The following is a 56377-nucleotide window of genomic DNA, read 5'->3' as shown; positions in this document are numbered from 1 at the left end:
CCAGATCGGCAGCACCCGGGCGACGGGCGTCTGCTGGAGCATGATCTCGCTCACCAGGATGCCCCACGGGGTCGCGTCGGGCCGCCGCCAGGGCAGGTCGCGGTTGTGCTCGGCGTACCAGTCGAGGATGGGCTCACGCAGGGAGGCGGACACGCACCGACTGTACCGGGCCGCACCGGGCTGGAACGGGGCGCCTGATTGCGCAAAGGTCCGGCGAGGCTCCGACCTGGGAAAGGGCAAGGTTCAGCGAGCCGTTACCTCTGACCCGCCAGGGCTCTCCATACTGTCCGTATGGATCCGGACACATTCCGTGGCGACGTGGGTGTCGAGGGGGCGGACGTCTACTGGCGCCGCCGTGTGTCGGTGCTCACGGGGATGCTCGTCGTGGTGGCGGTCGTGGCATGGGCGTGCAGCAGCGCCTCAGGACGGTCGGACGAGACCGCCGCGGCCGTCAGGGCGACCCCGTCCGACCGGCTGGTCGTCTCGCTGCCCGCCGGCCTGGCTCCGAAGACGCCCGCCGCCTCCGCCGCCGTGCCGGGGCAACCGTCGCCGTCCGCCTCCGCGGGCGTCTCGCCCTCACCCGGCAAACCCCGGCGCCCGGGCGATCCCTGCGACGAGAGGGACCTCGTGCTCGCGCTGCAGACCGGCCAGGACGTGTACGGCAAGGGCGTCACGCCGAACTTCCTGCTGACGGTCGTGAGCACGGGCAAGGTCGAGTGCACCGTCGACGTCGGGCCGCGCACGCTGGAGATGCGGGTGCTGTCGGGCGGCGAGCGCGTGTGGTCGACGGCCGACTGCGTGGCGGGCGACGGCGTGGACAGGCAGTTGCTGCAGCGCGGCATCCCCTATGTCCAGAACATCCGATGGGACCGCCACCGCTCGGGGAGCACGTGCGCGGGCAAGCGGTCGCCCGCCGACCCCGGGACGTACGTCGCGACGGCGCACGCGGGCCGGCTCAAGAGCCCGAAGATCGTCTTCCATCTGCGCTGAGAGAGGGCACTGAGAGGCGGACGCGGAAAGACGGGCGTCATGGCGGGGGGCGGGCCGCCGCCCCCGCGAGCCGCCATCGCCGGCACGAGCTGCACGCCCGCCTCGGTGAGGCTGTAGCGGATCAGGGTCTCGTGCCTCAGCCATCGAATCTGATTGCACTTCGCAACCGGTCGTGTTAACGTCACCCAACAGCTTGCATACTGCAATCAGTTTCTGGAGGCGTGGTGCGACCGACGCGCGAGCGTATCGACCGGCGCTACAGCGACGAGCGGGCCGAGGCGGTCCCGTGGACCGACGCCGAGGCGAGGCTGGCCGCGGCGGAGGTCGCCTGGATTGTGACCGTACGGCCGGACGGCCGTCCTCACGCGACGCCGATGGTCCCGGTGGTCCATGAGGGGAAGGTCTACTTCCACACCGGCAGCACGGAGGTGAAGTACGACAACCTCCAGGCCAATCCACACGTGCTCGTGCTTGCCGGCGACACCGCCTGGGACCGCGGCCTCGACGTCGTCGTGGAGGGGACCGCCGTGCCGGTGACCGACGACGCTCTGCTGCGGCGGCTCGCCGAGCTGTATCGCGGTCGCTGGGACGGCCGCTGGCTGCTCGACGTCCAGAACGGTGCCGTGGACTCCGAGAGGCCCGATACCCAGGTCGTGGTCTTCGAGGTCAGACCGGACAAGGCGTACGGCCACGCCAAGGGCGACCCGTTCGGCCAGACCAACTACCGCTTCTGACGCAGGGCAGCGACAGAGCGCTCAGGAAAGGGCATCATGCGGCTTCTTCTCACATCCGCCGGCATCGCGAACGCGAGCATCCACAACGCGCTGGTCGACCTCCTGGGCAAGCCGATCGCCGAGTCCAACGCCCTCTGCATCCCCACCGCGGCATACGGGCACCCCCAGGTCACTCCTGTCGGCGCATGGCGTTTCATCAGTGGGAAGTCCGCCCTGCCCATGTGCGAGTTGGGGTGGAAGTCCGTGGGAGTGCTGGAGCTCACCGCGCTGCCCAGCATCGGTGAAGAGCGCTGGGTCCCCTGGGTCCGGGAGGCGGACGTCCTGCTGGTGAACGGCGGCGATGCGCTCTACCTGTGTCACTGGATGCGGCAGTCCGGGCTGGCGGATCTCTTGCCGTCGCTGAGCGAGACGGTCTGGGCGGGACTGAGCGCCGGGAGCATGGTGATGACCCCCCGTATCGGGGAGGACTTCGTCCAGTGGAAGCCGCCCTCCGGTGACGACAGCACCCTGGGCGTCGTCGACTTCTCGATCTTCCCGCACCTGGATCACGAACTCCTGCCGGAGAACACCATGGCCGAGGCGGAAAGATGGGCGGCCGGCATCCCGAATCGGGCGTATGCGATCGACGATGAGACCGCCATCAAGGTAATCGACGGTCATGCCGAGGTCGTCTCCGAGGGGCGCTGGAAGCTGTTCACCCCCTGAATCATGAACGTCGACGACCTTCCCGTCCTCGTGCTCGCCCCGCCGTGGCCGAGCGCTCCTCAGCCGCTCCGGCAGGTCATCGAGTCGACCTGCCGCGCATCGATCAGAGATAGCGCTCCAGGATGGACGACTCGGCGAGCCGGGACAGGCCCTCGCGGACGCTGCGCGCCCGGGTCTCGCCCACGCCGCCGACGGCCTGGAGGTCGTCGGTGCTTGCCGCGAGCAGCTTCTGCAGGCCGCCGAAGTGGCTCACGAGCCGGTCGACGATCGCCCCGGGCAGGCGGGGGACCTTGGTGAGCAGCCGGAAGCCGCGCGGGCTGACCGGCGTGTCGAGCGCGTCGCCGCCGTGGTGGCCGAGGATCTGGGCCACCTTCGACAGGTCGAGCAGGTCGCCGGAGGACAGCTCGTCCAGCTCCCGCATGGCGTCGGCGTCCCCGTACGGCCGGGCGCCGAGCGAGCCGGGCGCGTAGTCGCGGATGATCTGCACGCGGTCGGTCTCCACGCCGGCGAACAACTCGTCGAGCTGCAGGGACAGCAGCCGCCCGTCGGTGCCGAGCTCGACGACGTATCCCTCGATCTCACGGGCGATGCGGCGGACCATCTCCAGGCGCTGCACGACGACGGCCACGTCGCGGACCGTGACGAGGTCCTCGATCTCCAGGGCCGACAGGTTGCCGGAGACCTCGTCGAGCCGCTTCTTGTAGCGTTCGAGCGTCGCCAGGGCCTGGTTGGCCTTGGACAGGATCGCGGCCGACTCCTCCAGCACGTGACGGATGCCGTCGAGGTAGAGCGCGATGATCCGCATCGACTTGCTGATCGCGATGACCGGGAGCGAGGTCTGCCTGGCCACCCGCTGCGCCGTACGGTGCCGGGTGCCGGACTCGTCGGTGGGGATGGCCGGGTCGGGCACGAGGTGCACGGCGGCCCGCACGATCCTGAGGTGGGCCGTGTCGAGCACGATCGCGCCGTCCATCTTGGCCAGCTCGCGCAGGCGGGTCGCGGAGAACTCGACGTCGAGCGTGAAGCCGCCGGTGCAGATGTCCTCGACCGTGCGGTCGTACCCGAGGACGATCAGGCCGCCGGTGTGGCCGCGCAGGATGCGCTCCAGGCCGTCACGCAACGCCGTCCCCGGGGCGAGCGAGGCGAGCACGGCCCTTCTGCGGTCGTCGATCGCCTTGTCGTTGTCCAGCACATGCACCCCAGTGGGCTCGCCCGGTCGTATCCGTCAGATCGTCGTCCTACCGATCCCTTGTCGTGGCGAGGTCCGCGAGGCGCTCCGTGGACGGCCCTGTGAAAGCCCCTCGGGACGCGGGGGCGAGACCACGGCCGACGGGCAGGCAACAGAGCTTACCGGCGTCACGCCGTGCTCACCGGTGTCACTGCCGATCACGGCGCTCACCGCATGAGGTTGAGCGCGTCCCACACGTTCTCCACCTCCGTGACCTCGAAGCCCGGCGCGAACGGCGTCGTACGGCCGGCCGGTGAGCGCAACGCCACGAGGCGGCCCCGGCTCGCCGACGCCTCCAGGCGGGGGCCTTCCTCTTCGAGCGAGCCGGAGGGCACCAGCGCCCTGGTGAAGCCGAGCCGGGCCGCCTCGGCCAGCCGCCGCCGCACCTCCCGCACGGGCCGCAGCTCGCCCGCCAGGCCGACCTCGCCCAGCGCGACGAGCCCGGCGGGCAGTGCCTGGTCGCCGGCCGCGCTCACGACCGACAGCATCAGCGCCAGGTCCACGGCGGGGTCGGTCAGGCGGATCCCGCCCACCGTCGCCGTGAAGACGTCGCACTTGCCGATCTTGGCGTGGAGCCGCCGCTCCATGACGGCGAGCACCATCGCCACCCGGTAGGAGTCGAGGCCGGAGGAGGTGCGGCGGGGCTGGGGAGCTTCGGTCGGGCCGACCAGGGCCTGCAGTTCGGCGGGAATCGGCCGGGTGCCCTCGATGGTCACGGTGACGCAGGTGCCCGGCACCGGCTCGGGATGGCGGGAGACGAACAGCCCGCTCGGGTCGGTGATCCCGGTGATGCCGCGCTCGTGCAGGTCGAAGCAGCCCACCTCGTCGATCGGGCCGAACCGGTTCTTCACCGCGCGCACCAAGCGCAGCCGTGAGTTGCGGTCGCCCTCGAAATGGAGCACGACGTCGACCAGGTGCTCCAGCACCCGGGGCCCGGCGATCGTGCCGTCCTTGGTCACGTGGCCCACGAGCACCGTGGACATGGCCCGTTCCTTGGCGAGGCGCACCAGGTTGCCGGCGACCTCCCTGACCTGGGTCACGCCGCCGGGCACTCCGGTCGCGTCGGCCGAGCCGATCGTCTGCACCGAGTCGACGATGAGCAGGCTCGGCTGCACCTTCTCGACGTGCGCCACCAGGGCGGACAGGTCGGTCTCCGCGGCCAGGTAGAGCCTGTCCTCGATCGCTCCGATGCGGTCGGCCCGCATGCGCACCTGGGCGGCCGACTCCTCACCGGTCACGTACAGGACGGTCTCGCCCCGGGCGGTGCGGGCGGCGGCCTCCAGGAGCAGCGTCGACTTCCCGATGCCCGGCTCTCCCGCGAGGAGCACGGCCGCGCCCGGGACGAGGCCGCCGCCGAGCACGCGGTCGAGCTCGGGCACCCCGGTCGTCCGCGCGCTGACGGACTCGGCCTTCACCTGGCCGATCGGGACGGCGGGGGCGGAGACCGCGCCCGGCTTGACGACGTGGACGCCCTGCCGCGCCCCGGCCTCCTCGACTGTGCCCCACGCCTGGCACTCCCCGCACCTGCCGACCCACTTGACCGTGGTCCAGCCGCACTCGCCGCACCGGTACGCCGGTTTCGCTGCCTTGCTCACGTGCCGGAGGTTACCGGCCGCCGCCGACAATCCGTCTAGTTTTCCGGCTTCTCCGGCTTCTCCGGCACGTAGAAGCCGGTGGTGCCGGCGACCGCGGTGGCCACCACGTCGTCCGGCGCGCCGGAGGCCCGGTATGCCTCGCCCCACAGGTCGCTGCTGAGCCTCATGAGCTCCCGTGCCTCCTCCGACTGCTCCCACGCCGAGGGGTCGTCCATCATCTCGCCGCGCAGATGCAGCCCGAGGCCGAGCAGTGCCAGGTCCCAGCCGACGCCCGTGGCCCCCGGCCCGAACCGGTCCCAGAACTCCGGCGGCACCACGGCGACGTGCTCCAGCTCGAACACGGTGCGCTCGTCGCCGTCCGCGCTCAGCCGCACCTCGACCTCGCTGAAGCCGGGGTTCTCGCCGAACAGCCAGCTCACCCGCAGCAGCCGCGGCGGCTCGCAGGCCAGGATCTCCCCGCCCGCGTTGCCCTGGAGCTGGTAGTGCCCGCCGAGCTTCAGTTCGCCGCTCACCGGCAGGAACCAGCGGCCGATCCGCTCGGGGTCGGTGCAGGCGTCCCAGACGTCCTCGACGCCGGTGTCGTAGGTGCGCCGCAGCAGCACCGTGCGGGCCTCACCCTCCGGCAGGTCGCGCCTGCCGACCGTGCGGTGGGCTCGGTTGATCATTTCGGTGTAGTCGCTCATGGCCGCTCTTCCTCGTCGGTCCGCCCGTCGTGGGCTGTGTCGTGGGCTGTGTGGTGAGCATCCCCGCCGCTGAGCCGCCGCTCCCGTTTTCCCCGCGCCAGCTCGGTCCCGAGCGCGTCGAGCCGCTGCTCCCAGAAGCCGCGGAACCGCTCCAGCCATGCGGCGACCTCCCGCAGGGGCGCGGGGTCGACGGCGTAGAGCCGCCGGGTGCCCTCGGCCCGTACGGACGTGAGCCCGGACTCGCGGAGCACCCGCAGGTGCTGGGAGACCGCCGGCTGTGTGATCCCGAACTCGGCGCGGATGACCGAGGTCAGCGCGCCCGACGTCTGCTCGCCCCGCGAGAGCAGCTCCAGGATTCGGCGTCGCACCGGATCCCCCAGCGCGTCGAATGCGTGCACGCGCCCACTATGCCGAGAGCCGCTTATAGAAGTCAATGCTTATATAAGTGCCTCTCGGTAAAGGAGGAGGCCGGGCTAGAAGTGGCCCGCGAGGTCGGCGAGCAGCAGGCGCTTCGGCTTGGCGCCCCTGATCTGCTGGACCACCTCGCCGTTCCGATAGAGGTTGAGCGTGGGGAAGCCCAGGATGTCGTAGCGCTGCGCGATCTCCTGGTGCTCGTCGGCGTTGATCTTGGCGACCGTCAGCCGGTCGCCGTACTCGGCGGCGATCTCCTCGAGGATCGGGGCGATCATCTTGCAGGGCGGGCACCAGTCGGTCCAGAAGTCCACCAGCACCGGCTTGTCGCTGCGCAGCACCTGCTCGTCGAAGTTCTCCGCGGTCAGCGTGATCATCATTCTCCTCGTCGTGGCAACAGGCAGCCGGGGCACGCCTCGGCGAACTGGGCGGCCACCTCGGACCGGCGGGCCAGCAGGTCGCGGATCCGGTCGTCGATCTCTGCCAGCTTGCGCCGGTAGACCGCGACCGACTCGGGGCAGGAGCTCCCGGACGGATGGCCGGACCGCAGGCAGTCCACGAACGGCCGGGCGTCGTCCAGCGTGAAACCGACCGACATCAGCCCCCGGATCTCGGTGACGATCCGGACGTCCGACTCGTCGTACTCGCGATATCCGTTCGCCGAGCGGCGCGACCGGATGAGCCCCCGCTGCTCGTAGTAGCGCAGCGCCCGGGTGCTCACTCCCGCGCGCCGGGCCAGCTCGCCGATCCGCATCGGCCCTCCTCGGCCTCGTCCACCCGCTGCGGCCCTCGTACGGGACACGACGGTAAAGCTTGACGCCAACGACAAGGTCAAGCGTGGAGCTCAGAATTCCCGCCAGCGCAGGACGTTCGGGTAGGCGATCTCCAGGCCGTCGATCTCGCGCAGCGCCTCGGCGGCCACCTCGGGCGTGAACTCGATGCGCAGCACCGCCTCGAGGTCGGCCCTGGACCGGAACGTCATCCGCAGGTCCAGCTCCTCGCGCCGCCAGCCCTGCCGGGACCAGAAGCGTTCCACGGCGTCGGGGGAGTACGTCGGCAGCGACTGCCGGAACCAGCGGCCGAAGTCGCCGCGGGCGGCGTCCACGTCCACCACGAAGGCCGTGCCGCCCCGGCGCAGCACCCGCCCCAGCTCGCGCAGCCCCGGCTCGCAGCCGGGCCCGAAGAAGTACGCCCAGCGCGCGATCGCCACGTCGGTCGAGGCATCGGGCAGGGGCAGCGCCTGGGCGGTGCCCGTACGGACCGTGACGTTGGGCAGCGGCGCGCAGCGGGCGGCGGCCGTGGCGGCCAGGCCGCCGTGCGGCTCCACGCCCACGACCCGCCCGGCGGACGCGGCGAGCGCGGGCAGGTGGAAGCCCGCGCCGCAGCCGATCTCGACCACCGTCGCGCCGTCCCAGGGCCGTACGGCCCGCATCGCCGCCTCGGCCGCGCCCGCGGGTCCCACGGCGAGGTTCTCCAGCTCGTAGATCTGGGGAGTGTTCCAGATGTTCGGGCTGGGCACCGCCCCGCTCACGATCCGTGCCATGGCGCCCACATTAGTTCGCGACCTTGGGTAGTTGATTGTGGCGAAGCGGCGTACGGCGCGGGTGCGGCTTAGGCTGGATCCGTGAACGGGCGCAGGGAGCGAACGGACGGCCACGGCCACGGGACTGGAACGTGCCCGGGGGCCGCCAGGGGAGGCTGGCCTCATGAGTGACATCCGCGTGCCCAGTGGCAAGGTGGCGCTGTCGACCGCGTCGGTGTACCCGGAGCGTACGCCGGACGCCTTCGAACTGGCCGCCCGGCTCGGGTACGACGGCGTAGAGATCATGGTTGGACAGGACCCGGTCAGTCAGGACGTCGAGGTCCTCCAACGGCTGCGCGACCACTACCAGATTCCGATCCTGGCCGTGCACGCGCCCTGTCTGCTGGTGACCCAGCGGGTGTGGGGCCGCGACCCGTGGATGAAGCTGCGCAGGGCCCGCGAGGCGGCCGAGCGGCTGGGCGCGCAGACCGTCGTGGTCCACCCGCCCTTCCGCTGGCAGCGCGACTACGCGAGAGAGTTCGAGAAGGGTCTGGCCCGGATGCGCGAGGAGACCGACGTCGTCTTCGCGGTGGAGAACATGTTCCCGCTGCGGGCCAGGGGCAACGAGGTCGTGCCGTACGCGCCGGACTGGAACCCCGTCGACTACGACTTCCCCGACGTGACGCTCGACCTGTCCCACACGGCGGTGTCCGGCACCGACGCCATGGAGATGGCGACCAAACTGGGCGACCGGCTGGCCCATCTGCACCTGGCCGACGGCGTGGGCACCACCAACAAGGACGAGCACCTGGTGCCGGGCCGGGGGACCCAGCCCTGCGCGCCGATCCTGGAGCGCCTGGCCGGCAACGGGTACCAGGGGCTGGTCGTCCTGGAGATCAACACGCGTAAGGCCACGAGCCGTTCCGAGCGCATCGAGGACCTGACCGAGGCGCTCGCCTTCGCGAGGCTCCACTTCGCCGCCTCGTCGACGGCCTCATGAACGAACGACTCGCCGACAGCCATCGGGTTTTCGACCGCGTCTCCCAGGAGTACGACGCGGCCAGGCCGCACTACCCGGAGGCCCTCTACCTGGCGCTGGAGACCCTGTCGGGGATCCGGCTCGCCGGGGCGACCGTGATCGACGTCGGAGCGGGCACCGGCATCTCGGCCCGCGGCCTGCTCGACCGCGGCGCCCGGGTCGTCGCCGTGGACCGCGGGGAGCGGATGCTGGCGCGCCTGCGTGTCCGTACGGACTGCCCGGCGTTGCTGGCCGACGGGAACGACCTGCCCCTCCGCGCGGGCGCAGCCGACCTGGTGACGTACGCCCAGTCGTGGCACTGGCTGGACCCCGCGCTGTCGGTGGCCGAGGCCGTACGGGCGATCGGCGACGGCGGCGCGGTCGCGGGCTGGTGGAACACGGTGGACCCCGGCAAGGCGGACTGGCTGGCGGCCAACCAGGTGCGGCTCGCCGAGTCGTGCCCCGGCTACATCGGGCCCGTGCTGCCCGGATGGAGTATGCCGCCGATGGCCGCGGCGATGTCCGACTCGGGACTCGCCGTCGCCGAGACCTGGGTCGACTGGACCAGGTCGGTGCCGCTGGAGGACTTCCTCACCGACCTGCGCTCCCACTCGTACATCGCGAGCATGGAGGGCGGTGTGGCGACGGAACTGCTCGCCCGGGAGCGCGCGGAGCTCGGCCGGGTCTTCCCCGACGGGCGGCTGACCGTCCCCATGCGCGTGTATCTCGCGGTGGGCCGCAAGGGTCGGCGGGGAGCGATGTGACGACAGATGTGCCGGAGGTCTCGGGCGGCGCGCGGCGACCGGGACGGCGGCCCGGCCGGCGTCCGGGTGCGGCGGACACGCGCGGCGAGATCCTGGCCGCGGCGCGCCGGGTCTTCGCCGAGAAGGGGTTCGACAAGGCCACGATCCGCGGCATCGCCCGGGAGGCCGGTGTGGATCCGGCTCTCGTCCACCACTACTTCGACAGCAAGGAGGGGATGTTCGTCGCGGCCATGCGGCTGCCGATGGACCCCTCGTCGGCGCTTCCCCTCATCCTGTCGGGACCGCGTGAGGAGGTCGGCGAGCGCCTCGTCCGCTTCATCCTGACGATGACGGCGGATCCGGCGGCCAGAGAGCCGCTGCTGGGGCTGGTGCGGACGGCGATGGTGAACGAGCAGGCCGTCGGCATGGTGCGGGAGTTCTTCACGACGGCCATCCTCGGCCGGGTGGGCGAGGCGCTGGACGTTCCGCCGCTGCGGATGCAGGCCGCCTTCGCGCAGTTGTTCGGCGTGGTGATGACGCGGTACATCCTCAGGTTCGAACCGATGGCCTCCGCCGACATCGAGGAGCTCGTCGCGCTGCTGGCCCCGACCGTGCAGCGTTACCTGGCCGGATAGGTTGGGACCACCCCTCGCATACCCTCTTGTAGAGCTTTGTTCTAGTATCGTGCCGCCGGCGGGGACTGCGGTGACCAGAACCACTCGCCGAGCGTGACGCAGAATAAGTTACTCGCCGGTACCATTCGGGAAGCGAAGGCGTTATCCACAGGGCGGGACTCGGCCGCCCCCACGAGGCGCCGCGCCCCTAGGCTGGCCGCCGACGTTCGACTTGGGAGGAACTCGTGCTCTGGGTAGCGATTGTGGGCCTCGTCGCGACCGCGGTGGCGGTCGCGTTGGCGGGCCGTCGCGTGCTGTTCCTCTACCGGCTCGCCCGCAGTGGCCAGCCGGCCCCGGAGCGGATCGAGTACGCGAGGGAGAACGTCGGCGCGGAGGTCAAGGCGCAGCTGGTCGAGGTGTTCGGTCAGCGCAAGCTGCTGAAGTGGACGCCGTCGGGCACCGCGCACTTCTTCGTGATGTGGGCGTTCTTCATCCTGGCCACGGTCTACCTGGAGGCCTACGGCGCGCTCATCCAGGGCGCCATCACCGGCAGGCCGGACTTCCACATCCCGCTGATCGGGACCTGGCCGGTGCTGGGGTTCCTGCAGGACTTCATCGCGGTCGCGGCGCTGGCCGGCCTGATCGCCTTCAGCGTCATCCGGATCAAGAACTCGCCCACGAAGCTGGGCCGTGGTTCCCGCTTCTCCGGCTCCCACCTGGGCGGGGCGTGGTTCACCCTGTTCATGATCTTCAACGTGATCTGGACGATGTTCCTGTTCCGCGGGGCGGCGGTCAACACCGGCAACCTGCCCTACTCCTCGGGGGCGTTCGCGTCACAGGCGGTGGCGAAGATCCTGCCCTCCAGCCAGGTGCTGGAGGAGATCGGCCTGCTGCTGCACATCGGCGTCATGCTGGTGTTCCTGGTCTTCGTGGTGAACTCCAAGCACCTGCACATCTTCACCGCGCCGTTGAACGTGTTGTTCTCCCGCCGCCCCGACGGTTTGGGCCCGGCCCAGCCGATGCGCAGCGACGGCAAGGTGCTGGACTTCGAGGAGGCCGACCCCGAGGTCGACGTGTTCGGCCGTGGGAAGATCACCGACACGAGCTGGAAGGGCTTCCTGGACTTCTACACCTGCACCGAGTGCGGGCGGTGCCAGTCCCAGTGCCCGGCGTGGAACACCGACAAGCCGCTGTCGCCCAAGATGCTCATCCTCGACCAGCGTGACCACGCCTTCGCGGTCGCGCCCTACCTGCTGGCCGCAGAGAAGGACAAGGAGAGCTTCGGTCAGGACGTGCTGGCGCTGCTGGACAAGCCGCTGGTCGGTGAGGACGGGGTGATCCACCCCGATGTGCTGTGGTCGTGCACCAACTGCGGCGCCTGCGTCGAGCAGTGCCCGGTCGACATCGAGCACATCGACCACATCCTCGACATGCGCCGCTACCAGGTGATGATCGAGTCGTCGTTCCCGTCCGAGGCGGGGGTGATGCTCAAGAACCTGGAGAACAAGGGCAACCCCTGGGGCATGCCGGAGATGAAGCGCGCCGAGTGGATCGAAGAGCTCGACTTCGAGGTCCCGATCATCGACGAAAAAATGCCCGAGGACACCGAGTATCTGTTCTGGGTCGGCTGCGCGGGCGCGCTGGAGGACCGGGCCAAGAAGACCACCAAGGCGGTGGCGGAGCTGCTGCACATCGCCGGGGTCAAGTTCGGCGTGCTCGGCCCGATGGAGGCCTGCACCGGCGACCCGGCCCGCCGCCTGGGCATGGAGTTCCTGTTCACCATGCTCGCCCAGCAGAACATCGAGACGCTCAACGACGCGGGCGTGAAGAAGATCGTGGCGACCTGCCCGCACTGCTTCAACACCCTGGCCAATGAGTACCCGCAGCTGGGCGGCACCTATGAGGTCGTGCACCACACCCAGTTGCTGGCGCACCTGGTCGAAGAGGGCAAGCTCACCCCGATCACTCCGATCGAGGAGAAGATCACCTACCACGACCCGTGCTTCCTCGGCCGGCACAACAAGGTCTACGCCCAGCCGCGCGACATCATGGCCAAGGTGCCCGGCGTCCAGACCCAGGAGATGCACCGCTGCAAGGACCGCGGTTTCTGCTGCGGCGCCGGCGGCGCGCGGATGTGGATGGAAGAGCGGATCGGAAAGCGCATCAACACCGAGCGCGTGGACGAGGCGCTGACCACCGACCCCGACACCGTCTCCACCGCCTGCCCGTTCTGTCTGGTGATGCTCGGCGACGCGATCAACGAGAAGAAGAACGCCGGTCAGGCCAAGGAGTCGCTCGAGGTCGTCGACGTCGCCCAGCTCCTCATCAAATCCATCAAGCAGGGGTAAAGCCCTCTTTGCCGCAAGTGTGAACTATTTGTCGAAATCCATGGTCAAGGCGATGGAATGAACCGTGTTTCACGAAAGAGTGACAAAGGCTTTCTCCACATAACAGGAAAATCACGGTAACCTCAACGTTGGCTCAATCGACGGGGAGGGGGCTGGACGGTGGGTGTGGTCGTCACCGATGCGGAGGTCACCCTGGCGGACGTCCTCTCCCTGCGTCTGGCCATCGCCGAGCCCCTGGCGGACGGCGCCCGCCTGGTCCTGCGCCGTCGGGGCGCGGGTGAGGAACGGCAGGTGGCACTCGGCGTATCCGGCGTGCGTACCAGGGACGCCAGCGTCGCGGTCTCCCTCGCGCCCCTCGACCTCGGTCCCGGACGCTGGGACGCCTACCTCGACCAGGACGGCGTCCGCGCCCGTATCCAGAGCGTCGATCCCGGGTTCTCGCTCGACCGCCTCGACGCGTACGCGCTGGGCCGGCGGACGCTGGCCTACCGGGCCTACCGCACGCGCAACGGTTTTCTGGCGCTGAAGATAGACCCGGCGGAGCCCGTCGCCGACGTCCGCGCGGTGTGGTTCCGCGAGGGGCGCTTCGAGGTGACCGGGCTGCTGGCCTACACCGGCCTGGACGACGACGACCAGCACCGCCACGCCACGCTCGCACTGCATCACAGCGATCGGGGTCACAGCGATCCGGCCGCGACCGTGCGGGTCGCCGCCACCGTCCAGGGAGTCCGGTTCCACGCCGCGCTCTCGCTGTGCGACGTGCTGGACGCCACCCCCGACTCGCAGGGCTCCTGGGAGCCCTACCTGGAGGTCGACGGTGTCGACGGCGCCCTGCCGCTGGGCGCCCGGCTCGACGACGTCGAGGGAAAACGCCGCCGCGTCCACTATCCCCGGACGCTCGTGGACGGTGTGCCGATCCGGCCCAGCTTCACCACCGGCGACGAGCTGCTGCTGGAGGTGGGAGCGTGAGGATCGCCTTCCTGCTTCCCTCGGCGTACGGCATGCGCGGCGACGTGCGGGCGATGCTGAACCTGGCAGGAGGGCTGGCCTCACGGCACGAGGTGGAGGTCGTGAGCGTCCGGCGCACCCGGGAGACCCCGTTCTTCCCGGTCGACCGCCGGGTGACGCTGCGCTGGCTCGTGGACGCCCGGCCCGGTGTCCATCACCTGCTGCCCCGCGGGCAGGTGCGCACCGAGGTGGCGCTCTGGCGGATGCTGCGCGGCCTGCGCGCCGACGTCCTGATCACCAGCCGGCCGTCGCTGAGCGTCCAGGCCGCACGGTACGCCCCGCGGGACGTCGTCCGCATCGCCCGGGAGTGGGGCAGGCCGTCGGTGCCCGCCCCGGTGCGCCGCTTCTATCCCCGCCTCGACGCCGTGGTCACGAGCACCGCCGGCCGCCGGAACGAGTGGGTGCGGCTGCTCGACGACGACCTGTCGGTCCACGCCATCCCCGACGCCCTGCCCGCCGCGCCCTGGCCGCGCTCCCGCATGGACAACCGGATCGTCAGCGCCGGGGGCAGACTGGTGGCCGGCAAGTCGTACGACCAGCTCGTGCGGGCCTTCGCGATCGTCGCCGACAAGCGGCCCGACTGGCGGCTGCGGTTGTACGGCGGGGGCCCGGAGGAGCGGCGGCTGCGCGCGCTCGTCCGCGACCTCGACCTGCACAACCACGTGTATTTCATGGGCACCACCCCCGACCTGCCCGGCGAGTTCGCCAAGGCGTCCATCGTCGCGGTGCCGTCCCGGCACGAGGTGCTGGGCATGACCGTCCTCGAGGCGCTGAGCTGCGGAGTGCCGGTCGTGGGCTTCGCCGGGTCCCGCGGGCCCGCCGAGTTCCTCCGCCCGGACCTCGACAGCGTGCTCGTACAGGAGGGGGAGGGCGGCGACGCCGAGTCGTTTGCCTGCGCGCTGCTCGCGCTCGTCGACGACGAACGCCGCCGCATGCAGCTGGCGGCCGGGGCACTGGAGAGCGCGTCCGCGCACGCCGCGCCCGCCGTCGCGGTCCGCTGGGAAGAGCTCATGTACGGCCTGCGCTCCCGCCCCTGACGAGGAGCACCCGCGGCCTTGATCAGATGAGGCGGCCGTGCGCGTTCAACGCCGCCGCTCCCCAGTGAGCCGCAACCGGGCCGCAAGAGCCCGTCGTGATGCTGGTGCCGTACGAACGAAGACCATGGAGATCGGGAGGAAAGCGGGATGACGAACACGGCTGCGCGTCTTGGGCGCCCGGTGACGGTGGCGGTCCTCGCCGTGGGCGTCGCGCTGGGCGGCGCCACGTCCGCGGGTGCGGCGTCGAGCGCCTCCGCGAGTGCCGGTGCGAGCGCCTCCGCGAGCGCCGCCGGCAGGCTGGGGCCGTACGGCTACGGCGGCGTGACGCTGGGGATGAGCGCCAAGCAGGCGCAGAAGACCCACAGGGTCGTCAAGAAGTTCGGCGGCGGGGGCGGCTGCTCGGGCTGGGACCTCAAGGCGCACCCGACCGGCGAGGACGGGGTCGGCCTGTTCATCTCGAAGAAGCGCGGCGTCGCCGTGATCTTCGCGCCCAAGGGCGTCAGGACCCCCGAGGGCATCGGGATCGGCTCCACCCGGAGACAGCTGGAGAAGGCCTATCCCCATCTCAGGACGGCCGCCAGCGGTTATCCCGTCACCACGGTTCCCGGCAACCGCAGGGCCGACTACGTCTTCCTGCTGTCGCGCGGCGGCAAGGTCTACCAGCTGGCCCTGAGCCTCAAGACCCAGGACTGCGTCAACTGACTAACCGCCGGGCCGGGTGAGGCGGGCGGCGGCGTCGGTGGCGGTGTCGTGGATCGGCAGCTCCGAGTCGAGGCCGGTGATCCGGAGCATCCGGGCGAAGCGCCCGTGGGCGCCGCTGAGCGCCAGGCGCCCGCCGGCCGCCCTGACGGCGCTCAGGGCACCCATGAGGACGCTCAGCCCGGTCGAGTCGCAGAATCGGAGCCCTTCGGCGTCGACCACGATGCGGGGCGGGGTGCGCAGCCCGACCGCCTCGGCCAGGCAGGCGCGCAGCGAGGGGGCGGCGATCAGGTCCAGGTCACCGAACATCCGGATGACCACGACGTTCTCGTCCAGAACGGTGAGCATGGAGAAGCTGTCGGGCTGTCCGTGCCTTCCCGGTTCCACTCGTGCTCGCCCCTGCTCACCCCGGCCTTGCGGTCCGGCCCGCCGTACGGCTGGGGCCAGAACTGTCCGTCAATGATTGCACATGGCAAACGATGCCCGGGCCAGGCCGTCAGGGGCGTTCCCTGCGCACGAGCAGCATGGCGGCGTCGTCCGTGAGGGGCCCGCCGACGTGCGCGACCAGGTCGTGTTCCAGCAGGTCGAGTGTGGTCTGCGGATCGTCGCCGGCCCGGAGCAGGCGGGGCGCCCGTTCCTCCAGGGGATAGAAGGCGCCGTCCCGGTCCCGCGCCTCGATCACGCCGTCGGTGTAGAAGAGGATCTGGTCGCCCTGGCGGAACGCGCACCCGTACGGCCGCGGCCCGGTGGGGGCGAGCCCGACCAGACCGAGTGGCGGCGTCTCCTCGCGTGGTTCGAGCCGGCGAACGCGGTCGTCGCCCGTCAGCAGCAGAGGCGGCGGGTGGCCGTAGTTGAGCAGCGCGATCTCGTCCTCGCGCACCTCCGCGAGCACGGCGGTGACGAACTTCTCCCCGCCGAGCCGCCGCGCGAGGTGGTCCTCCAGGCACTGGCCGACGGCGGCGAGCGTCGGCTCGTCGTAGGCGGCCTCCCGGAAGGCGCCGACCACCGAGGCCGCCGTCTCCACGGCCGCCAGGCCCTTGCCCTGCACGTCGCCGACGATCAGCCGGACGCCGCCGGGTCCCCTGGTGATGTCGTACAGGTCCCCGCCGATGCGGGCCTCAACGGTGGCGGACGTGTAGGACAGGGCGATGCGCAGATCGCCCGCGTGGTGCGGCACCGGGCGCAGCAGCACGCGCTGGACCGCCTCGGCGACGAGGCGGACGTTCTCCAGCGTGCGCTCGCCTTCGGCGCGGAGCCGGCACGCCAGCATGGCGGCCGCGGTGACCCCGACGATCGCGACCAGCGTGACCGTGATCACCGGGCCACCGAGCAGACGGTCGTGGTAGGCCAGCGGCACGGACAGGACGAGCGCGACCAGCCCGGCCAGCACGGTGTGGCGCGTGCCGCCCGTCACCGCGGCGAACGCGGGCCCGAGGGTCAGCAACGGCAGCAGGCCCAGGGCGGGCCCGGCGAGCAGGTCGAGCACCACCACAGCCGCCATGGCGGCGAACGGCAGCGTACGGAGGACAGCCTGGGTTCCCATCGGCGACTCCAGCACCGCTATGAGCCGGTCCATGGAGGCATTCCCGGGAGCACCTGCCCTACCCGCCGGATCGGAGCGGCGCCCGCCGGATACCGGTTACGGGTATCGTGGAAAGATGCACGGGTACAGCGGGGACAAACAGGCCTACCTCACCCGCCTGCGCCGGATCGAGGGACAGATCCGGGGGCTGCAGCGGATGGTGGACGAGGAGGCCTACTGCATCGACATCCTCACCCAGGTCTCGGCGGCCACCCGCGCTCTCCAGGCGGTGGCGCTCGGCCTGCTTGAGGACCACATCGCCCATTGCGTCGCCGATGCCGTCAAGAGCGGAGGCCCGGAGGCGGGCGAGAAGGTGAAGGAGGCCTCGGCGGCCATCGCCCGGCTCGTCAGGTCGTGATCACTCTCCTGTGAAGAACGGCTCGTGATCACCGTGAGTGATCACCTCGGTTGAGCGGATCGTCCGGTTGAGCAACCGTCCCGGGTCCCATCGGGTACCCGGGACGGTCCGTGCTCTCAATGCCTTCAGCGGCTCGCCGAAGTCCGCAATCCGAGCGCGTTGTCGAGCTCTTCCAAGGTCAGTCGGTTCTCCGTGATGTTCACGGCCTCCAGCACCTCGGCGTAGAGCGCGATCTCGTCCAACGCGACACGGTCGTGGACCCGAGAGTCCAGGTCGTCGTGCCCCACCGCGTCGTCCTTCCTTCCGCAGCCCACACCCATCCCGAGGTTACGTCCGGGTACCTTCCCGCGACATGGCCCATCGTGACCATTCCGCCCGGCGTCCCTCGTCCCTCCGGGACCATTTCCCCGATACCGAGATCACGATTCGATGAAAAAGACGGTGATGCGGGGAAGGGATTGCTAAAGCGGAGGTAAGGACGAAATATCCGAATTAGAAGTTTCGAACAGCCAGCTCCCGGACTCCTCCAGGTCGCGCCTGTGCTCCGCCGCCTCCTGCGGGCGCGGATCGTCGCGCTGGTGGATCAGGCACTGCACGACCGCGGCGCACACCGGGAAGCCCACGGTGGGCGCGGGCGTGCCCGTCAGGGCGCACCAGGCCAGGCCGGTCGCGTACGCGGAGCCGAGCAGGGCGGCGGCCGTCTCCCGGTCGGGCGGGACCAGCCCCGGCGGCAGTTCGCCGCCGGCCGGCCAGCAGCCTCGCAGCGGATGAGCGGGATCGGTGAGCGCGAGATAGAGGGCCTGCCGGAGTTCGTCGTCCATCCACGGATACAGCGCGGTGACCACCTGCGCGGTCGGCGAACTGCCCGGCGCCGCCCAAGCCGGTTCGGACACCCCGCACACGCCCGCCACGTCGGCGGCGAGCAGCGCGGCCGCCACGGCCCTCGGATCCATCCCCCGGGCGGCCGTGTAGCCCAGGGCCTCGACGAGGTCGTACAGGGTGTGCCGGAAGTGCTCGCCCGGCGCCCACTCCGGGAGCGTGGCGGGGACGAGGTGCGGCGGGCAGCGCGCCAGCCAGGCCTGCCGTACGGCGCCGCCGGGCATGGCGTGCTGGTCCAGCCAGGGGCTGGTGAGCAGCGGCTCGGCCATCGCGATCAGCGCGTCGGCCCGCGGCCGGAACCGGGGGTCGGCGCGCAGCACCGTGGCCGTCTCGGCCATCAGCCCGGCGAGGCGCAGGCCCGCGTCCCCCGCGCCGGAGCGCATCCGCTCGGCGTACAGGGCCACGAGCGCGTCGAGTGACCCCATGGGCAGCCAGCGCACCCAGTCGTCCCCGGGCAGGGGCCGGGCCAGGAACTCGCCGAACATCGACAGCATGACCTCGTTGCCGTCGAAGGCGGGCGCGTAGGCGCACCACATGATCGTGCCCCACACGGCCGCCACCGTCGCGGCCACGTCGCGGGCGAAGATCTCCCGGTAGACGCTGCCGCTGAGGGGGAAGTCCTCCCGGCGCAGCCCGCGGTGGGCCAGGAGCAGCGCGCGGAGCCGTTCGGTGATCTCGTGCGGCACGTCCGGGCCGACGAACGCCTGGGTGGACCCGCGGTCGTACGCGAAGTCGGGACCGGTGGGGATCAGCGCCGGCGGGATCGCGACGTCCGGCGGGTGCGGCCGGGCGGCGGTACGGACGGCCGGGTGCAGCGGCGGCGCCGACAGGTGCCAGCGGCCGTCGACGCGGTCCAGGCGATACCAGCGGGCGTGCGCGCCGAACAGCCACCGGACGCCGTCCGGGGTGACCAGCGCCCGCTGGGTCAGGGTGTGCGCCCGTGCGAGCGGGGGGAGCAGCGTCCACCGGGGGTCGCCGACGACGGCGCGCACGTCGCGCTCCATCGCCGTGAATCCATCCCAGTACACGCGGCAGTGACTCCTCCGTCCTCTGGAGAGGACGGCTTCTCGCCTGTCCGGTCGAGGCGGCCGGAGTGGGCGATGGCCGAACCCCGGCCGATGCCCCTCCGGGGCACCCGATTGCCGGGACGATCTCCGGCGGTCCCCTCGCTGGCTCCGATGGTAGCTCGCCGGTCCGGCAGGCGGCGGGAGCCCGTCGCGCCCGGGAGGCCGGACGGTGAAAGTTTCACGGGCCGGGAGGCGTTGAGCAGCACATATCCGTATTTCCCGGGATTGCGACGTATCTCGGGGGCGCCCGCCACTTGGCATGAACTGCCGTGGCGTATTCCATAGGTGCTCGTGACGGAGATCCAGCAGGCCGGGACCGCCCGGGAGCAGGGCGCGGACGAGGCATCGGAGAAGATGACGTCCGTGGACAGCTCTGGCGGCACGGCGACCGGCGAGCAGGCGGGGCCGCACTCGGGCCGGACATGGCGGGCGGTGTGGTGGCTCGGCCGGCCGAGCGACCGCACGGCCCTGCTGATCTGGTTCTTCTGGCAGATCGCCTGCTACATCTATCTGATACTCGCGGCGCCCGGCCGTACGGAGGACCCGATCCTCGACCGGTTCAACCGGTACGACTCCTACAACTTCATGGACATCGCGCGGTACGGCTACGACGGCCGGCCGGAGGACCAGGACTCGCCGCGGCTCGTCGCGTTCTTCCCGGGTCTGCCGCTGCTGCTGCGCGCCGTGCAGGTGGTCATCCCGGACCTGAGGCTCGCCCTCGTCCTGATCTCGTTCGTCGCGAGCGCCGTCGTGGCGGTGGCGCTGTCGCGGCTGAGCGAGTCGTACCGGGAGGGCAGCGGCCACTGGACCGTGCTGGCGTTCTTCTGCAGCCCGTTCGCGGTGTTCCTGCTCGCCGGCTACACGGAGGCGCTGTTCCTCGCGCTGGCCATCCCCGCGTGGCTGCTGGCGCGCCAGGGCCGGTGGGAGGCGGCCGCCGTCTGCGCCGCCTTCGCGTCGTCCATCCGCATCTCCGGGCTCTTCCTCGCCCTCGGGCTGGCCGTGCAGTTCCTCGTCTCGCGCGACGGGCTGCGTGCCCCGAAGGGGTGGCGGAAGGCGCCGTGGCTGGCGTTGCCGGGCGTGCCGGTGCTGGCGTACATGCTCTATCTCTGGCACCGCACGGGCGACCTGATGGCCTGGAAGGCGGCGGAGGCGCAGTATTGGGGCCGCTACCCCGAGGCGCCCTGGAACGTGTTCATCAACACCTGGCACAGGTCGATCGACGAGCCCTTCCTGACGACGTCGTACCGCGAGGAGATCATCGCGGCGATCGTGCTGGTCGTGCTGATCCTCGCGCGGCTGGTCCGGCGCAGGTGGGCCGACTTCGCCTACCTGGCGCCGCAGGCGGTGGCGCTGCTGGCGATGTCGTCGTTCTACATGTCGGTGGGCCGGGCCTCGCTGCTGTGGTGGCCGCTCTACATCTCCGTGGGCGTCGCCGGCAGCCGAAGGCCCTGGATGTTCATGGCCTACATCGCGGTCGCCGCGCCGGTGATGGCAATCAATGTCGGAAATTTCACCACAGGCGCCTGGGTGGGTTGATCGCTGCTGACTAGCTTCTCCATGTATGGGGGCGTATGTGGCAGGAGCGGCAATTGTGGCGCTTGCGGTGGCCGGTCTTCCGCCGGCAGCCGACACCTACCGGGTGAGCGTGCTCACCTACAACGTCTGCGCGGCGGGCAACAGCGCCGGCACCTGCGTACGCGACCTGACGCCGCAGCGCCGCAGGACCTGGGCCGGCCAGGTCTCCGCGCTGATCCGGTCGAGGGACGTGGACGTCGCCTCCTTCACCGAGATGTGCTACGCGCAGGTGGGCCTGCTCCGGCGTGAGCTGCCCGGCTACCGCCTGGTCTGGTACGGCTACGCCAAGGGTGGCGGGCCGGGCCGCGAGGACCGGTGCCGCACGTTGTGGAGCGACCTCACCCCGGACACGGCGCCGCCGGACGGCAGGACCTTCGGCATGGCGCTGGCGCTGAAGAACGGCGTCGAGGGCCCGCCGCTGCGGCGGCTGCTGCGCGCCGACCACGCCCCGGCCGTGCCCGGTGAGACGATCCACCCGCGCGGCCTGCTGTGCGCCACGGGACGGGTCGGCCCGCGCCGCTCGGTCTGCTGCGTGACCCACATCTCCGACACCGAGACCCCGCGGCAGGTCACCGGACTGGTGGCGCGGTACGCCGGCGGCGCGCCGGTCATCCTCACCGGCGACTTCAACCGCGAGCCCGGCCACGACCAGCTCACCGGCGTGTACGGCATGGGCCTGGGCGACGGCGGCTACGTCGAGGCCGACGCCGAGTCGTGCGGGCTCGCGCGCCGCGGCGGCGAACCGACCACGCGCGGCGGCCGGAAGATCGACTACATATTCGCGACCGAGGCCGACTACCGGCCGGGTGGAGCCGAGGTCATCAGGACCGACCCGGAGCTGTCGGACCACCTGGCGCTGGCCGGCACGCTCATCGGGACCGAACCGAGGCCGCGGCGTGACGGCGGGCCTTGGCGAGGTAGTTGTCCGGCGTACGCGCGAAGGAGGCGCGATCGTCGTCGGTGAGCTCACGGACGACCTTGCCCGGCACGCCCGCGACCAGCACGCCCGCCGGGACGCGGCGGCCGGGCGGCACGACGGCCCCCGCGGCGATCAGGGAACCGGCCCCGACGACCGCCCCGCCGAGCACGACCGCGCCGATGCCCACGAGCGCGCCGGTCTCCACGCGCGCGCCGTGCACCATCGCCCGGTGGCCGAGGCTCACCCGGTCCTCCAGGATCGCCGGCTCGCCGGGATCGGCGTGCAGACAGCACAGGTCCTGGATGTTGACCTCGTCGCCGACCTCGATGCGCTCGTCGTCGCCGCGCAGCACAGAGCCGTACCAGACGTTCGCGCCGCGCCCGAGCCGCACTCTCCCGACGACCACCGCCCCCGGGGCCACCCATGCCTCGGGATGGATGATCGGCGCGGCGTCGTCGTCCAGGTCCACTATGTACGGCATGCCGCCATGATCCCATGCGGCCCGTCCGGGTTCGGTGCGACGCCCCGTGTTCTGCCCGGCGCCTGTGGCGTTCAGGTTGCGATGTGCGACGGATAGCAGGAAAGTCGTGTCCTGGCTGCGTTACCGTCGTTATCTCCAACCCCAGGGTTTCTCATGACGAATCAGACCGACAACTTTCCCGACCTCATGAGTGACGACTCCTTCGAAGTCGTGATGCGTGGGTACAGCCGCAGGCAGGTCCACGACTACATGGTCCGGACCCGCAACCAGATCCGGGACCTGGAGGAACGGCTCGCGCGCACGATCGACCAGGCGGAGCAGAGCCGGCTGGAGCTGGCCGAGGCGCGGCGGAGGATGGCGGAGTCGCCGCAGAACCCCGACGAGCTGGGTGAGCGGCTCAGCCAGATACTCAAGCTGGCGCAGGAGGAGGCGACCGCCAACAAGGAGGCGTCCGAGGCGGAGGCCAGGAGGCTGCGCGAGACCTCGGCGGCCGAGGCCGAGCGGCTGGTGACGTCGGCGCGCGAGCAGGCCGACGCGATCAGGACCGCCGCCCAGGACGAGGCCGAGCGCCGCGTCGCCGACGCCACCTCCACGGCGGACCGGCTGCTGGCGCAGGCGGGCGCGAACGCGGAGGAGACGCTTGGCACGGCACGCGCGGAGGCGGAGGAGATCCTGCGCACCGCCCGCGCCGAGGGCGAGCGGCAGCTCACCGCCGCCCGGATGGAGGCGGAGCGGGTGCTCGCCGAGGCGCACGGGCAGGCCGAGGCCATGCTGGCGGCGGCGCAGCAGCGCGTGAACGCGCTGGACGAGCACACCGGCCGCCGGGTGGCCTACCTCACCGACACCCACGCGGAGGTCGTGCGGCGGCTCAACGAGATCGGCTCGGTGCTCGGCGACCTGATGCAGCGTGAGACCGCGGCGGGACCGGTGATCGACGAGGCCGCCGTGCTGCCGCCCGCGCCGCAGGTGCACGCCATCGCCGCGGGCGCGCCGGACCAGCAGTACGACCAGCAGTACGAGCCGGGCGACGACCAGAGGCAGGCACTGGAGGCCGCGCCGTCCGGGCAGGAGGCGCACCCCGAGGACGCCGCCGGTCAGGGACGGGCGGACGACGAGGACGACGCGGTTCTGATCGTGGACGACGGACGCGACCAGGACGGTCACGTCGTGGTGTCCTCGCCCGAGGACACCGACGTCAACCTCGGCCGCGTGCGGCGTGCCCTGCCGGACGGGCAGTCGGTCGCCGGCAACTGAGCCGCGCGACCTCAGCCGCGCGACCTGGGCCCGGCCGCGCGACCTGGGCCCGGCCGCGCCGGGTGAAGGACTGGTAGCGGAAGCCCCCGCCCCCGATCGGGTCGGGGGCTTCCGCGCTCATGGATCGGCGGTGCGGGTCTCCTGCTCGCGCAGCAGCTCACGCAGCCCGTCGGCCTCGTCGGCGTCGACGGTCATCGCGCATCCCGCCGCCCGCTGCGCCGAGGTGAGCGGGTGGTGCCGGGTCGCCCACCACCGGCCCGCGTCGCTCCGCCAGATCGTCCACTCCGGAAACTCCCGGGCGATCTCGGCGAGGCGTCGGTCAAAGGACATCCGTACACCTTCCCTCGCCGTGTGCCCGGTGTTCTTGACGTCTCCTCCTCAAGGTGCGGGACATCTCTAGAGAAATCAATGATCGGGATGGTCAGGTCAACGTTGCCTCTTGACCTAGGCGTCGAAGTCGTACTGGAGTACATAGGACGCCGCGTCCAGGATCATCTCGTTGACCTCGACCGGCACGCCTCCCTCCGCGAAGGCCACCCGGGTGACGGAGATCACCGGGGTGCCGGCGGGAAGGCTCAGCGACTCGGCCTCGCCGGGCAACGGCATCCGCGCCCGCACCTCCTCGCTGAAGTGGACGGGGGCCCGGCCGAGCTCGCCCAGCCGGGCGTACACCCCGCCGGGACCGGTGTCGGGCAGGACGATCGCCGTGCCCTCCACGAGATCGGCGGGAAAGCAGGAGGCCGCGAGCTGCACGGGACGGCCGTCCACGGAGTAGCGGCGCCGGCGCACCCACACCTCGCCCGCGCCGAGCACGCGGGCGACCTGCTCGCTCGCCGGCTCGCGCAGGATGCTCACCTCGTCCACGGCGTACGACCGGCCCCGGGTGTCGGAGTCCCAGATGGCCAGGCCCCGGGCCCACTGCTCGCGGGAGAGCCGGCGGGACCCGTGGCGGCGGATGGGGCGGAACAGCCGCACGTAGACGCCTGATCCCCGCTTCGGCACGGCGAGCCCTTCGTTGATCAGTACGGCGAGCGCCTGCCGTGCCGTGGCCCGGGCGACGCCGTGCTCCTTCATGAGCGCGTTCTCACCCGGTAGCCGGTCGCCGTCACCGAGTGCTCCGGACAGGATCTGATCGCGCAGCCTGTCGGCGATGCGGCGATAGATCGGGGACTCGTGATGCACCGACGGGGATTCCGTCACGTTTGATCACCCTCTGTCACCAACGGGGGTTTGGCGTCTCCAGAGAACTTGCCCCGTCTTGTCCACGATCGCACAGAGCTTTGGGTGCGTCTTGTGCTTACTTTGCGCTGATCGTGCCGGTGTGGCGATCTCTGGCGGTTATAGCCGTCCGTTACGGTGGAACGGTCCCTGCCGGTATTGCCCACGCCGTGAACGCTCCGTCATCGCCATCACGACAAGATCGGATATTTCGGTACATAATGCGGTGACGAAGGAGTTGCCGATGGTTCTCAGCCGTGCCGAATGCCAGGACCTCGACGCCAAGGACCCGCTCGGGGAGTTCCGGGACGAGTTCTCGCTGCCGCCCGGGGTCGTCTACCTGCTGGGCAACTCGCTCGGCGCGCTGCCCCGGCGGACGCCGGAACGGGTGGCCCACACGGTCGAGACCGAGTGGGGGGTGCATCTCGGAGCCAGCTGGAACACGGCCGGCTGGTGGGACATGCCGCAGACCACCGGCGACCGCATCGCGCCCCTGATCGGCGCGCGCCCCGGCGACGTGCTGGCCGGCGACTCCACCTCGGTGAACATCTTCAAGCTGGTCACGGCCGCGCTTCCGCTGCGGCCCGGCCGTCGCGTGATCGTCTCCGACCTCGACAACTTCCCCACGGACCGGTACGTCGTGGAGGGCGCCGCCCGGGCGCTCGGCGCGTACGAGATCAGGGACATCGGCGGGGGCGGCGGCGCACTTGAGGACGTCCTCGGCGACGACGTCGCGCTCGTGCTGCTGTCACACGTGGACTACCGGACGGGCGCGGCCAGGGACATGGCGGCGGTGACCGAGCGGGTCCGGGCGGCCGGCGCGCTCATGATCTGGGACCTGTGCCACAGCGCTGGGGCGCTGCCCGTGCGGGTGGGCGAGGCGGACTTCGCCGTGGGCTGCACGTACAAGTACCTGAACGGCGGGCCAGGCGCCCCCGCGTACCTGTACGTCGCGCCGCGCCACCAGGACGCCGTCCAGAACGTGGTGTCGGGCTGGCACGGGCACGCCGCGCCCTTCGATTTCGAACCTCACTACCGCCCCGCGGCCGGTGTGCGGCGCTTCGCCACGGGCAGCCCGCCGATCCTGTCGTACGCCGCGCTGAACGCCTCGCTCGACATCTGGGAGCGGGTGGACCTCGACGAGGTCAGAGCCAAGAGCCTGGCCCTGACCTCGCTGTTCGTCGAGTTGCTCGACGATCTCGTCGACCCGGGGCTCGGGCTCGCCCTGGCCACCCCGCGCGACCCGGAGCGGCGGGGGAGCCAGGTCAGCTACCGTCACCCGCAGGGCTACCCCGTGGTGCGCGCGCTCGCGGACCGGGGGGTGATGGGCGACTACCGCGAGCCGGACTTCGTCCGTTTCGGCTTCGCGCCGCTGTACCTGCGCTACGTCGACGTGTACGACGCGGCGGCCACGCTGGCCGAGGTGCTGGGCGAGGAGCTGTGGCGGGACGAGCGCTACGCGCGACGGCTCACGGTCACCTGACGTGCGTCAACGGCGGCGGCGGGCCAGCCCGGCGACGATGTCGCCGGCCAGCGCCACGCAGCGGTCGCAGATGCGCCCGCCCTCGCCGTGGACCATGTGGACGCGCGGGCCGGGCGGCCTGCGGCAGAAGGAGCAGGCGGCGTCGCGCTTCATGCGGCGGTTGACCAGGTGGCGGTGGGCGAAGGCGGGAGTGAAGCGCCGCCTGCGCGCGCTCCGCCTGATGTAGCCGAACCGCTCACCGATGGCGATCCAGGACGCGCCGGCCTCACGGGCGCGGCGCACCGCGAGATCGAGCAGGGCGTCCGCCTCGCCGCCCAGTTCGGGAACCAGGGCGATCGCGGCGGACAGGATTTCCAGGGGATCTTCGGGGTCGCGTGCGCTCGAGCGGGCCCGCTCGAGTAACTCAGATGCCTCCATGGCGGACACCATAGGCCGCCGTACAAAGACGATCAAGCGCGACCACGCTGCGTAGGCTGGCCTGATGAGGATGCCCGAGGAGCGGGCCCGCGCCCTGTTCTCGGCGGCCCGCGTGGCCCGCCTCGCGACCGCCGGGGCCGAGGGCGCGCCGCGGCTCGTCCCCGTCACGTTCGCCGTGGTTCCTGGTGAGCTCGTGCAGGAGGGGGAGAAGGGCGTCGTGGTGACGGCCGTGGACCACAAGCCGAAGGCCACCGCCGACCTGCGGCGGCTGCGCGACATCCGCGACAATCCCCGCGTCTGCCTGCTGGCCGACCACTACGAGGACGACTGGGAACGGCTGTGGTGGGTGCGCGCCGACGGGCACGCCCGCGTGGTGGAGGGCGGCGACGAGCGCGAGCGGGCCGTGGCGTGGCTGGTGCGCAAGTATGCCCAGTATCGCGAGCGTCCCCCGGCCGGGCCCGCGATCCTCGTCCGGGTCGGGCGCTGGTCGGGCTGGTCGTACGCGCCATTGTGATGAAAGCCGAAAGCCTGATCACCAAGCGGATGCCGATGCCTCGTGGAAGCAATCGAGCACGGATCGATCCGCAATTGAAGCCGGAAGCCGATATTTATACTTCACCTCATGGATCGCAGCGGCACAGAAAGGCAGTGTTCTCCGGATGCGGCTCCGTCCCGTGAGCCCAGCCTTCACCAACTGCGGTTGTTTTTGGTGCTGGCCGAAGAACTTCATTTCGGCCGTGCGGCCCAGCGCCTGTTCTTGACGCAGCCGGCGCTGAGCCAGCAGATCCGGGCACTGGAGGGCCGGCTGAATGTCAATCTGGTGCAGCGCTCCTCCCGCCGAGTGGATCTCACCGCTGCCGGCCGCGCTCTGGAAGAGGAAGCGCGTGGGGTCGTGGCGGCCATGGACCGCTTCCGGAGCGTCGCCGCCACCCACGCTCGGCAGGTGCGGGGCCACCTGAGGATCGGAGCCATCGGCGGTGAGGCCTTCATGCCTCACGCGATCGCCATCCTCGCCGAACTCTCAGCCCGGCATCCCGGTATCACCGTGGAGATCCGCTCCATAAATTTCGTCGAGCAAATCGACCTCCTTCACCGCCGAGAAGTCGACGCGGCGTTCCTCCGGTCCCCGGTGCCGCCCGGGATGCGAAGCCTGCATCTGGCGACGGGGCCCCGCGTCGCCTGCCTGCCCGCCGGTGACCCACTGGTGGCTCGGGCGCCGCTTACCCTGGCCCAGTTGTCCGAGCATGTGGTGGTCGACGTCCCGATCCCGGAACTTCGGGAGTGGTGGGACTACTGGACCATCAACCCCCGTCCCGACGGCAGACCCGTACGCTACGGGCCCGTGGTCGGGGACGTGGACGCACTGCTGTCGGCCGTCGCCCGCGGCCAGGCCATCGCCTTCCTGCCCGCCGAGGCCCGCCACGACTACACCCGCCGTGGCGTCGCCTACGTCGACGTCACGGATCTCCCCCTCTCCACGTCGGTTCTGGCGTGGGTCGCCGAGCACGACCACTCCCTTCTCGCCGCTTTGCTTCAGGCGGCGCGCACCGTGTCGCGGTGCAACTGCAAGTGAGCGCGTATCAATAACCATCGGTTCATTGATTCGGCCGCGTTACTTATGGCCCCGGTTCTGGCACCCTCCGCGCGTGCGTGGGAATATTCCGGCAGGACATTCGGTCGCGAATTGATGAAATGCCACCGGCGCGGGCTGGGGATGAGTCGGGCCAAGGCCCTCGGGTGCCAGGCCACCACCTACGCGGTCCTCGTCACCACATCCGGGTCCGCTTATCAGTGGAACTGCAGTGGACAGCACCTGGTCTCGGTCAAGGGATCTCAACGCCACCAAGCCCAGCCGGTGCAAGTGACGACGGACGGCTGACCGTGCATGCCATGGGCGGGCGCCTCCGGCCGCCCATGGCGCCCAGGCCGCGCGACAGCGCCCTGGTGCCGGTCAGGCGGGTGGCGGGAAGGGGTCCTCGCCTCGGGCGATGGTCGCGAGCATGCGGGCGGTGAACGCCTGGGTCGCGCGGTGGACGCCCGGACCGAAGCTGACCCTGGCCACGCCGAGGGCCGCGAGGTCGCGGATGGCCGGCACACCGGGCCGCATCAGCACGTTGATCGGGCCGCCGATCTCCCGGGCGAGCGCGCCGATCGTCTCGGGATCGCTCGCGAGGATCGGGTAGGCGCAGTCGGCGCCGGCCGCGAGGTAGCGGCGGCCCCGGTCGATCGCCTCCGCGAGCCTCTCGCCGGGGGTTCCGGCGCCGTGGATGAAGGTGTCCACCCGGGCGTTGATCACGAGGCCGGTCCCGGCCTCGGCCGCCGCCGCCCGCACGGCGGCGAGGAAGTCCGCCTGCTCGGCGGCGTCGATCATCGAGCCGGTCGCCGGGTCGGAGTCCTCCAGGTTGCAGCCCACGGCGCCCGCGGCGGCCAGTCGTTCGACGAGTTCGGCGGGCTTCAGGCCGTAGCCGCGCTCCACGTCGGCGGTGACGGGGACGGCCACGACCCGGGTGATGCGGGCCACGGCCGCGAACATCTCGTCCACGGGTGTGTCGTGCCCGTCCTCGTAGCCCAGGGCGGCCGCGACGGACTCGCTGCCGGTGGCGACCGCGGGGAACCCGGCCGCCTCGACGGCGCGCGCCGACGCGGCGTCCCAGGCGTTGGGCAGCACGACGGGGTCGCCGGGCACGTGAAGCGCGCGCAGGACCGCCGCCTTCTCGTGGATCTCAGTCATACGGACACCCTAGGGACCACGACCGGTGAGAACGCCACCCGTTCACGGCGGGATGAGGGGAAACCGCCGCGGGTTTGAGGGGTCAAGTCCGGTGACGTTCGCGCGGCGCCCTCGGATACGCTCGCGGAACCGGCCCCCCGATCCCCCGACCATTTCCGTCAGGAGAGTTTCATGAGCGACATCGACAGCGCTGTCGACCAGGCCGGGGCGGACAGCCGTCCCAGAGTGGACTTCTACTTCGATCCCGTCTGCCCGTTCGCGTGGGTCACGTCGCGATGGATCCTGGAGGTCGAGAAGCAGCGCGACATCGACCTGCGGTTCCGCGTGATGAGCCTGTCCGTGCTGAACGAGGGCAAGGAAGACCTGTCCGACTTCTACCGCGAGGCGGTGCCCAGGTGGCGGGGCCCGGTCCGGGTGTGCGTCGCCGCCGCGCAGCACCACGGGGAGGCCGTGCTGCGCGACCTCTACACCGCGATGGGCACCCGCATCCACAACCAGGACAACAAGGACTACGGGGTCGTGGCCAAGGAGGCGCTCGCCGAGGTCGGGCTGCCGGCCGAGCTGGCCGACGCCGCCGGCACCGACGAGTACGACGAGGCCCTGCGCCGCATGCACCACGAGGGCATGGACCCGGTCGGAGACGAGGTCGGCACGCCCACGATCCACATCGACGGCGTGGCGTTCTTCGGACCGGTGATGACGCGCATCCCGCGCGGCGATGAGGCCGCCCGCATCTTCGACGGCGCCCTCGCCATGGCGAAGTTCCCGTACTTCTACGAGATGAAGCGCAGCCGCACCACCGACCCCGAATTCGACTGACAGAGTCCGGCTGACGGGCGCTCACCTCGGCGGTTCCTCCGGGGACCGCCGGGGCGCCGCCTTGCCCGTGCTCCTGAACAGCGAACGCATGGTCGCCAGCGCGGGGGACCTGTCGTCGGACCGCCTGGCCAGGCTGATCGTGCGGTGCAGGCCGGGCGGGGCGAGCCGCCGTACGCCGAGGGGGTTTTCCGCCAGCTCGGCGACGGTCCTCGGCACGAGGGCGAGGCCCATCCCCCCGCTGGCCAGAGCGCACGACATGCCGTAGTTGCCCGTCTCGTACGCCACGACGGGCGGCGCCAGCCCCTCACGGCGGAACAGCGCCTCCAGCGCCTCCCGGTTGGCCAGCCCGCGCGAGCCGCTGATCAGCGGCCGCCCGGCGAGCTCCGGCCACGGCAGCGGCTCGGCCGCGTCGGTGAGCGCGTGCCCGGGGGCGGCCACCAGCACGAGCTCCTCCACCAGCAGCGCCTCGACGGTGACCCCCGAGGGCAGCGCGGGATCGGGCTGATGCTCGTAGGTGTGGGTGAGCACGAGATCCGCCTCGCCCGTGGCCAGCGCGGGCAGCCCGGACGGCGGTTCGTACTCCCTCACATTCACCTCGACGGCGGGGTGAGCCCGCCGGAACGCCGCGAGGACCGGCGGTAACAGGTGGATGCCCGCGGTTGTGAACGTGCCGATCGTGATGTGCCCGCCGGACAGGCCGGCGAGCGCGGCCAGGCCGTGGCGGGCCCGTTCCAGCTCGTCGAGCACCCGCCGGGCGTGCTCCACCAGCAGCTCGCCCGCCGCCGTGAGCGTGGCGCCGCGGCGGTGCCGGATCACCAGCACGGCTCCCGCCTCCCGCTCCAGCTTGGCCATCTGCTGCGACAACGCGGGCGGCGTGTAGCCGAGGCGGGCGGCCGCCCGGGTGATCGAACCGGCCTCGGCGACCGCCACCAGCGCCGCCAGGCGCGTGACATCGTGCATGAAGCAATGCTTAACACCGCCTCGCCAAATGTGACATACCTCACCAAGACTCCGGTCCCGCATTCTCGACTCACGACCAGACGGGAACTGGAGGAGCGGATGTCCACAACACGATCGACCCGGCCGTTCGAGGTGTGCGTGATCGGCGCGGGGCCGCGCGGCATGTCGGTGGTCGAGCGGCTGTGCGCCAACGCGCGGCGGCTGCCGCCGCGGGCACGGGTCCTGCTGCACATCGTGGATCCGTACCCGCCGGGGGCGGGCCAGGTGTGGCGCACCGACCAGCCTGGTCAGCTGCTGATGAACACCGTCGCCTCGCAGGTCACGCTCTTCACCGACCCCAGCGTCGACATCCGCGGGCCGCTGGAGACCGGCCCCAGCCTGTACGAGTGGGCACGCCACCTGGTGCTCTTCCCTGACGGCGTCGAGGAGGACGTGCTCGCCGAGGCGCGGCGGCTCGGGCCCGACACCTACCCCACCCGCGCCTTCTACGGCCGCTACCTGCGCTGGGTCTTCGAGCGGGTGGTCGCGCGGGCGCCGCGGCAGGTGGAGGTGCGGGTGCACGCCACCCGGGCGACCGCGCTCGACGACGTGCCCGGCACCGGCGCGCAGCGGGTGGTGCTGGAGGACGGCAGCGTGCTCGGCTCGCTCGACGCGGTGGTCCTGGCGCAGGGGCACCTGCCGGTCGAGCACACGGACGCCGAGCGGGAGGCCGCCGCGTACGCCGCCGCCCACGGCCTGGTCCACGTGCCGCCCGCCAACCCCGCCGACGCCGACCTCGGCGAGGTGCGGCCGGGGGAGGCGGTGCTGCTGCGCGGCCTCGGGCTCAACTTCTTCGACCACATGGCCCTGCTGACGCTCGGGCGCGGCGGCCGGTTCGAGCGGGACGAGGCGGGCCGCCTCGTCTACCGGCCCTCCGGCCGCGAGCCCCGCCTGTACGCCGGATCGCGCCGGGGCATTCCGTACCAGTCCCGGGGCGAGAACGAGAAGGGCGTCGAGGGCAGGCACGAACCGCTGCTGCTCACGCCGGGCAGGATCGCGTCGCTGGCCGCGCGCTCGGCCGCCCGCGGCGGGCTCGACTTCCGCGCCGACCTGTGGCCGCTGATCGCGAAGGAGGTGGAGACCGTCTACTACGCCACCCTGCTGGCGCGGCGGGAGTGCGAGTGCGTCGCCGGCCGCTTTCGCGCCGCCTACCTCGCCCACCCCTGGGGCGACGCAGGGGAGGCCCTGGTGCTGGACGCCTTCGGCATCGGCCCGGCGGTGCGGTGGGACTGGGAGAGCGTGGCCGAGCCGTACCGGGGGATCGGCTTCACCGGCCCGGACGACTGGCGCGAGTGGCTGACCGCCTATCTGCGCACCGACCTGGCCCAGGCCCGCGCGGGCAACGTGAGCGGCCCGCTGAAGGCCGCCCTCGACGTGCTGCGCGACCTGCGCAACGAGGTCAGGCAGGTGGTCGACCACGGCGGGCTCACCGGGCGCTCGCACCGCGACGACCTCGACCGGTGGTACACGCCGCTCAACGCGTTCCTGTCCATCGGACCGCCGGCCGAGCGGGTCGAGCAGATGATCGCGCTCATCGAGGCGGGCGTGCTCACCGTCATCGGTCCCGGCATGCGCGTCCGCGCCCGCGACGGCGTCTTCGAGGCCGAGTCGGCCGCCGTGCCGGGGTCCGTCGTACGGGCCAGGGTGCTCGTCGAGGCGCGGCTGCCCGAGATCGACCTGCGGCGCACGGCCGACCCCCTGCTGCGGCACCTCCTCAGGACCGGCCAGTGCCGGGCGTACGTGATCGGCGGGCGGCGCGGCGAGGACGGCCACGAGACCGGCGGCCTGGCCGTCACCCGCCGGCCGTACCGGCTGCTGGACGCGGACGGGCGGGCCCACCCGCGCCGGTTCGCGTACGGCGTGCCGACCGAGTCGGTCCACTGGGTGACCGCGGCGGGGGTGCGGCCGGGGGTGAACTCCGTGATCCTGGGCGACTCCGACGCCATCGCCCGCAGCGTGCTGACGTTGACGCGGGCGCGGGCCCTCGCGGGTGGTCGCAGGGTCGCCCGTGTGGCCGCCGGACCGCGTACGGCTCTCGCCGCCTCCTGCGGCGCGACCCGGGCGGGTGTCCGGTGAACGACCTGGATGTGGGCCTGCTGTCCCCGGTCCGGGTGGGCACGGCCGCGGAGCGGGCGACCGGAGACGGCGCGTGGCTGCGCGCGATGCTCGACGCGGAGGCCGCCCTGGTGCGCGCGCAGGCGCGGCTGGGTGTGGTCCCCATGGAGGCCGCGGAGACGATCGGCAAGGTGGCGGAGGCGGGCGGCCTCGACCTGGCGGCCCTGGCGCTGCGCGCCCGGGAGGCGGCCAACCCCGTCGTGGCACTGGTCGAGGACCTGACGGCAGCCGTGGCGGCGGTGGACCCGGACGCGGCCGAATACGTGCACCGCGGCTCTACCAGTCAGGACATCATGGACACGGCCGCCATGCTGGTGGCCGCCCGGACCCTCGACCTGATCACCGCCGATCTGGACCGGGCCGCGGCCGCGCTCGCGGGGCTCGCGGCGGCGCACCGCGACACGCTGATGCCGGGCCGCACGCTGACGCAGCAGGCGGTGCCCACGACGTTCGGCCTGAAGGCGGCCGGGTGGCTGCACGCCGTACGCGAGGCGGCGGCGCGGCTGCGGCGGGTGCGCGCCGATCTGCCCGCCGAGCTCGGCGGCGCGGCCGGCACGCTGGCGGGCTACGTGGAGTACGCGCGGATCGCCGGGGTGCCCGACCCCGAGGCGTACCCGGAGCGGCTGATCGCGGCCTTCGCCGCCGAGGTGGGGCTGGCCGAGCCGGTGGTCCCCTGGCACGTCCTGCGGATCCCGGTCGCCGACCTCGCCGGGGCGCTGGCGCTCACCTCCGGGGTGCTCGGGAAGATCGCCGTCGACGTGCAGTCGCTGTCGCGGACCGAGGTGGCCGAGGTCGTGGAGCCGGCCGCCCCCGGCAGGGGCGTCTCGTCGGCCATGCCGCACAAACGCAACCCGGTCCTCGCCACCCTCGTCCGGTCGGCGGCGATCCAGGTGCCCGCGCTCGCCGCGGCTCTCGGGCACTGCCTGCTCGCCGAGGACGAACGCCCCGCGGGCGCCTGGCACGCGGAGTGGCAGCCGCTGCGCGAGTGCCTGCGGCTGGTCGGCGGTGCCGCCGCCGTGACGGCCGAACTGGCCGAGGGACTGGTCGCGTTCCCCGAGCGCATGCGGGCCAACCTCGCGCTCACCGGCAGCCTGACCGTCACGGAACGGGCGGCCGCCGTGCTCGCGCCGGTCCTGGGGAAGACCGCCGCCAAGCGGCTGCTCGGAGAGGCGTCCGCGGTCGCCGCCGCGTCGGGACGTCCCGTGGCCGAGGTGCTGAGTCAGCTCACACCGGTGCCTGAGGGGCTGGACCTGGCCGGGCTGTTCGACCCCGCCGGGTACACGGGGGCCGCCGGAGCGCTCGTCGACCGCGTTCTACGCTGCTGTCGAGGCGAATGAGGAGGTCCCGTGACCGGTCGCGCCCTTCCCTTCGGGCCGTCGAGCCCGATCATCCAGGCGCCCATGGCGGGCGGCGCGTCCACCCCGGCTCTGGCGGCGGCGGTGTCCGGGGCGGGCGGTCTCGGGTTCCTCGCGGCGGGCTACCGCACGGCGGAGGACGTGCGCCGGGAGATCGCGGCGGTGCGCGAGAGGACGGACCGGCCGTTCGGGGTGAACGTCTTCGTCCCCGATTTCGCGGCCGTGCGGCAGGAGCCCGGTGACGACGCGGCGGTGGCCCGGTATCGCGAGGAGCTCGTCCCCGAGGCCGGACGGTACGGCGTGACGCTGCCCGAGGCGCCCGCCTGGGACGACGACGCGTGGGACGCCAAGATCGACCTGCTGGTGGACGAACGGGTGCCGGTGGCCGGTTTCACCTTCGGCTGCCCGCCGCCCGAGGTGACGGCCCGCCTCCACGACGCCGGGGCCGTCGTCATGGTCATGGTCAACACCCCGTGGGAGGCGGTCGCGGCGGCCGAGGCCGGAGCCGACGCGGTGGTGGTGCAGGGCCCCGGCGCGGGCGGGCACCAGGCGGCCTTCCTGCCCGGGCCTCCCTCATGGAAGACACCCGATGACCTGGCGGAACTCGTGGGCCTCGTGCGGGAGGCGGCCGACGTGCCGCTCGTGGCCGCCGGAGGGATCATGGACGGCGCGGACGCCGCCGCCGTCCTCGCCGCGGGCGCGGTCGCCGCGCAACTGGGCACCGCCTTCCTGCGCACCCCGGAGAGCGGGGCGCACCCCCTGCACAAGGCCGCCCTCGCCGATCCCCGGTTCACCCGCACCGCGTTCACCCGGGCCTTCTCCGGACGTACGGCACGCGGCCTGGCCAACCGGTTCATGGCCGAGCACGAGGCGTCGGCGCCCGCGTGCTACCCCCAGGTGCACCACCTGACGAAGGGCCTGCGCCGCGCGGCGGCCGAGCACGGCGACCCCGAGGCGATGGCCCTGTGGTGCGGCCGGGGGTACCGCCGCTCCCGCGACCTCCCCGCCGCCGCCCTCGTCGAAGCCCTCATGGAGGAACTCGCGGCCGCCCGCGCCTGACCGCCCCTGGGTGTCCTTCGCTGTCAGCGGGTCACGACCTGCGCCCGCACGCCCGGCAGGCCGTCGAAGGCCGCGGACGAGTCCATCGTGACCACGGTCCGGGCGGTCGCCGCCGCCGTCGCCGCGATGAGCAGGTCGTAGGCGCCGCGCGTCTTGCCCTCGCGCCGCAGGTGTGCCATCAGACGCGCATGAACTCTGGCTATGTCGGTCGTGTATTCCTCGACGGGAATCAGTGCGAGAACTTGGTCCACGAACGCCTGCCGGGCCGGACGCCGGACCGGATCGGCCAGCTCGACGCCGACGAGCAACTCGGCGATGGTGATCGCTGCGACAGCCACGTCGTCGGCGTCGCCGATGACGGAGTCCACCTCGGCTTTGCCCCGCTCCGCGGCTATGAGAACGCCGGTGTCGAGAATCAGGCGTCGGGCCACGTGGTCCTCATCTCGTCGCGGATGCTCTCCCTGGCCGCTGTGACGTCGGCCTCGAACTCCGCGTCGAGGGTGCCGGCGCTTCTGGCCAGAAACGCCTTCACCATGCGCCCTGGCGCGACGGGAGCGGGACCGATGACCGCGATCCGCCTGCCTCCGCGGGTCACGACTATCGTCTCCCCGTGCTCGGCCTCGTCCAGCACGGCTGCGAAGTTACGCGAGGCCTCGGTGGCGGTCATCACCTTCATGACATCAGATTATCTGAGTTCGGCACGGACGGAGCGCCCTGACGTTGGTTCACGGCCTGGAAGAAGGGTGGGGACGACACGGCGGCGTAATGGGCGGGTAACCGGGAGATGCCACCGTGAGGAGGCCGGCGGAGGGCACGGGTGCTTGTTTTCGCCTCTGAACTAAGATGACCGTGTCGACGGGGAGGTTGGTCATGGCGAGGCCTCAGCGCAGGACGGTGCGGGACATCCGCAGAGGCAACCGGGCCGTGTTGCTGCGCGCGCTCTACTTCTCCGGCCCGACCAGCCGCAACGACCTCACCGCGCGCACCGGCCTGAGCGCCGCCACGGTCAGCACGATGACCGCCGACCTGCTGGGCGAGAACATCGTCGTCGAGGCGGGTCAGGTGGAGTCGGACGGCGGCCGCCCCCGCGTGCTGCTGCGCGTCAACCCCGAGTACGGCTTCGCGGTGGGCGTCGACGTGGCCGAGACGCACGTCCGGGTGGGGTTGTTCGACCTGGAGATGACCGAGCGGGCCAAGGTGGACTACATGCTGCGCCCGGCCCGGCACGATCCCGAGCTGGTCGCCCGGCACATTCTGGCGGGCGTCGAGGTCGTGCTGTCCGACGCGGGCGTGTCGCCCGAGCAGGTGCTCGGCATCGGCGTGGGCGTCCCCGGCATAGTCGAGCCGGGCGCGGACGGCGTCATCCACGCCAAGACCTTCGGCTGGGACGGCGTCCCGCTTGGAGCGCTCCTGCGCCGCGGCACCTCGCTCCCGCTGTACGTGGACAACGGCGCCAAGACGATGGGCCAGGCCGAGCTGTGGTTCGGCTCGGGCCGGGGCGCCTCGGACGCCGTCATCGTGCTGCTCGGCGTGGGGGTGGGCGCGACGATCGTGGCCGACGGCACCACGTTCCGCGGGGTCAGCAGCAGTGCCGGGGAGTGGGGGCACACGAAGATCGTGGCCGGCGGGCGGCCCTGCCGCTGCGGCGGACGCGGCTGCTTGGAGGCGTACATCGGGATCGAGGCCATCCTGGACCGGGCCGGCGTCACGTCGGGGGGCGACTGGGAGGAGGACCTCGCCCGGGTGCTCGCGTCGAAGTCGCCGGTGGTGGAGGAGACCGTCACCTACCTGGGTGTCGGCCTGGCCAATCTCGTCAACCTGGTCAACCCCGAGAAGATCGTGATCGGCGGCTGGGTGGGGGTCCAGCTCGGCGAGAGCCTGCTGCCCGGCATCCGCCGCGCCACCGCGGCCAACTCGCTGGCCGAGCCGTACGCCGCGACGTCGATCGTCCTGGGCCGCCTCGGTCCCGACGCGGTCGCGCTGGGGGCCGCCACCCTCGTCCTGGAGGAGTTCCTCAACGCGCCCCAGGTGGCCAGGATCACCGCCGCCGGCTGACGACTCCGCCCGGATTCCCGCGATCTGGACCTCCCGGTGAAGGTGGGACTGTGAAGGGTGGGACCGATTCGCGCCCGGGGGGTCGCACCCGCGGGCGTCCCACGTCGGCGCCGCCGTATCGGGGAGGAGGCGGCCGGTAGGGGGACCCGCATCGGCGGGGCGCGAATCGGTCGGGGGCCGGATTGGAGAGCGCTCTCCCGGAGAGTAGCACCCGGATGTTCATTTGAGTCAACACATATTTCGCGGTGTGAACTAAGCATTGACATAAGCGGGTGAAGGGGCGCACTCTCGGTCCGCTGGACCTCTCTCATCCCCCAACCCTCGCCCGAGGGGCTCCGCACCCAAGGAGACGTGCATGCCTCCATCCTCATGGCCTCATTTCCGGCCCCGGCGCCGGCGGATCGGCCTGGTCGCCGCCGGGTTCGCCGCCCTGTCGACCTTCGCGGCCGTGGCCGGCGTCGTCCCCTCCACCTACAGTGCCGCCGCGGCGGCCTGCGGCACGACCAACGTCGCGCAGGGCAGGCCGGCGTCGGCCTCCTCGACGGAGAACGCCGGAACCCCGGCGTCGGCGGCCTTCGACGGCGACACCTCCACCCGGTGGTCGAGCGCGTTCAGCGACCCCCAGTGGATCCAGGTCGACCTCGGCAGTTCGCAGCAGATCTGCAAGGTGGTGCTCAACTGGGAGGCCGCCCGCGCCCAGACCTTCAAAATCCAGGTGTCGGCCGACGGCTCCGCCTGGTCGGACGCCACCGCGACGGTGAACGGCGTGAGCGGGACCCAGTCGCTCGACCTGACCGCGACCGGCCGGTTCGTCCGGATGTCCGGCCTCACCCGGGCCACCGCGTACGGCTACTCGCTCTGGGAGTTCGCCGTCAACACCGCGTCGGGTGACGGCGGGACGACGTGCGGCACCGCGAACGTCGCGCAGGGCAGGCCCGCGTCGGCCTCCTCGACGGAGAACGCCGCGTCCCCGGCGTCGGCGGCCTTCGACGGCAACACCGGCACCCGGTGGTCGAGCGCGTTCAGCGACCCGCAGTGGATCCAGGTCGACCTCGGCAGCTCCCAGCAGATCTGCAAGGTGATCCTGAATTGGGAGGCCGCCTACGCCAGGACGTTCAAGATCCAGGTGTCGCCGGACGGGTCGTCGTGGTCGGACGCCACCGCGACGGTGAACGGCGTGAGCGGGACCCAGTCGCTCGACGTGTCGGCCACCGGCCGGTTCGTCCGGATGTCCGGCCTCACCCGGGCCACCGCGTACGGCTACTCGCTCTGGGAGTTCGCCGTCAACACCACCGGCGGCGGTGACGACGGCCCCACCCTCCCGGGCGGCGGCGACCTCGGGCCGAACGTGCGGGTCTTCGACCCGTCGATGTCGAGCGCGAGCATCCAGAGCACGCTCGACACCATCTTCAGGCAGCAGGAGTCGAACCAGTTCGGCAGCCAGCGGTACGCGCTGCTGTTCAAGCCGGGCACCTACAGCGGCCTCAACGCCCAGATCGGCTTCTACACCTCGATCGCCGGCCTCGGCCAGTCGCCCGACAACGTCACGATCAACGGCGACATCACCGTCGACGCCGGGTGGTTCAACGGCAACGCGACCCAGAACTTCTGGCGCTCGGCCGAGAACCTGGCCGTGGTCCCGGTCAACGGCACCGACCGGTGGGCCGTGGCCCAGGCCGCGCCGTTCCGGCGGATCCACGTCCGCGGCGGGCTGAACCTCGCCCCCAACGGGTACGGCTGGGCCAGCGGCGGCTACATCGCCGACAGCAAGATCGACGGCACGGTGGGCCCGTACTCCCAGCAGCAGTGGTTCACCCGCGACAGCACGATCGGCGGCTGGACCAACGGCGTCTGGAACATGGTGTTCTCCGGCGTCGTCGGCGCGCCGGCGCAGAGCTTCCCGAACCCGCCGTACACGACGCTCGCGACCAGCCCCGTCACCCGGGAGAAGCCGTACCTGTACGTGGACTCGGGCGGCGCGTACCGCGTCTTCGTCCCGTCGCCGCGGACGAACTCCAGCGGCGTGAGCTGGGCGAACGGCGCGACCCCCGGCACGTCGATCCCGCTCACCCAGTTCTACGTCGCCAAGCCGTCCGACAGCGCCGCCACGCTCAACCAGGCGCTGAGCCAGGGGCTCAACCTGCTGTTCACGCCGGGCGTCTACCACCTCAACCAGACGCTCAACGTGACCCGGCCCGACACGGTGGTCCTCGGGCTCGGCTACGCCACGCTGATTCCGGACAACGGCGTCGTCGCGGTGAACGTCGCCGACGTCGACGGCGTGAAGATCGCGGGCCTGCTCCTCGACGCCGGCACGGTCAACTCGCCGGTGCTGATGCGGGTCGGCCCCGACAACGCCTCGGCGAGCCACGCCGCCAACCCGATCTCGATCCAGGACGTGTTCTTCCGGATCGGCGGCGCGGGCCCCGGCTCGGCCACCACCAGCCTGGTCGTGAACAGCGACAACACGATCATCGACCACATCTGGGCGTGGCGGGCCGACCACGGCGCGGGCGTGGGCTGGAACACCAACCCCGCCGACACCGGCCTGATCGTCAACGGCGACAACGTGACGGCGTACGGCCTGTTCGTCGAGCACTACAAGAAGTACGAGGTGATCTGGAACGGTCAGGGCGGCAAGACGATCTTCTTCCAGAACGAGCTGCCGTACGACCCGCCGAACCAGGCGTCCTGGATGAACGGCTCGACCCGGGGCTACGCCGCCTACAAGGTGGCCGACTCCGTCACCAGCCACGAGGCCTGGGGGATGGGCAGCTACTGCAACTTCAGCACCGACCCGTCGATCGTGGCCGAGCGCGGCTTCGAGGCCCCCAACAGGCCGGGCGTGAAGTTCCACGACCTGCTCACGGTGTCGCTGGGCGGCGTCGGCACGATCGCCCACGTCATCAACGACACGGGCGGCCCGGCCCAGGGCACGGCCACCGTCCCGGTCAACGTCGTCAGCTACCCCTGACGGCCCGCACCCCCTGAAAAGCGGGGCGCGGCGGGAGGCTCATCGCCTCCCGCCGCGCCCTCGCGCGTTCGCCGGGCTCACATCCGCACGCCGGTGGGCTCGGGAGCGAGCGCGTGGATCCGTACGGCGTGCCGTACGCGCATCTCGAGTTCGTCCAGCTCCGCCGGGGTGGGCGCGTCAATGAGGAACGTCACGGCGCGGTCGTCGCTGCTGTGCAGCGGCCCGAGCTCCGCGCCGCGGTCCTTCAGCACGAGCACGGCCCGCAGCGTGGGCGGGTCGTCCGGGGCGCCGGGCGCGATCTCGGGCCACAGGCCGCCCTCGCCGACCCAGACCGGGGAGACGTCCGGCCAGTCCACCGTCACGTCGCCGAGCCGCCCGGGCTCGTGCTCCAGGTAGACCTGCCGGGCGTACCGGCGGGGCGCGGGGTAGGCGGCGGGCTCCCCGAGGGCGATGCGGACGATCTCCGGCTCCATCGGCGCGCCGGTGGCGAGCGAGTAGAGGATCGACAGGCCGTCGCCGGGAGTGCGCGCGGCGACCTCCATCAGGTACGGCCGGCCCGTGCCGTCCACCCGCCACTCGGCGTGCGCGATGCCGCATCCGAAGGCCAGCCGTTCGAGCATGCGCCGGTTGGCGTCGAGGATGACCCCGTCCACGCCGTCCAGCTCGTTCGGGACCGAGTGGGACAGCTCGACGAAGGTGCGGGCGCCCGACTCGGTCGTCTCCTTGCGGGTCACCGAGGCGAAGACGATCCGGCCGTCCTGCACCAGGCTCTCCACGGAGAACTCCTGGCCCGTCACCTTCTCCTCCACCAGCACCGTCTCGTGCGGCAGGTACGCGTCGAGCTGGGCGCGCAGCTCGGCCGGGTCGCGCACGGTCTCCACGCCCGAGCTGGAGTGGCGGCCGGTGGGCTTGACCACGGCGGGGAACGACACGCCGTCCGCGGCGAACGCGGCGCGCGCGGCCGGCGGGACGACCGCCGAGGCCGGGCTGAACTCGGGCAGGTACCACCGCTGCAGATACTTGCTGCGGCAGGCGCGGGTGGCCCGCAGGCCGGGGGAGGGCAGCCCCAGGGCGTCGGCGAGCAGGCCGGTCGGCTCGACCAGCGTCTCGCCGACCGCGTAGACGCCGGCGATGTCGTAGCGGTCCCGCCAGGCCCGTACACCGGAGATCACGCCCGCGGTGAACGAGTTCTCCGTGTTGACGTCGCCGTCGGTGAAGGCGATCTCCTCGATGACCGAGGCCGGGTGCGCGGGGTCGCGCATCTGGGCCACCGCCTGCTCCCGCCAGGACGCCGGCGTGACCACGAGGATCCGCAGCCCCCGGCGGGACAGTTCGCGCAGATAAAGAGGGGCCCGGCAGATCACCAGGAATGATCCGGTAAGAACGAATGCCCGAGGTTTCACTTTCGCCACCGCCGTTTCTCTCACATGCTCACGCGACCGGAGGCTAGTTCCGGTGTTTCGGGCAGGTCAATAAAATTTCCCGATAATTCGGGACGAGTCGTTTCCCGATAGGGGTGAACCGGGGTCGCCGGCGACTCTTCCGCCGGGGCGGGCTGGGGCCATCGAGAAGTCCGAGGTCACCCCGGATCGTCCGGCCGCGCTGTGGGGCCGTTAGGGGTTGTGAGAAATACCCGCCGGATCGAATCCTGAATTAGCCCGACAGGGCCGGAACATCCCGTGCACCCCCGATTGGAGGGCTGTTCACATGGCTGGCAACGGCGCCGGAGTAGACGGTCTGGAGACGCTGCGGGCCTCGCTCGACCGTATCGACGAGTCGCTGCTCGACACGCTGCGCAGGCGTATCGAGTGCTGCGTGGAAATCGCGCATTTCAAGCGCGAGAACGACGTCCCGATGATGCAGCCCCACCGCATCGGCATCGTGCAGCGGCGGGCCGCCCTATACGCGCAGGACCACGGGATCGACCCCGACTTCCTGCGCCGGCTCTACGAACTCGTCATCGCGGAGACCTGCAGGGTCGAGGACCTGGTGATCGGCGATGTCGCCGCTCGGTGAGCGCGACGCCGGCGGCTCACCCGGCTATTCCGACACGGCTTGGAGGAACCCCGGAATGAGAACGATCCTGATCGACAATTACGACTCGTTCACCTACAACCTCTATCAGCTCCTGGGCGAGGTGAACGGGCAGCCCCCGGTCGTGGTGCGCAACGACGCCGACTGGTCGCAGGTGCCGATCCACGAGTTCGACAGCGTCGTGATCTCCCCCGGGCCCGGCCGGCCCGAGCGGGCCCGCGACTTCGGCGTCAGCGCGCGGGCCATCCGTGAGAGCGGGCTGCCCGTGCTCGGCGTCTGCCTCGGCCACCAGGGCATCTGCCACCTGTTCGGCGGGACCGTCACCCACGCGCCGCAGCCGATGCACGGCCGCGTCTCGCAGGTGCGCCACACCGGGGCCGACATCTTCGCCGGCCTGCCCTCGCCGTTCTCGGTCGTGCGCTACCACTCGCTGGCGGCCACCGACCTGCCGGACGAGCTGGAGGCCGTGGCCTGGACCGACGACGGCGTGGTCATGGGGGTCCGGCACCGCACCGAGCCCGTCTGGGGCGTGCAGTTCCACCCCGAGTCGATCAGCAGCGAGCACGGCCGCGAGCTGCTGGCGAACTTCCGCGACCTCGCGCTGGCCCATCGCCGGGCCAGGCAGGAGGCCGCCGCGGCCGCCCGCTCGCCGTACCGGGTGCATGTGCGCAGGCTGCCGCTGCTGCCGGACGCGGAGACCGCCTACCGCGAGCTGTTCGCGGGCAAGGAGCACGGCTTCTGGCTCGACAGCAGCTCCGTGATCGAGGGGCTGTCGCGGTTCTCGTTCATGGGCGACGGCTCCGGGCCGCTCGCCGAGTACGTCACCTACCGGGTGGCGGAGGGAGCGGTGACCGTCAGGCGGTCCGGCGGGTCAGCGCAGCGCGTCGAGCAGCCGTTCTTCGAGTACCTGGACGAGCGGCTGCGCGAGCGCGCGGTGCCCGCGAGCGAGGGCCTGCCGTTCGACTTCAACCTCGGGTACGTCGGTTACCTGGGCTACGAGCTCAAGGCGGAGGCGGGCGGCCAGGCCGCGCACCAGGCCGAGGAGCCCGACGCGGCGCTGCTGTTCGCCGACCGGATGCTCGTGCTCGACGACGTGGAGGGCGTCAGCTACCTGCTCGCGCTCACGAAGGACGGGGGACCGGACGCCGGCGACGCACTCGCCTGGCTGGACGAGACGGGAGCCCGGCTGTTCTCCCTGCCCAGGCGTGAGCCGTCCGAGCCGGCCGCGTTCACCGGGGTCGGCATGACCGACCCGGCCATCGCGGACGCGGTGGAGCTGCGGCACGACAAGCAGGGCTACCTCAGCCGGATCGGCGACTGCCTGGAGGAGATCTACCACGGCGAGTCCTACGAGATCTGCCTGACCAACGCCGTCACCGTCCGCGCCGAGATCGACCCGCTGCGGACCTACAGCCACCTGCGGACGATCAGCCCGGTGCCGTACGGCGCGCTGCTCGACTTCCCCGACGTCGCGGTGATGAGCGCCTCGCCCGAGCGGTTCATGACGATCGGCCCCGACCGGGTCGCCGAGTCCAAGCCGATCAAGGGCACCCGGCCGCGCGGCGCGACGCCCGAGGAGGACGAGGCGCTCCGCCACGACCTGCTCAGCCGCGAGAAGGACCGCGCGGAGAACCTCATGATCGTCGATCTGATCCGCAACGACCTCAACACGGTCTGCGAGGTCGGGTCGGTGCACGTGCCCCGGCTGTTCCACGTCGAGACGTACGCGCCGGTCCACCAGCTCGTCTCCACCATCCGCGGCACGCTGCGCCCGGAGGAGTCGGTGGTGAGCTGCGTGCGGGCGGCCTTCCCCGGCGGGTCGATGACGGGCGCGCCCAAGATCCGCACCATGGAGATCATCGACCGGCTGGAGGAGGGCCCGCGCGGCGCCTACTCCGGCGCGCTCGGCTGGTTCTCCCTGGGCGGGGCCGCCGACCTCAGCATCATCATCCGCACCCTCGTCGCCACCCGGGACCGGGTCAGCTTCGGCGTCGGCGGCGCGATCGTCGCCCTGTCGGACCCCGAGGAGGAGTTCGAGGAGACCGTCGTCAAGTCCCGCGCCATGATCACCGCGGTGCTGGCCACCGCGGCCCAGACCGTGGGGGCCTGACCATGACCCGCGGGGAGACGGACCTGCTGCGGCGCTGTGTCGTCGTGGGTGGCGCGGGCGCGGTGGGCGGCCTGTTCGCCGGGCACCTGCTGCGGTCCGGCGCCGAGGTGGTCGTCGTCGACCCCGCGCCCGGCGCCGGCCAGCCCAGCGCCGACCAGCCCAGCGCCGACCAGCACAGCGCCGGGGAACCGAGGTTCCTGCGAGGCGACATCACGGACATCGGGCCCGATCTCGCCGTGGAGATCGGGCGGGCCGACCTCGTCCTGCTCGCGGTGCCCGAGCCGGTGGCCCTGGCGGCGGTGAAACAGGTCGCCGCCGCGATGCGGCCGGGCGCGCTGCTCGCCGACACGCTCTCGGTCAAGGGCCCGATCGCCGAGGCGATCCGGGCGCACGCCGGGGACGTCGAGGCGGCCGGCCTCAACCCGATGTTCGCCCCCTCGCTCGGCTTCGCCGGGCGGCCGGTCGCCGCCGTCGTGGTCCACGACGGTCCCCGGACCCGGGCGCTGCTGCGGCTGGTCGAGAGCTGGGGCGGCCGTGCCGTACGGCTCGGCGCGCACGAGCACGACAGGCTGGCCGCGGCGACCCAGGCGCTCACCCACGCGGCGGTGCTGTCGTTCGGCTTCGCGCTGGCCCGCCTCGGCGTCGGCATCGCCGAACTGGCCGCCGTCGCCCCGCCGCCGCACGCCACGATGCTCGCACTGCTGGCCCGGATCGCCTCGGGCACCCCGGAGGTCTACTGGGACGTCCAGTCGGCCAACCCGCAGGCCGCCGCCGCCCGCGCGGCGCTCGCGGAAGGCGTACGCACACTCGCCGGCCTCCTCGACGGCCCGGCGGACGGGGAGGCGGAGTTCGCGGCGGCCCTGGGCGGGCTGCGCGAACTCCTCGGCCCCGATCTCGGCTTCTACCGCGACACCTGCGCCGGCATGTTCGGCGCACTGCGCCCCCCTGAGCACGCCCTGGGCCCGTACGAGCCCAAACCCTCTACGAGCACGTCACGCCCTGTCACGACTGAAAGGTGAGACCGATGACCATCTCCCACGAGACCGTCCTCACGCCGGAGCAGCGCGCCAGGTTCGCCGCGGACCCGGACCTCGGCGGCGGCAACCTGCTGACGAAGGCCATCGAGGCGAACCCGCACCCGGAGCTGCCGTTCATCCACCTGGGCCGGCCGCTGACCAACACCCGGGGTGAGCAGCAGACCGAGTTCAGCCTGCTGGAGCTGGACGAGCTGGCCCAGAGCTGGTCGGTGTGGTACCTGCGGCAGGGCGTACGCCCCCGCGACCGCGTGGCCATCTACCTGGAGGACTCCTTCGCCTACTCCCTGCACTTCTACGCGCTGGCCCAGATCGGCGCGGTGGCGGTGCTGGTCAACAGCAAGGCGTCGCGGTACATCGCCACCGAGCTGTGCCGCCAGACCAACCCGGTCGGCATGTACACCGACCTCGCCCACCTGGAGATCCTCGGCGAGGAGTTCCACCTGCTGCCCGGCCTGCGGTGGACGCAGGTGGCCGAGGAGCTGCCGGCGCCGCCGCACGCGGCGCTGCCGGAGGAGGCCCGCTTCCGCCACGTCGGTGAGGACCCGGTCTCGATCCTGCACTCCTCCGGCACCACCGGGCGGCCCAAGCCGGTCATCCAGACCCACCGCTCGTGTGTGGCCGGACCCCGCTTCCGCCTCGTGGACCACCACGAGCAGCCGGGCGCCGTGATGATGACCGCGCTGCCGCAGTCGCACCTCGGCTGCATCGCCTACACGACGTACGCCGTGCTGGGCGGCACCCCCCTCGTGCCCTGGTTCGACACCAGCGGCCCCGAGCTGGCCAAGGCCGTCGAGAAGTACCGCCCGACGACCGTCATGGCCTTCGGCCACGCGTACGCCGAGCTGGCGGGCGCGGACCTGCCGGCCGGGGCGATCGACTCGGTCAACGTCTGGATCTCCATCGGCGACGCGGTCCACGAGAAGCACATCAAGGGCATCCTGGCCATGCGCGACCCGTCGCTGCCGCCGGCCGCGTTCTTCGACCGCCTCGGCACCACCGAGCTGGGCTGGGGCGTGCTGCTGAAGGTCCGCACGCTGGCCGACGAGCGCAACGACCGGTGCGTGGGCAAGCCGGTCGGCGTCGCCGAGGTCGCGGTGCTGCGCAGGGACGGCACGGTCGCCGACGTCAACGAGGTCGGGCTGCTCGGCGCGAAGGGCCCGGCGATCACCGCCGGATACTGGAGCGACTCCGACACCACCTACCGCAGCAAGCTGTCGGGCTACTGGCTGACCGGCGACATGGCCTACCGCGACGAGGCGGGCAACTACTTCCAGGTCGACCGGGCGGTGGACGCGATCGAGACCCCGAGCGGCACCGGCTACTCGGTCTTCATGGAGGAGCTGCTGCTCAACGACCTGCCCGAGGTCCTCGACTGCGCCGTGGTGGCGGGCATCCACCGCGGCCGCACGGTCCCGGTGGCGGTCGTGACGTCCAGCGCCGCCAGGCCGGACGCGCAGAGGCTGCTCAACGAGGCGAACGAGAAGCTGAAGGCCGCCGGTCACCCCGAGCTGACCATGCTGGAGGTCGCGCGCAACGACGAGGACTTCCCGGTCGGCGTCACCGGCAAGGTCCTCAAGCGCCGGCTGCGGGAGAAGTACAGCTCGCTGTCCACCTACATCCGCGAGAACGGCGGCAAGTCGCTCGGCACGATCCTCACCGACGTCTTCGTCTGATCCCCCACACCCGACGCCCGATCCCGCGATCGGCACGCGATCCGCACCTGATCCGCGCCGCCGGGCCGGAGGTCCCCCCAAGGCCCGGCCCGGCGGCGTGCACGCGGAAGCGACCGCCGGCCCGACCCCCATGCCAGACCCGACCACATGGATGTGGAGAGGATTCCCATGACTGACGCCGAGCTGTTGCTGGTGTTCGACTCGACGATCGATCCGTCCGGCTTCGCCGGGTGGGCCCGGCACTTCGACTCCACCGGAACCACGGCCAGGACCTACCGGCTGGGCGGAGCGGACGTGATAGTGGCCCAGGGGCCCGCCACGCTGCTGCCCGCCCCGGCCGACCTGCCCCGGCCGCGGCAGACCGTACGGGCGGGCGGCGGCTTCCGGCTCGGCCGGCGCGAGCTGTTCCCCTCGGGCACGGTCGTGTCCATCGGCTCCGCCGTGGTCGGGGACGGGGACATCGCGGTCTTCGCCGGACCCTGCGCGGTGGAGAACCCCGGGCAGATGATGTCCACGGCCGCCGCCGTCGCCCGGCACGGCGCGGTCGGCCTGCGCGGCGGCGCGTTCAAGCCGCGCACCACGCCGTACTCCTTCCAGGGCCTCAAGTGGGCGGGCCTGGAGCTCCTGGCGCAGGCCAGGGAGGAGACCGGCCTGCCGATCCTCACCGAGGTCGTCGACCCCCGGCACGTCGACCGGATGGCCGAGGTGGTCGACGGCTTCCAGATCGGTACTCGCAACATGCAGAACTTCGAGCTGCTGATCGAGGTGGGCCGCAGCGGCATGCCGGTCGTGCTCAAGCGCGGCTTCGGCTGCACGGTCGACGAACTGCTCACCGCGGCCGAGTATCTCCTGGCCGAGGGCAACGACCAGGTCGTGCTGTGCGAGCGGGGGATCAGGACGTTCGAGGGGGCCACCCGCTTCACGCTCGACCTGTCGGCGGTGGCGCTGCTCAAGCGGCGCACCCATCTGCCGGTGATGGTCGACCCCAGTCACTCGCTCGGCATCCCCGAGCTCATCGAACCCCTCACGCTGGCCGCCGTGGCGGCCGGCGCGGACGCCCTGCTGATCGACGTGCACGTCCAGCCCGAGCAGGCGCTGTGCGACGGCAAGCAGGCGCTGCTGCCCGAGGACTTCGCCCGGCTGATGAACCGGCTGGAGATGCTCGCGCTCGGCGTCGGCCGCCGGCTGGCCCCCGCCCCGGCCGCCGACTACTCCGGGATCCACGACGCCCTCACCCCCGACGTCGTCTAGTCCGGCCCGGCTGCTTACGAGTGCCGGTCGAGGAGGTGGAGCGATGCGCGCGGCGACGAGCACGCGCCCGGCGGACGCCGCTGTCGGTGCCGTCGACACTCACTGCCCGTACTGCGCGTTGCAGTGCGGCATGACCCTCAGCCCGGCGGGCCGCGCCTCGGTCCGGGTGCGGCCCCGCGACCCGTCCGAGGGCGGCCTGTGCCAGAAGGGCTGGACCGCCGCGGCCCTGCTCGGCTCGCCGGCCCGGCTCACCACGCCGCTCGTCCGGGACGGCGGGACGCTGCGCCCGGCGAGCTGGGACGAGGCCCTCGGCCTGGTCGCCCGCAGGATCAAGGAGATCGTCGCGGCACGAGGGCCGGACGCCGTGGCGGTCTTCGGCGGCGGCGGGCTCACCAACGAGAAGGCTTATCTGCTCGGCAAGTTCGCCCGGGTGGCGCTCGGCACCTCCCAGGTGGACTACAACGGCAGGTTCTGCATGTCGTCGGCGGCGGCCGCGGCGCACCGCGCCTTCGGCCTCGACCGGGGGCTGCCGTTCCCCCTGGCCGACCTGGACGGCGCGGACGCGGTGCTGCTCGCCGGGGCCAACCCGGCCGAGACCATGCCGCCGTTCATGTCGCACCTGCGCCGTGCCGTGGACGCCGGCGGACTGATCGTGGTCGATCCCCGGCGCACCCCCACGGCCGAGCGCGCCGCGCTGCACCTCGCGCCGGCCCCCGGCACCGACCTCGCGCTGGCGCTCGGCATCCTGCACGCCGCCGTGGCCGACGGGCACCTCGACCACGCGTACGTCGCCGGCCGTACGACGGGATTCGAGGAGGCCTGGCGGGTGGCCGCCGGCTGGTGGCCCGAGCGGGTGGAGCGGGTGACCGGCGTCGCCGCCGCCGACCAGCGCAGGGCCGCCGCGATCCTGGCCGGGGCCGCGAGCGCGTACGTGCTGACCGCGCGCGGCGCGGAGCAGCACGCCACGGGTGTGGACACGGTCGGGGCCTGGATCAACCTGGCGCTCGCGCTGGGCCTGCCCGGCCGCCGGGGCTCGGGCTGGGGCTGCCTGACCGGCCAGGGCAACGGGCAGGGCGGGCGCGAGCAGGGGCAGAAGGCCGACCAGCTCCCCGGCTACCGGCGGATCGACGACCCGGCGGCCCGCGCGCACGTGGCGCGGGTGTGGGGGATCGAGCCCTCCGCGCTGCCCGGCCCGGGACGGTCGGCGTTCGAGCTGCTCGACGCGCTCGGCACGCCGGACGGCCCGTCCGCGCTGCTGGTCTTCGGCAGCAACCCGGTGGTCTCGGCGCCGCACGCGGGCCGGGTGGCCGACCGGCTGGCCGCGCTCGACCTCCTCGTGGTCGCCGACCTCGTGCTGTCGGAGACCGCCAGGGCCGCCGACGTGGTGCTGCCGATCACGCAGTGGGCCGAGGAGGACGGCACGATGACCAACATCGAAGGGCGCGTGCTGCTGCGCCGCCGCGCGCTCGCCCCGCCGCCCGGGGTGCGCACCGACCTGGAGGTCCTGCACGACCTCGCCGTACGGCTCGGGCAGCCGGCGGAGCGCTTCCCCGCCGACCCCGAGACGGTGTTCACCGAGCTGCGGGCGGCCTCGGAGGACGGCCCGGCCGACTACTCGGGCGTGACGTGGGACCGGCTGCGGGCCGGGGAGCGGCTGCAGTGGCCGATACCCCGCCGGCCCGGACACCGGGGGACGCCGCGGCTGTTCCTGGACCGGTTCGCCCACCCCGACGGGCGGGCCAGGTTCGTCCCCGTGGACCACAGAGGGCCGGCCGAGCCGCCGGACGAGGAGTTCCCCCTCTACGCCATCACCGGGCGGGTGCTCCAGCACTACCAGTCGGGCGCGCAGACCCGGCGTGTGGAGGAGCTCCGCGCGGCCGTGCCCGAGGCGTACGTCGAGGTGCACCCGGACACCGCGCGGCGGGCCGGGCTGCGGGACGGCGCGGCGGCGGCGGTCGTCGGCAGGCGCGGGCGGACCCTCGCGACGGTGCGCTGCGTGCCGTCGATGCGGCCCGACGTGATCTTCCTGCCGTTCCACTTTCCGGGCGCCCAGCGCGCCAACCTCGTGACCAATCCGGCGCTCGATCCCGTCAGCCGGATGCCCGAATTCAAGGTCTGCGCCGTACGGCTGTCGCCGGCGGCGGAACGGGAGGCCGCGCGATGACCGGTGTCACCAGGGTCGTGATCGCCGGCTACGGCATGGCCGGCGCCCGGCTGGCGGAGGAGATCCGCCGCCGGGACCCGGCGGGGGAGCGCGTCGCGATCGTCGCGATCGGGGACGAGCCGCACCCGCCGTACAACCGGGTCCTGCTGTCGAACGTGCTGGCGGGCGCGATGTCCGCCGAGTCGGTGCGGCTGCAGGAGGAGGGCTGGGGCGCCGGGCACGGCGTCGAGGTGCGGCGGGGCCGGACGGTCGTGTCGATCGACCGCGCCGGGCGCGGCGTCGCGCTCGACGACGGCACACGGGTCGGCTACGACGTGCTCGTGCTGGCCACTGGCGCCCGCGCGTGGGTGCCGCCGGTGGAGGGCCTGATCGGCGACGACGGGGGTCCGGCCCCCGGCGTGGCGACGTTCCGCACGCTGGACGACTGCGCCGCGATCACGGCCGGCGCGCGGGGCGGCGTGCGGGTGGCCGTGCTCGGCGGCGGCCTGCTCGGCCTGGAGGCGGCCAGGGGCCTGGCGGCGCGCGGCAACGCGGTCACCGTCGTCCACCACACCGGCCACCTCATGGAGCGCCAGCTCGACCACGGCGCGGGCCAGGTGCTCGCCCGGGTCCTGGGCGGCCTCGGCGTGCGGGTGCTGCTGAACTCGCGGGCGGCCCGCTACCTGCCGGGCGACGGGCTCAAGCTGGACGACGGCCGGCTGGTTCCCGCCGACCTCCTCGTCGTGGCGGCCGGGGTGCGCCCGCAGACCGCGCAGGCGTCCGCCGCCGGGCTCGCCGTCGACGGCGGCGTGCTGGTCGACGACGACCTGCGCACGAGCGACCCGCTGATCCACGCGATCGGCGACTGCGCGCGGCACCCCGGCACGGTGCCCGGCCTGGTGCAGCCCGCGTGGGAGCAGGCCGCCGCGCTGGCCGCGCTGCTCACCGGCACGCGGTCGCCGTACCGCGGCACGAAGGTGGTCACCCGGCTCAAGGCGAGCGGGGTTGACCTGGCCGCGCTGGGCGACGTGCACGCCGCGCCGGACGACCCGCGCGCCGAGGTGCTGTGGCTGAGCGAGCCGGCCCGGGGCCGCTACGCCAAGCTCGTCGTCCGCGACGAGCGGGTGGCGGGGGCCATCGCGATAGGCGTGCCCGACGCCGCCGCCGCGATCACGCAGTTCTACGACCGCGGCCTGCCCGTGCCGCCCGACCGGCTCGCGCTGCTGCTCGGCCGGGCCATGCCGTACGGCGAGGGCGCCGCCTCCGGCGACGGGAACGTGGCGGCGCTGCCGGGGACGAGCGTGGTGTGCCGCTGCAACACGGTCAGCAAGGACGCCCTGGCCGCCGCGTGGCGGTCGGGGGCCCGTGACGTGACCGCCCTCGCCTCCGCCACCCGGGCGACCACGGGGTGCGGCACCTGCGCCGACGCGGTGTGCGGCATCGCCCGCTGGCTCGCCGAGTCCGAGAACGCCTGACCCGGGAAACGCCCGACTCCAGAACGCATGACTCCCGAGAACGCCTGACCTGCGAGAACGCATGACTCCCGAGAACCTGACGAGGAGACGCACATGAGCGCGCGAACCAGGGCCGCCCGGCGCGGCCGCGGCTGGATCGAGCACTGGAACCCGGAGGACGAGGAGTTCTGGGAGACCACCGGACGCCGGGTGGCCCGGCGCAACCTGATCCTGTCGGTCTTCACCGAGCACCTGGGCTTCGCGATCTGGGTGCTGTGGTCCGTGGTGGTGCTGAGCCTGCCCGCCGCGGGGCTGCCGATGAGCGTGTCGGAGTCGTTCTGGCTCGTCTCCGCGCCCAACCTGGTGGGCGCGGCGATCCGGATCCCGTACACGTTCGCGGTGCCGCGCTTCGGCGGCCGGGTGTGGACGACGATCTCGGCGGTGCTGCTGCTGATCCCGTCCTCGCTGCTGGCGTTCGTCGTGCCGAGCGGCTGGCTGGCCGCGCAGGACCACGACACGAGGTTCTGGATCCTGCTCGCCTGCGCCGCCGTGGCCGGCGTCGGCGGCGGCAACTTCTCCTCCTCGATGGCGAACATCTCGTTCTTCTATCCCGAGCGGCGCAAGGGCTTCGCGCTCGGCCTCAACGCGGCGGGCGGCAACCTCGGCGTCGCGGTCGTCCAGCTCCTGGTGCCGCTGGTGGTCGTCGCCGGGGTGCCCGTGGCGGCGTCGGGAACGCGGGTCCACCTCGCGTACGCCGGGCTGATCTGGATGCCGTTCATCGTGGTGGCCGCGGTCTGCGCCTGGCTGTTCATGGACGGCCTCGCCGAGGCCAAGGCCGACCCCCGGTCGTATGCCGCGGCGCTGCGGCACGGGCAGACCTGGATCGTGTCGCTGCTCTACGTCGGCACGTTCGGCTCGTTCATCGGGTTCTCCTTCGCGCTGCCGCTGGTGATCAGGACGACGTTCCCGGAGTTCCTCGCCCAGCATCCGTTCGTGCGCGACTACCTCGCCGGGCTCGGCTTCGTCGGGGCGCTGGCCGGGTCGGTCGCCCGGCCGCTCGGGGGCCGGCTGTCCGACCGGTACGGCGGGGCCCGTGTCACGCTGGCCGTCTTCGCCGGGATGGTGGCGGCGACGGTCGCGGCGGCGGGCGGGGTGATCCGCCACGACTTCGGCCTGTTCTTCTGCGCCTACCTGGTCGTCTTCGCCTGCTCCGGGGTGGGCAACGGCTCGACGTACCGGATGATCCCGGTGATCTTCGGCGAGCTGGGGCGCAGGGAGGCGGCCGCACGCGGTCTCGACCCGGCGCTGACCGCGCCGGACTACAAGCGCAAAGCCGCGGCGGTGATCGGCATCGCCGGGGCGATAGGCGCGTTCGGCGGGTTCCTGATCCAGCAGGTGTTCCGCCTGGCGAGCACCGACGCGGCGAGCGCGATGAAGGGCGCGACCGGCGCCGCCGCGGCCCGCGTCGCCCAGGAGCACGCGGGATGGTCGCTGCCCGCGCTGTGGATCTTCGTCGGCTCCTACGTGCTGCTCGCCGGGCTCACGTGGTGGACCTACCTGCGGCGCGGGCCGAGCCGCGCGCCGAGCTTCGCCTACGCGCGAGTGTGAATTTTCGTCGCACTCCGGCGTAACCAAAGTTGTAGGCCGTGTGCCCCTTCCGTCATCCGGCCTGGTCATTAGGGTGCGCGGCCGTTGTGGCGGCCATACGTGCGTGCCAACGTGCTGGTCAGAGGGCCCGCGAAACAGGCCCGTACGGGGATTCGGAGGATTTCGATGGCACGTCGCATCCGCGTGAGCAAGCCGACCAGGAAGCCCCAGTCGAACTCGCCCGATCTCCGCACGCCGTCCGGCCGCGAGCTGCCCTACTGACCCCGGCCGCTGCCACAGAAAGAGGGGAGGATCCCGGATGAGCGACCTCGTCATGGTCATGCCCTACCGGGCGTTCGTCACCAAGGCCCGTGAGGAGGGGCACCGGATCTGCGCTGTCTGGGATCCCACCCTGCAGACGCCGGACTACCTGGCCGGCATCGCCGACCTCGCCGACGCCCTCGTGCTGACCGACTTCGCCGATCCCGTCGCGTTCGACCGGTCCGTACGGCAGGCCGTGCGCGACTTCGGCGCCGACCTCGTCTACCACATCGGGGCCGAGGAGAGCATGCTCGCCACCTACCGCATCGCGGAGGACCTGGGCAAGGCGGTCAACCCGGCCAGGTCGGTCGAACTGCTCAACGACAAGCTCCAGCTGCGCCGGCTGCTCGCCGAGCACGGCCTGTCCCCGGTACGGTTCGCCCACGCGGCGCGCTGGCAGGACGTGCCCAGCCTGCTCGGCGGCTTCGAGCTGCCGGTGGTCGTCAAGCCGACCGAGCTGGCCGGCAGCCGGGGCGTGTACCTGCTGCGCGAGCCCGGCCAGGTCGCCGAATGGGGCGCGCTGCTCGACTCCTACGGCTACCGCGGGCCGGTCCTGGTGGAGGAGTATCTGCGCGGCCCCGAATACAGCGTGGAGTCGCTCAGCGACCACGGCCGCCACCAGATCGTGGGAGTCACCCGCAAGGTGCTCGGCCCGCCGCCGCTGTTCGTCGAGGCCGGGCACGTTCATCCCGCGCAGGCGGGGCCCGACACGGCGGCGATGGCCGAGCTGACGGCCGAGATGCTGCGGCTGACCGGATACCGGACCGGCCCGGCCCACACCGAGATCATCTGGACCGCCGCGGGCCCCCGGATCGTCGAGTCGCAGGCGCGGCTCGGCGGCGACCAGATCCCGCGCCTGGTGCAGCTCGCCACCGGGCTCGACATCGAGCGGGCCGTCTTCCGGATCCTCGACGGCAGGTCGCCGGGCACGGTGGAGCGCCGGGCGGTCGCCCACATCTCCTACTTCAGCCTGACCCCCGGCGAGGTTCGCGCCGTCGCGGGCGTGGAGGAGGCCAGGGCGCTCGACTTCGTGGACATGCTGGAGTTCCCCTTCCGGCCGGGCGACCGGATCCCGGAGACGGTCGACTGGCGCACCCGGCACGGCTTCGTCGTGGTGACCGGGGAGACCGAGGAGCAGGCCGTCGCGCGGGCGCGGCACGTCCACTCGCTCGTCCGCGCCGAGGTGGCCGAGCCCGTCGCGGCCGGGGCGGGCGTGGCGCCGTGAACCTGTCCGCGCTCCATCCCAATCTGCGGATCCGCATCGCGGTCGGGTTCCTGCAGCGCCTGCTCGACTCGATGGTCATGTCGTTCATGGCCATCTACCTCGCCTTCGAGTACGGCGTGGCGGTCGCGGGCGTGCTGGTCGTGACCGTCATGGTGCTCGGCGTCGTGGGCACGCTCGCGGGCGGGCACATGTCCGACGCCCGCGGGCGGCGGCGCACGCTCCTGCTCGGCGAAATCGGCGTCTGCCTGACGTTCGCGCTCATGGCGGTCGCCGACGCGCCCGCCTGGCACAGCCCGGCGCTCGTCTACTGCGGCTACCTCGTCAACAAGTTCGCCGCGAGCTTCGCGATGCCCGCCAACGACGCGATGATCCTCGACGTCACGACCCCCGAGAGCCGCAAGCTCGTCTACACGATCAACTACTGGTCGATCAACCTCGCGCTGGCCTTCGGCGCGCTGCTCGGCGGTTTCCTCTACAACGGCCACTTCACGCTGCTGCTCGCCCTGGCCGCCGGGGGCACGGTCGTGATCGCCGCGGCCACGTACTTCCTGATCGCGGAGACCAAGCCGGAGCAGACCGGGCCGGAGGAGACCGGCGCGGCGGCCCAGCCGCGCGGCTCGATCCTGCGGGACTTCGCCTCCGGCTACCGGCTGGTGCTCCAGGACCGCGCCTTCGGCCGGTTGCTGGTGGCCGCCACGCTGTTCATGTCCATCGAGCTGCAACTGATCAACTACATCGGCGTACGGCTGGCCAGGGACCTGCCGGAGCAGAATTTGCTGGCGATCGGGTCCTGGGCGGTCCGGGTGGACGGCGTGGAGATGCTCGGCATCCTCCGCGCGGAGAACACCGTGCTCGTCGTGGCGCTCG

The 56377-nt window shown here is 72.1% G+C and carries 54 protein-coding genes (2 of these 54 running past the window's edge); 33 read left to right on the top strand and 21 right to left on the bottom strand.

All coding sequences use genetic code 11. The features are described 5' to 3' along the window. A protein-coding gene (locus HHX41_RS32540; RefSeq protein WP_310742288.1) for an A/G-specific adenine glycosylase crosses the window boundary here: on the bottom strand, nt 1–153 show its start. 714 nt of this gene lie to the left of the window's left edge; 153 of the gene's 867 nt are visible here — the first part of the coding sequence; the start codon lies at nt 151–153; the stop codon falls past the left edge of the window. Between the two features lie 138 nt (nt 154–291). On the opposite strand from HHX41_RS32540, the gene HHX41_RS32535 reads away from it, so the two are divergent. From HHX41_RS32535 to HHX41_RS32525, 3 genes are all read left to right on the top strand, one after another. Next, nucleotides 292–990: a hypothetical protein gene (locus tag HHX41_RS32535; RefSeq protein WP_169981542.1), complete on the top strand. Its 699-nt coding sequence runs from the start codon at nt 292–294 to the stop codon at nt 988–990. A 224-nt stretch (nt 991–1214) separates the two neighbouring features. Continuing rightward, complete coding sequence (locus tag HHX41_RS32530) at nt 1215–1724, top strand: pyridoxamine 5'-phosphate oxidase family protein (protein WP_310742287.1); 510 nt, start codon at nt 1215–1217, stop codon at nt 1722–1724. Between the two features lie 36 nt (nt 1725–1760). After that, nucleotides 1761–2429: a Type 1 glutamine amidotransferase-like domain-containing protein gene (locus tag HHX41_RS32525; RefSeq protein WP_182908993.1), complete on the top strand. Its 669-nt coding sequence runs from the start codon at nt 1761–1763 to the stop codon at nt 2427–2429. Between the two features lie 103 nt (nt 2430–2532). Here HHX41_RS32525 and disA read toward each other — a convergent pair whose 3' ends face one another. The 7 genes from disA to HHX41_RS32490 all read right to left on the bottom strand — a co-directional run bounded on the left by disA (nt 2533) and on the right by HHX41_RS32490 (nt 7889). Beyond that, nucleotides 2533–3621: a DNA integrity scanning diadenylate cyclase DisA gene (disA, locus tag HHX41_RS32520; protein WP_169981545.1), complete on the bottom strand. Its 1089-nt coding sequence runs from the start codon at nt 3619–3621 to the stop codon at nt 2533–2535. Between the two features lie 203 nt (nt 3622–3824). Further along, nucleotides 3825–5252, bottom strand: a complete 1428-nt coding sequence (radA, locus tag HHX41_RS32515) for a DNA repair protein RadA (RefSeq protein ID WP_169981546.1) — start codon at nt 5250–5252, stop codon at nt 3825–3827. Between the two features lie 35 nt (nt 5253–5287). Then, a complete protein-coding gene (locus HHX41_RS32510; RefSeq protein ID WP_182908992.1) occupies nt 5288–5935 on the bottom strand; it encodes an SRPBCC family protein in 648 nt (215 codons plus the stop codon). Then, nucleotides 5932–6333 carry a helix-turn-helix transcriptional regulator gene (locus HHX41_RS32505; protein ID WP_182908991.1) on the bottom strand — a complete coding sequence of 134 codons (402 nt, stop codon included), beginning with the start codon at nt 6331–6333 and terminating at the stop codon, nt 5932–5934. Before HHX41_RS32505 ends, HHX41_RS32510 begins: the two co-directional genes overlap by 4 nt. Nucleotides 6334–6408: 75 nt before the next feature. Then, nucleotides 6409–6723, bottom strand: coding sequence for a thioredoxin (gene trxA / locus HHX41_RS32500; RefSeq protein WP_169981549.1), 315 nt, complete (start codon nt 6721–6723; stop codon nt 6409–6411). Continuing rightward, on the bottom strand, nt 6723–7100 hold the full coding sequence (locus HHX41_RS32495) for a MerR family transcriptional regulator (RefSeq protein WP_182908990.1): 378 nt from the start codon (nt 7098–7100) through the stop codon (nt 6723–6725). The genes trxA and HHX41_RS32495 overlap by 1 nt, the downstream gene beginning before the upstream one ends. A 90-nt stretch (nt 7101–7190) precedes the next feature. Beyond that, nucleotides 7191–7889 (bottom strand): class I SAM-dependent methyltransferase, encoded by a 699-nt coding sequence (locus HHX41_RS32490; protein ID WP_182908989.1) that lies wholly within the window; start codon nt 7887–7889, stop codon nt 7191–7193. Between the two features lie 163 nt (nt 7890–8052). Between HHX41_RS32490 and HHX41_RS32485 the strand changes: the two genes are divergently transcribed. From HHX41_RS32485 to HHX41_RS32455, 7 genes are all read left to right on the top strand, one after another. Then, nucleotides 8053–8868, top strand: a complete 816-nt coding sequence (locus HHX41_RS32485) for a sugar phosphate isomerase/epimerase (protein WP_169981552.1) — start codon at nt 8053–8055, stop codon at nt 8866–8868. Further along, nucleotides 8865–9650, top strand: a complete 786-nt coding sequence (locus HHX41_RS32480) for a class I SAM-dependent methyltransferase (protein ID WP_182908988.1) — start codon at nt 8865–8867, stop codon at nt 9648–9650. Before HHX41_RS32485 ends, HHX41_RS32480 begins: the two co-directional genes overlap by 4 nt. Next, nucleotides 9647–10264, top strand: coding sequence for a TetR family transcriptional regulator (locus HHX41_RS32475; RefSeq protein WP_310742286.1), 618 nt, complete (start codon nt 9647–9649; stop codon nt 10262–10264). Before HHX41_RS32480 ends, HHX41_RS32475 begins: the two co-directional genes overlap by 4 nt. 224 nt (nt 10265–10488) lie before the next feature. Beyond that, entirely contained in the window at nt 10489–12591 is a 2103-nt protein-coding gene (locus HHX41_RS32470; protein WP_182908987.1) for a (Fe-S)-binding protein, read from the top strand. Between the two features lie 159 nt (nt 12592–12750). Beyond that, a complete protein-coding gene (locus HHX41_RS32465) occupies nt 12751–13560 on the top strand; it encodes a hypothetical protein (RefSeq protein WP_182908986.1) in 810 nt (269 codons plus the stop codon). Continuing rightward, nucleotides 13557–14636, top strand: a complete 1080-nt coding sequence (locus HHX41_RS32460) for a glycosyltransferase (RefSeq protein ID WP_182908985.1) — start codon at nt 13557–13559, stop codon at nt 14634–14636. Before HHX41_RS32465 ends, HHX41_RS32460 begins: the two co-directional genes overlap by 4 nt. A gap of 147 nt (nt 14637–14783) precedes the next feature. Continuing rightward, on the top strand, nt 14784–15338 hold the full coding sequence (locus HHX41_RS32455; protein ID WP_182908984.1) for a hypothetical protein: 555 nt from the start codon (nt 14784–14786) through the stop codon (nt 15336–15338). Here the strand turns inward: HHX41_RS32455 and HHX41_RS32450 are convergent, their stop codons facing one another. Both HHX41_RS32450 and HHX41_RS32445 read right to left on the bottom strand, forming a co-directional pair. Further along, entirely contained in the window at nt 15339–15683 is a 345-nt protein-coding gene (locus tag HHX41_RS32450) for an anti-sigma factor antagonist (protein ID WP_182908983.1), read from the bottom strand. It abuts the gene before it with no gap. Between the two features lie 148 nt (nt 15684–15831). Further along, entirely contained in the window at nt 15832–16911 is a 1080-nt protein-coding gene (locus HHX41_RS32445) for a PP2C family protein-serine/threonine phosphatase (RefSeq protein WP_220504613.1), read from the bottom strand. 82 nt (nt 16912–16993) lie between these two features. Between HHX41_RS32445 and HHX41_RS32440 the strand changes: the two genes are divergently transcribed. Further along, nucleotides 16994–17275 (top strand): metal-sensitive transcriptional regulator, encoded by a 282-nt coding sequence (locus tag HHX41_RS32440; RefSeq protein WP_079314359.1) that lies wholly within the window; start codon nt 16994–16996, stop codon nt 17273–17275. Nucleotides 17276–17400: 125 nt separating this feature from the next. Here HHX41_RS32440 and HHX41_RS32435 read toward each other — a convergent pair whose 3' ends face one another. Together HHX41_RS32435 and HHX41_RS32430 are read right to left on the bottom strand one after the other, a co-directional pair. After that, a complete protein-coding gene (locus HHX41_RS32435; RefSeq protein ID WP_167538777.1) occupies nt 17401–17562 on the bottom strand; it encodes a hypothetical protein in 162 nt (53 codons plus the stop codon). Nucleotides 17563–17736: 174 nt separating this feature from the next. Further along, nucleotides 17737–19182, bottom strand: a complete 1446-nt coding sequence (locus HHX41_RS32430; protein WP_182908982.1) for a hypothetical protein — start codon at nt 19180–19182, stop codon at nt 17737–17739. 330 nt (nt 19183–19512) lie between these two features. On the opposite strand from HHX41_RS32430, the gene HHX41_RS32425 reads away from it, so the two are divergent. Beyond that, nucleotides 19513–20757 carry a mannosyltransferase family protein gene (locus tag HHX41_RS32425; RefSeq protein WP_169981559.1) on the top strand — a complete coding sequence of 415 codons (1245 nt, stop codon included), beginning with the start codon at nt 19513–19515 and terminating at the stop codon, nt 20755–20757. Nucleotides 20758–20812: 55 nt separating this feature from the next. After that, on the top strand, nt 20813–21760 hold the full coding sequence (locus HHX41_RS32420) for an endonuclease/exonuclease/phosphatase family protein (protein ID WP_182908981.1): 948 nt from the start codon (nt 20813–20815) through the stop codon (nt 21758–21760). On the opposite strand, the gene HHX41_RS32415 is transcribed toward HHX41_RS32420, so the two are convergent. Continuing rightward, nucleotides 21666–22196, bottom strand: a complete 531-nt coding sequence (locus tag HHX41_RS32415) for a gamma carbonic anhydrase family protein (protein ID WP_182908980.1) — start codon at nt 22194–22196, stop codon at nt 21666–21668. The two genes, HHX41_RS32420 and HHX41_RS32415, sit on opposite strands and share 95 nt — an antisense overlap. A gap of 153 nt (nt 22197–22349) precedes the next feature. On the opposite strand from HHX41_RS32415, the gene HHX41_RS32410 reads away from it, so the two are divergent. Beyond that, nucleotides 22350–23450 (top strand): hypothetical protein, encoded by a 1101-nt coding sequence (locus HHX41_RS32410; protein WP_182908979.1) that lies wholly within the window; start codon nt 22350–22352, stop codon nt 23448–23450. A 117-nt stretch (nt 23451–23567) separates the two neighbouring features. Here HHX41_RS32410 and HHX41_RS32405 read toward each other — a convergent pair whose 3' ends face one another. Both HHX41_RS32405 and HHX41_RS32400 read right to left on the bottom strand, forming a co-directional pair. Then, nucleotides 23568–23780 (bottom strand): hypothetical protein, encoded by a 213-nt coding sequence (locus tag HHX41_RS32405; RefSeq protein ID WP_169981563.1) that lies wholly within the window; start codon nt 23778–23780, stop codon nt 23568–23570. A 114-nt stretch (nt 23781–23894) separates the two neighbouring features. Next, the gene (locus tag HHX41_RS32400; RefSeq protein WP_169981564.1) at nt 23895–24650 is read right to left on the bottom strand and encodes a GntR family transcriptional regulator; all 756 of its coding nucleotides are present in this window, start codon (nt 24648–24650) and stop codon (nt 23895–23897) included. A gap of 262 nt (nt 24651–24912) precedes the next feature. Here HHX41_RS32400 and kynU point away from each other — a divergent pair, with 262 nt between their 5' ends. Continuing rightward, nucleotides 24913–26151 (top strand): kynureninase, encoded by a 1239-nt coding sequence (kynU, locus tag HHX41_RS32395; protein WP_182908978.1) that lies wholly within the window; start codon nt 24913–24915, stop codon nt 26149–26151. A 6-nt stretch (nt 26152–26157) separates the two neighbouring features. On the opposite strand, the gene HHX41_RS32390 is transcribed toward kynU, so the two are convergent. Next, nucleotides 26158–26568, bottom strand: coding sequence for a ClpX C4-type zinc finger protein (locus HHX41_RS32390; RefSeq protein ID WP_182908977.1), 411 nt, complete (start codon nt 26566–26568; stop codon nt 26158–26160). Between the two features lie 64 nt (nt 26569–26632). On the opposite strand from HHX41_RS32390, the gene HHX41_RS32385 reads away from it, so the two are divergent. Then, nucleotides 26633–27082 (top strand): TIGR03668 family PPOX class F420-dependent oxidoreductase, encoded by a 450-nt coding sequence (locus HHX41_RS32385; RefSeq protein WP_182908976.1) that lies wholly within the window; start codon nt 26633–26635, stop codon nt 27080–27082. A 108-nt stretch (nt 27083–27190) separates the two neighbouring features. After that, complete coding sequence (locus tag HHX41_RS32380; RefSeq protein ID WP_182908975.1) at nt 27191–28141, top strand: LysR family transcriptional regulator; 951 nt, start codon at nt 27191–27193, stop codon at nt 28139–28141. Nucleotides 28142–28519: 378 nt separating this feature from the next. On the opposite strand, the gene HHX41_RS32375 is transcribed toward HHX41_RS32380, so the two are convergent. Beyond that, complete coding sequence (locus HHX41_RS32375; RefSeq protein ID WP_182908974.1) at nt 28520–29299, bottom strand: isocitrate lyase/phosphoenolpyruvate mutase family protein; 780 nt, start codon at nt 29297–29299, stop codon at nt 28520–28522. 171 nt (nt 29300–29470) lie between these two features. On the opposite strand from HHX41_RS32375, the gene HHX41_RS32370 reads away from it, so the two are divergent. Then, nucleotides 29471–30118 carry a DsbA family protein gene (locus HHX41_RS32370; RefSeq protein ID WP_169981569.1) on the top strand — a complete coding sequence of 216 codons (648 nt, stop codon included), beginning with the start codon at nt 29471–29473 and terminating at the stop codon, nt 30116–30118. Nucleotides 30119–30139: 21 nt separating this feature from the next. On the opposite strand, the gene HHX41_RS32365 is transcribed toward HHX41_RS32370, so the two are convergent. Next, on the bottom strand, nt 30140–31078 hold the full coding sequence (locus HHX41_RS32365) for a LysR family transcriptional regulator (RefSeq protein ID WP_182908973.1): 939 nt from the start codon (nt 31076–31078) through the stop codon (nt 30140–30142). Between the two features lie 99 nt (nt 31079–31177). On the opposite strand from HHX41_RS32365, the gene HHX41_RS32360 reads away from it, so the two are divergent. The 3 genes from HHX41_RS32360 to HHX41_RS32350 are packed head-to-tail and all read left to right on the top strand — an operon-like array spanning nt 31178 to nt 35646. Beyond that, nucleotides 31178–33193 (top strand): FAD/NAD(P)-binding domain-containing protein, encoded by a 2016-nt coding sequence (locus HHX41_RS32360; RefSeq protein ID WP_182908972.1) that lies wholly within the window; start codon nt 31178–31180, stop codon nt 33191–33193. Beyond that, nucleotides 33190–34569, top strand: a complete 1380-nt coding sequence (gene pcaB, locus HHX41_RS32355) for a 3-carboxy-cis,cis-muconate cycloisomerase (RefSeq protein WP_310742285.1) — start codon at nt 33190–33192, stop codon at nt 34567–34569. The genes HHX41_RS32360 and pcaB overlap by 4 nt, the downstream gene beginning before the upstream one ends. Before the next feature lie 9 nt (nt 34570–34578). Continuing rightward, nucleotides 34579–35646 (top strand): nitronate monooxygenase, encoded by a 1068-nt coding sequence (locus HHX41_RS32350; protein ID WP_310742284.1) that lies wholly within the window; start codon nt 34579–34581, stop codon nt 35644–35646. Between the two features lie 23 nt (nt 35647–35669). On the opposite strand, the gene HHX41_RS32345 is transcribed toward HHX41_RS32350, so the two are convergent. Continuing rightward, the gene (locus HHX41_RS32345; protein WP_182908971.1) at nt 35670–36077 is read right to left on the bottom strand and encodes a PIN domain-containing protein; all 408 of its coding nucleotides are present in this window, start codon (nt 36075–36077) and stop codon (nt 35670–35672) included. Further along, nucleotides 36062–36322: a type II toxin-antitoxin system Phd/YefM family antitoxin gene (locus tag HHX41_RS32340; protein ID WP_169981573.1), complete on the bottom strand. Its 261-nt coding sequence runs from the start codon at nt 36320–36322 to the stop codon at nt 36062–36064. The genes HHX41_RS32345 and HHX41_RS32340 overlap by 16 nt, the downstream gene beginning before the upstream one ends. Nucleotides 36323–36516: 194 nt before the next feature. Between HHX41_RS32340 and HHX41_RS32335 the strand changes: the two genes are divergently transcribed. Then, nucleotides 36517–37701: an ROK family protein gene (locus HHX41_RS32335; RefSeq protein WP_169981574.1), complete on the top strand. Its 1185-nt coding sequence runs from the start codon at nt 36517–36519 to the stop codon at nt 37699–37701. A gap of 355 nt (nt 37702–38056) precedes the next feature. Further along, complete coding sequence (locus tag HHX41_RS32330) at nt 38057–40675, top strand: discoidin domain-containing protein (protein WP_182908970.1); 2619 nt, start codon at nt 38057–38059, stop codon at nt 40673–40675. A 77-nt stretch (nt 40676–40752) separates the two neighbouring features. Here HHX41_RS32330 and HHX41_RS32325 read toward each other — a convergent pair whose 3' ends face one another. Next, a complete protein-coding gene (locus HHX41_RS32325; RefSeq protein ID WP_182908969.1) occupies nt 40753–42078 on the bottom strand; it encodes an ATP-grasp domain-containing protein in 1326 nt (441 codons plus the stop codon). A gap of 304 nt (nt 42079–42382) precedes the next feature. On the opposite strand from HHX41_RS32325, the gene HHX41_RS32320 reads away from it, so the two are divergent. From HHX41_RS32320 to HHX41_RS32275, 10 genes are all read left to right on the top strand, one after another. Further along, entirely contained in the window at nt 42383–42691 is a 309-nt protein-coding gene (locus tag HHX41_RS32320; RefSeq protein ID WP_169981577.1) for a chorismate mutase family protein, read from the top strand. Nucleotides 42692–42746: 55 nt separating this feature from the next. After that, the gene (gene pabB, locus HHX41_RS32315) at nt 42747–44819 is read left to right on the top strand and encodes an aminodeoxychorismate synthase component I (protein ID WP_182908968.1); all 2073 of its coding nucleotides are present in this window, start codon (nt 42747–42749) and stop codon (nt 44817–44819) included. Between the two features lie 2 nt (nt 44820–44821). Continuing rightward, nucleotides 44822–45838 (top strand): prephenate dehydrogenase/arogenate dehydrogenase family protein, encoded by a 1017-nt coding sequence (locus tag HHX41_RS32310; protein ID WP_182908967.1) that lies wholly within the window; start codon nt 44822–44824, stop codon nt 45836–45838. Between the two features lie 5 nt (nt 45839–45843). Beyond that, nucleotides 45844–47529: a class I adenylate-forming enzyme family protein gene (locus tag HHX41_RS32305; RefSeq protein ID WP_169981580.1), complete on the top strand. Its 1686-nt coding sequence runs from the start codon at nt 45844–45846 to the stop codon at nt 47527–47529. Nucleotides 47530–47697: 168 nt separating this feature from the next. Then, nucleotides 47698–48780, top strand: a complete 1083-nt coding sequence (gene aroF / locus HHX41_RS32300; RefSeq protein WP_169981581.1) for a 3-deoxy-7-phosphoheptulonate synthase — start codon at nt 47698–47700, stop codon at nt 48778–48780. Between the two features lie 43 nt (nt 48781–48823). Next, a complete protein-coding gene (locus HHX41_RS32295) occupies nt 48824–50944 on the top strand; it encodes a molybdopterin oxidoreductase family protein (RefSeq protein ID WP_182908966.1) in 2121 nt (706 codons plus the stop codon). Next, on the top strand, nt 50941–52398 hold the full coding sequence (locus HHX41_RS32290) for an FAD-dependent oxidoreductase (RefSeq protein WP_182908965.1): 1458 nt from the start codon (nt 50941–50943) through the stop codon (nt 52396–52398). The genes HHX41_RS32295 and HHX41_RS32290 overlap by 4 nt, the downstream gene beginning before the upstream one ends. Nucleotides 52399–52491: 93 nt before the next feature. Beyond that, nucleotides 52492–53985: an MFS transporter gene (locus HHX41_RS32285; protein ID WP_182908964.1), complete on the top strand. Its 1494-nt coding sequence runs from the start codon at nt 52492–52494 to the stop codon at nt 53983–53985. Between the two features lie 298 nt (nt 53986–54283). Then, on the top strand, nt 54284–55510 hold the full coding sequence (locus HHX41_RS32280) for an ATP-grasp domain-containing protein (protein ID WP_182908963.1): 1227 nt from the start codon (nt 54284–54286) through the stop codon (nt 55508–55510). Next, a protein-coding gene (locus HHX41_RS32275; RefSeq protein WP_169981586.1) for an MFS transporter crosses the window boundary here: on the top strand, nt 55507–56377 show its 5' portion. 407 nt of this gene lie beyond the right edge of the window; the window shows 871 of its 1278 coding nt (coding positions 1–871); the start codon lies at nt 55507–55509; the stop codon falls past the right edge of the window. The genes HHX41_RS32280 and HHX41_RS32275 overlap by 4 nt, the downstream gene beginning before the upstream one ends.

It is taken from the genome of Microbispora sp. H13382 (genome assembly GCF_014161445.1).
Lineage (GTDB): Bacteria > Actinomycetota > Actinomycetes > Streptosporangiales > Streptosporangiaceae > Microbispora.
The sequence above is the reverse complement of the archived record's forward strand: the minus strand, read 5'-3'. Positions and strand labels throughout refer to the sequence as shown.

Excerpts from the sequence above, each read along its gene's own strand:
- HHX41_RS32535 (WP_169981542.1), top strand. The coding sequence starts at position 292 with ATGGATCCGGACACATTCCGTGGCGACGTGGGTGTCGAGGGGGCGGAC.
- HHX41_RS32525 (WP_182908993.1), top strand. The coding sequence starts at position 1,761 with ATGCGGCTTCTTCTCACATCCGCCGGCATCGCGAACGCGAGCATCCAC.
- HHX41_RS32510 (WP_182908992.1), bottom strand. The coding sequence starts at position 5,935 with ATGAGCGACTACACCGAAATGATCAACCGAGCCCACCGCACGGTCGGC.
- trxA (WP_169981549.1), bottom strand. The coding sequence starts at position 6,723 with ATGATCACGCTGACCGCGGAGAACTTCGACGAGCAGGTGCTGCGCAGC.
- HHX41_RS32495 (WP_182908990.1), bottom strand. The coding sequence starts at position 7,100 with ATGCGGATCGGCGAGCTGGCCCGGCGCGCGGGAGTGAGCACCCGGGCG.
- HHX41_RS32490 (WP_182908989.1), bottom strand. The coding sequence starts at position 7,889 with ATGGCACGGATCGTGAGCGGGGCGGTGCCCAGCCCGAACATCTGGAAC.
- HHX41_RS32485 (WP_169981552.1), top strand. The coding sequence starts at position 8,053 with ATGAGTGACATCCGCGTGCCCAGTGGCAAGGTGGCGCTGTCGACCGCG.
- HHX41_RS32480 (WP_182908988.1), top strand. The coding sequence starts at position 8,865 with ATGAACGAACGACTCGCCGACAGCCATCGGGTTTTCGACCGCGTCTCC.
- HHX41_RS32455 (WP_182908984.1), top strand. The coding sequence starts at position 14,784 with ATGACGAACACGGCTGCGCGTCTTGGGCGCCCGGTGACGGTGGCGGTC.
- HHX41_RS32450 (WP_182908983.1), bottom strand. The coding sequence starts at position 15,683 with ATGCTCACCGTTCTGGACGAGAACGTCGTGGTCATCCGGATGTTCGGT.
- HHX41_RS32445 (WP_220504613.1), bottom strand. The coding sequence starts at position 16,911 with ATGGACCGGCTCATAGCGGTGCTGGAGTCGCCGATGGGAACCCAGGCT.
- HHX41_RS32440 (WP_079314359.1), top strand. The coding sequence starts at position 16,994 with ATGCACGGGTACAGCGGGGACAAACAGGCCTACCTCACCCGCCTGCGC.
- HHX41_RS32415 (WP_182908980.1), bottom strand. The coding sequence starts at position 22,196 with ATGCCGTACATAGTGGACCTGGACGACGACGCCGCGCCGATCATCCAT.
- HHX41_RS32410 (WP_182908979.1), top strand. The coding sequence starts at position 22,350 with ATGACGAATCAGACCGACAACTTTCCCGACCTCATGAGTGACGACTCC.
- HHX41_RS32405 (WP_169981563.1), bottom strand. The coding sequence starts at position 23,780 with ATGTCCTTTGACCGACGCCTCGCCGAGATCGCCCGGGAGTTTCCGGAG.
- kynU (WP_182908978.1), top strand. The coding sequence starts at position 24,913 with ATGGTTCTCAGCCGTGCCGAATGCCAGGACCTCGACGCCAAGGACCCG.
- HHX41_RS32390 (WP_182908977.1), bottom strand. The coding sequence starts at position 26,568 with ATGGAGGCATCTGAGTTACTCGAGCGGGCCCGCTCGAGCGCACGCGAC.
- HHX41_RS32385 (WP_182908976.1), top strand. The coding sequence starts at position 26,633 with ATGAGGATGCCCGAGGAGCGGGCCCGCGCCCTGTTCTCGGCGGCCCGC.
- HHX41_RS32380 (WP_182908975.1), top strand. The coding sequence starts at position 27,191 with ATGGATCGCAGCGGCACAGAAAGGCAGTGTTCTCCGGATGCGGCTCCG.
- HHX41_RS32375 (WP_182908974.1), bottom strand. The coding sequence starts at position 29,299 with ATGACTGAGATCCACGAGAAGGCGGCGGTCCTGCGCGCGCTTCACGTG.
- HHX41_RS32370 (WP_169981569.1), top strand. The coding sequence starts at position 29,471 with ATGAGCGACATCGACAGCGCTGTCGACCAGGCCGGGGCGGACAGCCGT.
- HHX41_RS32365 (WP_182908973.1), bottom strand. The coding sequence starts at position 31,078 with ATGCACGATGTCACGCGCCTGGCGGCGCTGGTGGCGGTCGCCGAGGCC.
- HHX41_RS32360 (WP_182908972.1), top strand. The coding sequence starts at position 31,178 with ATGTCCACAACACGATCGACCCGGCCGTTCGAGGTGTGCGTGATCGGC.
- HHX41_RS32340 (WP_169981573.1), bottom strand. The coding sequence starts at position 36,322 with ATGAAGGTGATGACCGCCACCGAGGCCTCGCGTAACTTCGCAGCCGTG.
- HHX41_RS32335 (WP_169981574.1), top strand. The coding sequence starts at position 36,517 with ATGGCGAGGCCTCAGCGCAGGACGGTGCGGGACATCCGCAGAGGCAAC.
- HHX41_RS32330 (WP_182908970.1), top strand. The coding sequence starts at position 38,057 with ATGCCTCCATCCTCATGGCCTCATTTCCGGCCCCGGCGCCGGCGGATC.
- HHX41_RS32320 (WP_169981577.1), top strand. The coding sequence starts at position 42,383 with ATGGCTGGCAACGGCGCCGGAGTAGACGGTCTGGAGACGCTGCGGGCC.
- pabB (WP_182908968.1), top strand. The coding sequence starts at position 42,747 with ATGAGAACGATCCTGATCGACAATTACGACTCGTTCACCTACAACCTC.
- HHX41_RS32310 (WP_182908967.1), top strand. The coding sequence starts at position 44,822 with ATGACCCGCGGGGAGACGGACCTGCTGCGGCGCTGTGTCGTCGTGGGT.
- HHX41_RS32305 (WP_169981580.1), top strand. The coding sequence starts at position 45,844 with ATGACCATCTCCCACGAGACCGTCCTCACGCCGGAGCAGCGCGCCAGG.
- aroF (WP_169981581.1), top strand. The coding sequence starts at position 47,698 with ATGACTGACGCCGAGCTGTTGCTGGTGTTCGACTCGACGATCGATCCG.
- HHX41_RS32295 (WP_182908966.1), top strand. The coding sequence starts at position 48,824 with ATGCGCGCGGCGACGAGCACGCGCCCGGCGGACGCCGCTGTCGGTGCC.
- HHX41_RS32290 (WP_182908965.1), top strand. The coding sequence starts at position 50,941 with ATGACCGGTGTCACCAGGGTCGTGATCGCCGGCTACGGCATGGCCGGC.
- HHX41_RS32285 (WP_182908964.1), top strand. The coding sequence starts at position 52,492 with ATGAGCGCGCGAACCAGGGCCGCCCGGCGCGGCCGCGGCTGGATCGAG.
- HHX41_RS32280 (WP_182908963.1), top strand. The coding sequence starts at position 54,284 with ATGAGCGACCTCGTCATGGTCATGCCCTACCGGGCGTTCGTCACCAAG.